The sequence below is a fragment of the Blastomonas sp. genome, assembly GCF_030373265.1.
Lineage (GTDB): Bacteria > Pseudomonadota > Alphaproteobacteria > Sphingomonadales > Sphingomonadaceae > Blastomonas.
In genome coordinates this window covers 170,120-217,313 of the sequence record NZ_JAUCZC010000002.1, presented here as the reverse complement: position 1 = coordinate 217,313, position 47,194 = coordinate 170,120, and the positions used below count along the sequence as shown (strand labels likewise).

Genomic DNA, 47,194 nt, shown 5'->3' with positions numbered 1-47,194 from the left:
GATGCCTTCGAGCAGTTTCGCCTCGGACTTGTTGCTCACCGTGATGCGGCGGACGGTGCCTTCCTCGACGATGGCATAGGCGCCGGGCCAATCGGGCGCGCTGATCGTGGTGCAGCCGTCGGAAATCTGCGCGCCGCGCGCGGCCCAGGGCGAGCCTGAGGGCACCGGCTTGCCGATCGTCAGGCCGCCAAAGCCTTCGAGCGTCAGCGGCTGCGTGCTGGCGATGGGAGGTGTCGGCGGGACTGAACCTGCCGCCGGCTGCTCGTCGGTCACGACCGGGGTCGCAGCGGCAGGCTCAGGCTCGGCGCGCTCGGCTGCGGGCTCGGACCCGCAGCCTACGAGCAGCAGCGCCGCCAGCGATGCGCCGACCAGCGCGGTTTTCACATGCTCAATCATGTTCGCGGTCGCCCGCGCCCAGATACAGCTCGCGGCCCATGTCCTCGTACAGCTGGCTCATCTCGGCCATGCCCTTGAGCGCGGCTTCCTTGCTGGCCGCTGCGGTTTCCGCGCCGCTCGGGCCGGTGGCGATGAAGCCTTCGACCCCCTGGTTCTGCTTGGTGGCGAAGTCGCGCACCTCCTGGCTGATCTGCATCGAGCAGAACTTGGGCCCGCACATCGAGCAGAAATGCGCAGTCTTGGCGCCTTCGGCGGGCAAGGTCTGGTCGTGATACTGCTCGGCGGTGTCGGGGTCGAGCGACAGGTGGAACTGGTCGCGCCAGCGGAACTCGAAGCGCGCCTTGCTCAGCGCATCGTCGCGCACCTGCGCCGCCGGATGGCCCTTGGCGAGATCGGCGGCGTGCGCGGCGAGCTTGTAGGTGACCACGCCGACCTTGACGTCGTCGCGATCGGGCAGGCCCAGATGCTCCTTGGGGGTGACGTAGCAAAGCATCGCGGTGCCGTACCAGCCGATCTGCGCCGCGCCGATACCGCTGGTGATGTGGTCGTAACCCGGCGCGATGTCGGTGGTGAGCGGGCCCAAGGTGTAGAACGGCGCCTCGCCGCACACCTCGAGCTGCTTTTCCATGTTCTCCTTGATCTTGTGCATCGGCACATGGCCGGGGCCCTCGATCATCACCTGAACGTCGGATTTCCACGCGCGGTGGGTGAGCTCGCCCAGCGTATAGAGCTCGCTGAACTGTGCCTCGTCATTGGCATCGGCGATCGATCCGGGGCGCAGGCCATCGCCCAGCGAATAGGCGATGTCGTACGCCTTCATGATCTCGGTGATCTCGTCAAAATGCTCGTAGAGGAAGCTTTCCTTGTGATGCGCCAGGCACCATTTCGCCATGATCGAACCGCCGCGCGAGACGATGCCGGTGACGCGCTTGGCCGCCATCGGGATGTACGCGAGGCGGACGCCGGCGTGGATGGTGAAATAGTCGACGCCCTGTTCGGCCTGTTCGATCAGCGTATCGCGGAAAATCTCCCAAGTCAGCTCCTCGGCGACGCCGCCGACCTTTTCGAGCGCCTGGTAGATTGGCACGGTGCCGATCGGCACGGGGCTGTTGCGCAGAATCCATTCGCGGGTGTCGTGGATGTTGCGGCCGGTGGAAAGGTCCATCACGGTGTCCGCGCCCCAGCGGATCGACCAGACCATCTTGTCGACCTCGGACGCGACGTTCGAGGCGACCGCGCTGTTGCCGATATTGGCGTTGATCTTGACCAGGAAGTTGCGGCCGATCGCCATCGGCTCGCTCTCGGGGTGGTTGATGTTGCTGGGGATGATCGCGCGGCCACGTGCGACCTCGTCACGGACGAATTCAGGGGTGACGTAATCGGGGATCGACGCGCCGAAGCTGTTGCCGTCGCGCGTGTATTCGGCGAGGCGCTCGCGGCCCAGATTCTCGCGCTCGGCGACATATTCCATCTCGGGGGTGATAATTCCGCGGCGGGCATAATGCATCTGGCTGACGTTCATGCCGGGCTTGGCGCGAAGCACCTGCTTGCGGACGTTGGGGAAGGCGGGGACGCCCCCCGAGCGGTCGGGGCCGAGCTGGCCGTTGTCTTCGGGCTTGACCTCGCGCTGGTCGATCACCTCGACATCGCCGCGGTTCCAGATCCAGTCGCGACGCAGTTCGGGAAGGCCAGCGGAGATATCGATATGCGCGTCGGCGTCGGTATAGGGGCCCGAGGTGTCATAGACCCGCACCGAAGGCTCGCCGCCGGCCAGATCGATCTCGCGCATCGCGACGCGGATGCCGCTGCCCGATTTGGTCGCGACATGCACCTTGCGGCTGCCGCGAATGGGGCCGGTGGTAACGCCGATTTCGGTGCGTGCGTGGATATCTGCCATTATGGACTCTCCTTGGGGGGCGGAGAGCGGATGCGGTTCTTGAATGAAGCCCGCTACCCTCCCTCCGCCGGTATCAGCCGGTTCAGGTTCAACGGGTCGTGGGGCGCAACGCCCACCTCTCAGCCGCTCGGCTCCCCGGGGATGGGGGGAGATTAGGCCGCTCTAAGCGTTAAGGCTAGCAAAATTCTGACCCGTGTTCTCATCAGCGGGCTCTCAGTGTCGATCCCGACGAGGCACCAAGTACCGTGTCGCGACAAAAAGGGAGAGCGCCGAAGCGCTCTCCCCAGGTGTTCGAAAAATGCTGCCCCTTAGGACTAGTACTTGCTACGAAAGTGCGCCCGGACGTGTTCGACACGTCCGAAGCGAATGCGATAATACGCGTGGATGAAGATCATCAGACCCTCCATCGCATGATGTGGGTTGTATCCGGTGGCCGATGGTGCGATTATTCGTTTTGCACACGTATCGCGGGCCATCGGCCCCGGTTCGGAACGCCGCCTTAACGGGCGGCGTTTTCGTTTCCGCTAGATCATGGTCCCATTGTTTTTGCTCCATCGCTGCCCGGCTTTCCGGGTTGACGGCAACAATCTCGCACTGACCAATTAGGCCATCAATTTAATCCGACATTAGACCAGAGCTAGGCCAATAATATTGGATTATTACCCAGTTTTCGGGGGTTTTCCGCGGCTTTTCGCGCCTCTAAAAATCCGGAATTGCACCAGAAATGGATGCTTTGGGATTTTTAAGTTCGGCCGAAACTGCTTCGCTGCAGCCCATGCTTCTGATTCTGACATAACGTCGCCCCAACCATGGGCGATTGCCTTGGCGAGTCGCATGTTTTCGTTTGCGCTTACTGGCTTGAGGTCATTAGCAGTACCCGCACCCACAGGGCCGGTATCCAGTGGTGGGGTAGGCCCGGGTCCTCCGAACTCTATAGGCGGAGGCTTGCCTGAGAAACTCTCAGGGTCAAATCGTATGTCAAAGTACCGCTCTTTGGCTTCGCGGTGATTTGCCCAGAGGTCGCTTGGCGGTGCGTCAACCACCAAACATCCAGTTCTCCAAAAACGGTACTCGTCGTTTTGCATCATCCGTCGCCAAGCCCCGGCGGGGACGAGAGAAAAAGGAACCACAACGGCCAAGTCAGGTCTCAGCTGTGACGTGCGTGCCACAGCTATGACCTGGCCAGCCCGAAGTTGCTCAACTATTTTCCAAAGTTCTGTAGAATCAGCAAGGTCCGCGTCGAGAGCATCGACGGCCTCAAGTGGCGTAAACCACTTATCGTTGAAGTCGCTTTCACTTGGAGGTTGCCAATTACTCATTCCCGCTCCGGTTGGGTTCCGGCATGATAGCGGGGAAGCACACCGAAGTGCTGCGCTTGTCGGATGGCCGTCTTATACCCGCGCATGCATCATGCCGGGTTCGCGCGCTGGGTCAATCAGGTATATAGGCCCCATCCGTGAGGGATGCTGCAACGCCCCCTAGGCATTACCCCCTGTGACCCGCCGCATTGCAGCTGTCACATCCCCACGATAATCTCCTGCCACCCAACACCATCAGGAGAGAACCCCATGCCCGCGCACGAAATCGACTTTGAGATCAAGGGACAGGAACTGCAGTTCGTCGAGATCGAGCTCGATCCCGGCGAGAGCGCGGTGGCGGAAGCCGGGGCGATGGTGTGGAAGGATTCCAGCATCGAGATGACCACGGTGTTCGGCGATGGCAGCGCCAACCAGGGCAGCGGCATCATGGGGGCGCTGCTCGGCGCGGGCAAACGGCTGGTCACCGGCGAGAGCCTGTTCACCACGGTGTTCACCCACAACGGCACGGGCAAGGCGCGCGTGGCGTTCGGGGCGCCGACGCCGGGCAACATCCTGCCGATCGATCTGACCCGCTATAACGGCAAGCTGATCTGCCAGAAGGACAGCTTTCTGGCCGCCGCCAAGGGCGTGTCGATCGGCGTGCACTTCCAGCGGCGCATCCTCACCGGGCTGTTCGGCGGCGAGGGCTTCATCATGCAGAAGCTCGAGGGCGATGGCATGGTGTTCGTGCAGATGGGCGGCGCGCTGATCGAGCGCGAGCTGGCGGCGGGCGAGGAGCTGCATGTCGATACCGGCTGCGTCGCCGCGTTCACCTCGGGCGTGGATTTCGATCTGATCTCGGCAGGCGGGATCAAGTCGTCGCTGTTCGGCGGCGAGGGGCTGTTCTTTGCGCGGCTGCGCGGACCCGGCCATGTGTGGATCCAGTCGCTGCCGTTCTCGCGGCTTGCCGGACGGATGCTGGCGGCAGCGGGCAGCCGCGGCGGGCAGAACCGCGGCGAAGGCTCGGCGCTGGGATCTCTGGGGGACCTGATCAGCGGCAACTGAGCCGGGGTCGCGTCAGGGTCCGGAGGGTCCTGGCTGCTCGGCAACATCGACCCCCGCCTGTTGCAGCATCGCATCGATCTGCCGCGCGGGGTCGGTCAGCTTCTGCCGGGTCATCGCGGTGATCGCGGCCAGCGTCGGCGCGCTGAGCCCGGTGCGGCGCGCGGTGGCGAGGAAGCTCGTGCCGCTCCACGCCGTCCCTGCGCGCACCGTGGCGAAGAAGCTGCGGTTGACGTCGTGCAGGCCTTTTGCCCCGCCCGACCCGCGCCGGACATCGGCGTCGATCGCCAGCGCGATCAGCATGCCGCACTGATAGTGCAGATCGAACTTGCCCGCGCGCGTCGCCATATTGAGCGGCACCTGCGACAACCCTGCAGCGCAGACCTTGCGCGCCTCGGCGATGCGCCGGATGACATAGGCGCGCTCGGTATCGCTGCGGCCGCGCATCACCAGCGCCGCCATCGCGTCGGCACCGCCTTCGTGGGTCCAGGCTTCCGAATCCGGACCGATAACGTCATTTGTGCCGGCGCGCTGGAAGAAGTGCGCGGCCTCGTGCGCGAAGAACCAGTCGAGCCACAGCACGTCACCCGGCACGATCGGCTTGCGCCAGCCATCGCCGTAGAGATGAATGAACACCTGGCCCGGCAATGTGCCGCCCTGGCTCGACAGGCTGGTCCCTGACGGCGGCTGTGGATCGAGCGACACGTAGAGCTCGGGGGTGATCGCAAGCTGGCCATAGATCGCGGCGAGTTCGCGCATCGACTGGGGCAGCGATTGCAGCAGGTGGTCGCGCAGCGCGGGCTGCAGCTCGGGGTCGACGATCGCCAGGAAGCCCGAGGTGGTGACCGGCTCGGCCGTGCCGATATAGACGTTGGTTCCTTCCTCGCGGCTGATGAAGGTGGCGCTGTTCGCGGTGCGCTTGCCGCCGACGCCGATCGTGGCGCCAGGGGCGGCGATCGAGATGGCCAGTGGCTCGGTGCCTTTGCAGGGCAGCGATGGGCAGGTCTGGAAATGGCCGGAATACAACAGCAGCCCGCCATCGCTGAACGGCGAAAACGGGGCATAGGACTTTTCGAGCGAGCGGTACTGAACCGGGATGTTGAACGCGAGGTCCGCGAAAGGCTTGCCGTCGGTGCGCTCGATGCGTTCGCCATCTTCTTCGCGCACCCAGCGGAACCCGGCGGTTTCCGGCTGCCAGTCCATGGCACGGTAGCCATCGAGCTGGGGGGCGAAATGCAGCGCGCGTGCAGGCCGGGCAAGCCGGTATTCGGCGCGGATGGGCCGGTCCGATGTGGCATCCGGTGACCGGGTGATGTGGAGGCTGACAGGCGGCGGGGATACTGGCTTGGCAACCTGGGCATGGCCGGGCCCGATTGGACCTGCGACTCCCGAAACCGCCAGAGCCAGCGCAGCCCATGAGATGCTCCTGCGCATCGATCCCCCGTCCTTTTCAGCCCGATCCGTACGACATGGTCAGAAGGTGTAGGTCAGCCCGGCGCCGCCGAAATACTGGTTGGCATCGCCGCGGATGCTGACGATCGGGCTGTCGGCGGCATCGCCCTGCAGCCGCGAATAGCTGCCCAGCACGAACACGCCCCAGCCGCCGTCGAGCGCATCGCCCGACAGGTCGAAGCCGAGCAGCGCGCTGGCACCCAGCGACTTGAGGCCGCCGCCGGCGCGATAGGCAGGCAGTCCCGATGCCGCGCTGCCTGCCGCATCGATGGTGAAGTAGTAATCGGCGAAATCGCGGTCGATCAGATCGCCCGAGACCGAAAGGTTGATCACGCCCTTGGTGCCGAGCAGCTTGTTGTAGCTGACCGACGGGGTGACGATCGCGCCCGAATGCGCGCCGGCGATGTCGTGCAGCGCATCGACCTGAAAGGTCAGGCTGTCGAAGCGGTCGAAGATGCGGTTGACCTTGAAGCCGCCGCTCGCGCCGACCTCCACCGCAATGTTGCGGTCGCCGAGCTGCTTGACGACGGTATCGCGGATACGACCGACGCGGTCGAAGCGCGCGCGGATGATGGGCCCTGCAATGTATTCGACCTTAGGGAACAGCGGGTCCTTGACCAGATCGACGAACAGCCCGGGTCCGCGCGCGGCGAAGGCATAGCCCTTATAGTTGCCCTGGATGACCGGCGCCGGAAAGAAGACATACTGGTTCGATCCCTCATAGCTGGGGACCAGCCCGGCACCCAGGCCGACCGTCATCGTAAATTCCTGCGCGAACACCGATTGCGACAGCCGGGCTCCGAAGGCTAGCAGCTCCAACTCCTCGTCGGTCGGGCCATAAGGGCGCGCAGCGGTCGTCTGCGGCCGCGCGGTGACGACCACCGCGGGTGACGGCGCGTCTTGAGCCGCCGCCAGATTGTCGACGGCAGCTCTGTCGGGCATGCTGTCTTGAGCTACGGCAGGGGAGGCCGCGCTCGCAAGCAATGCGAGGGTCAGAAATGATCTGGTCAGCATGGTGAGGTATCCCGTGATTGTGCAGCTGCACGCTGGGCAAACGCGCCTTGGCTGCGAATGTTGCATTGCAACAGATTGCGGCACGATTTTGGCAAGAGTGATGCAGGATCGATCCGCGCTCATCATCGCCGCAAATGTCACGAAATTGACATTATTACAAAGTGTGCGGTGCAGCATGACACGGTGCGACACGACAAAATCGACTATTCCTTGGGTCAGAATGGCGATCGGGCGTATTTCAACACCAGAAGCTGTCAATTTGTGACACAGCCTGAGTCGCCTGAGCTTTATGTTCAGGCCAATTCGCACGAGGAAGACCCGATGCCTTATACCGACCAAATCCGCGCAAACGAGCAGCTCATTGGTGGCAAGCAGGGCCGCTGGACCGGCATCGATGCCGAATCGGTGGCGCGCATGCAGCTGCAGAACCGCTTCCGCACCGGGCTCGATATCGCGCGCTACACCGCCAAGATCATGCGCGAAGACATGGCTGCCTATGACGCCGATTCGTCGCAGTACACCCAGTCGCTGGGCTGCTGGCACGGCTTCATCGCGCAGCAGAAGATGATCGCGATCAAGAAGCATTTCGGCACCACCAAGCGCAAGTACCTGTACCTATCGGGCTGGATGGTCGCCGCGCTGCGCAGCCAGTTCGGTCCGCTGCCCGACCAGTCGATGCACGAAAAGACCAGCGTCCCCGCGTTGATCGAGGAACTCTACACCTTCCTGCGTCAGGCCGATGCGCGCGAACTCGATCTGCTGTTCAGCGGCATCGACAAGGCGCGTGCCGCTGGCGACAGCGCCAAGGAGCAGGATCTGCTCGCACAGGTCGATAGCTTCCAGACCCACGTCGTGCCGATCATCGCGGATATCGATGCAGGGTTCGGCAATGCCGAAGCCACCTATCTGCTCGCCAAGAAGATGATCGAGGCCGGCGCCTGCGCGCTGCAGATCGAAAACCAGGTCTCGGACGAAAAGCAGTGCGGCCACCAGGACGGCAAGGTCACCGTGCCGCACGAGGACTTCCTCGCGAAGATCCGCGCCTGCCGCTATGCGTTCCTCGAGCTGGGCGTCGAGGACGGCATCATCGTCACGCGCACCGACTCGCTGGGTGCGGGCCTGACCAAGCAGATCGCGGTCAGCAACGAGCCGGGCGATCTCGGCGACCAGTACAACAGCTTCCTCGATTGCGAGGAAATCGACCCCGCCACCGCGCGCAACGGCGATGTCATCCTCAACCGCGACGGCAAGCTGATGCGTCCCAAACGGCTGCCCAGCAACCTGTTCCAGTTCCGCGAAGGCACCGGCGAAGACCGCTGCGTGCTCGACAGCATCACTTCGCTGCAGAACGGTGCCGACCTGTTGTGGATCGAGACCGAAAAGCCGCACGTCGAGCAGATCGCTGGCATGATGGACCGTATCCGCGAGGTCGTTCCAAACGCCAAGCTCGTCTACAACAACTCGCCGTCGTTCAACTGGACGCTGAACTTCCGTCAGCAGGTCTATGACGCGATGGTGTCCGAAGGCCTCGACGTGTCCGAGTATGACCGCGGCGCGCTGATGGATGCGAAGTATGACGATACCGAACTCGGCATCGCCGCCGACAAGCGCATCCGCACCTTCCAGGCCGATGGCGCCAAGCGCGCAGGCATCTTCCACCACCTGATCACGCTGCCGACCTATCACACCGCAGCGCTTTCGACCGACAACCTCGCCAAGGAGTATTTCGGCGAGGCGGGCATGCTGGGTTACGTTCTGGGCGTGCAGCGTCAGGAGCTGCGTCAGGGCATCGCCTGCGTGAAGCACCAGAACATGTCTGGCAGCGACCTCGGCGATGCGCACAAGGAATATTTCGCTGGCGAGGCCGCGCTGAAGGCCGGCGGCGTCAACAACACGATGAACCAATTCGGATAATTCGGATGCGGCAAACGTACCGATAGAGTTTTCCTGGGGAGGAAAAGGAACAACCCGCCGGCGGCAACGTCGGCGGGTTTTCTTTTGGGTCCGCTCGGCGTATCCTGCGCTCGCGTAACGCTGGCAGAAGGAGTTTTCCGGATGGCAAGAGTGCTTGGCCTTGGCGGGCTGTTCTTCAAGTCGGCAAATCCGGCGGCGACCTGCGCATGGTATGCCAAGGTGCTGGGGATGAACTTCGGCGAGTGGGGCGGGGTGGTGTTCACCCCCGATGCCGCCGCCGCGCATCCGGGTGCGGGCACGGTGTTCTCGCCCTTTGCCGCCGACACGGATTACTTCGCGCCGTCGGACAAGGAGTTCATGTTCAACCTGATGGTCGATGATCTCGATGCGATGCTGGCGCAATGCGCTGCGCACGGGGTGGAGCCGGTGAAGCTGTTTCCGTCCGAACCCAACGGCCGGTTTGCCCACATCTTGGATCCCGACGGCCGCAAGATCGAGCTTTGGCAGCCCGCGCCGATGGCATGACGATGGCTGCATCCGGTATTGCTAGCCCCGCGTAACTCGGGCAGTCAGTCCAAGAGGGGGGCCCTTGATACCATGCGTAACGTGCTGTTTTGCTGCCTAGTTTTGACCACCGCTGTTTCGGCCGCTGCTCCGGTCGCCGCGCAGGATGCGCCGGTCGATCTGGTCGCGGCCCGCGCCTCGTTGACCGGGGCATGGCAGGGTACACTGGAATATCGCGACTACACCGCCGACCGCTGGTTCGGCATCCCGGTGAAAACCCGCATCGCCGATCAGGGTGACGGCGCCACCACCATCCGCTCCTCCGATTTCGACGATGGCCCCAAGGTGGGCAACGTCCGGATCACCTCGGTCGAACTGTTCGATGCGGCGGCGAGCACCGTTTCGGTCGGCACCTTCCGCAAGGGCCGCGCCGCAGAGGTGATGACCTATGCCGTGCGGATCGCCCCGGGCTCGCGCGATGCGACCCACTGGACGATGGTCGAGGAAGCCGCAGGCAGCGACAACAATCGCCCCGCCACGTTGCGGCTGACCACATTTCGCGACGGGGACCGGGTGGAGACGCTCAAGGAGGTTGATTTCCTCGACGACGACAAGAGCGAGTGGCTGGTCCGCAACCGCACCCGGCTCACCCGGACGGGTGAATAGCGCGCGTCCTACACTGTCCCGCTGAAACGAAGGGCTTATCATGCTTCGCTATTCCGCCGCCTATCTGTTCACCGGCCTCGCCTTTGCGCTGATCGACAGCGTCTGGCTCAAGACGATGGCGCCCAGATTGTACCAACCAATCCTCGGCGACATGCTCGCGGCGTCGTTCCGGCTGGCGCCCGCGGTGGTGTTCTATGTGCTGTATATCCTGGGCATCCAGATCTTCGCGGTCGCCCCCGCGCTCGCCGATGGTCGCTGGCAGACGGCTTTGGTCAACGGCGCGATGCTCGGGTTCTTCTGCTATATGACCTATGATCTCACCAACCAGGCGACGCTGGCGGTGTGGAGCACCAAGATCACCGTGCTCGATATCATCTGGGGGACGTTTCTCACCGGATCGTCGGCGCTGGCGGGCTATGCGCTGACCCGCACGATATTCAAATAACCGTCATTCCCGCGAACGCGGGAATCCCGCTTTTTCTAGGCGTTTGCGCAGAAGCGGGACCCCCGCCTCCGCGGGGGTGACGAAGGAACGGTCCGCGAGCGGATCAGTTCTGGCTGGCGGTCGGCGGCAACCGCCAGTCGATTGGCGCCAGCCCGTGCTCTTCCAGAAACGCGTTGGCCTGGCTGAAATGGCCGCAGCCCAGAAAGCCGCGATGCGCGCTGAGCGGTGAGGGGTGCGGCGCCTTCAGCACCAGATGCCGCGCATCGACATTCGCCGCCTTCTTCTGCGCATGGCTTCCCCAGAGCAGAAACACCACCGGGTGCTCGAGTGCATTGACCCGCGCGATCACCGCGTCGGTGAACCTCTCCCAGCCGCGCTTCTGGTGCGATCCGGCCTCGCCCATCTCGACGGTGAGCACCGCGTTGAGCAGCAGCACGCCCTGCTGCGCCCAGTGTTCGAGAAAACCGTGCGCAGGCGGTGCGATCCCCAGATCGCGCTCGAGCTCCTTGTAGATGTTGATCAGCGAGGGCGGCGGCCGCACCCCGGGTTGCACGCTGAAGCACAGGCCGTGCGCCTGTCCGGGTCCGTGATAGGGATCCTGCCCCAGGATCACGACGCGCACCTGATCGGGCGGGGTCAGGTCGAGCGCGCGGAACCACTGGCTTCCCGGCGGAAAGATGCGCGCACCCGCCGCCTTGCGATCGAGCAGGAATTGCTTGAGCTCGGCCATATAGGGCGCGGCAAATTCTTGCCCCAGCGCATCGCGCCAGCCGGGGTGGATCTGCGGGGATACAGGGGCGGTGCTGGTCATGTGGCTGCTGATGCCCGCCCCGGCCCGGTCCGGTCAAGCTGCCAGGCTAAAGCGAACCCACCAGATGCCCGCCGTCGACGGTGAGGATGCTGCCGGTCATGAAGCGGCTCGCGTCCGAGGCGAGCAGCAGCAGCGGGCCATCGAGATCGGGCAGTTCGCCAAAGCGGCGCATCGCGATGCGCTTGCGCAGCGGTTCGCCCGCCTCGCCCGAGAGCTGGTCGCGGTTGATATCGGTGAGGAAATAGCCCGGCGCGATCGCGTTGACGCGGATGTTGAACCGAGCGAGCTCCATCGCGAGCTGCCGCGTCATGTGCAGCACGCCTGCCTTCGACATCGCATAGGGGCCGGTGCCCGCTGCGGTCTGAAACCCGGTGATCGACGCGGTGTTGATGATGTTGCCGCCGCCTGAATCGCGCATCACTTTGGCCGCCTCGGTCGCGACGTTCCACGCGCCTTTGAGGTTGGTGTCCATCACGAAGTCGTAATCCGCCTCGGTCTGGTCGAGCGCGCGCTTTGTCACCGCAACGCCTGCGTTGTTGATGCAGGTGTCGATCGCGCCTGCGGCTTTGACGCCATCGCGCACCGAGGCGAGGTCGGCGACATCCATCCGCACCGCGCTCGCGCTCCCGCCAGCCTGGGTGATTTCGGCGACCAGCGCCTCGAGCGCCTCGAGCCTGCGCGCCGCGACGACCACGTGCGCGCCGCACTTGGCCAATACGCGGGCGAAATGCGCGCCGAAGCCTTCGCTCGATGCGCCGGTGACCAGGATGCGCTGGCCGGTCAGGTCTGCGTTGAGCGTCATCCGGCGGCTCCCTCTGTCGCATGCTTGTGGTCGCGCTTGATCTTCTTGGCGAGCGACCATTTGTGCACTTCGGTCGGGCCGTCGTATATACGGAAGGCGCGGATTTCGCGGAACACCTGTTCGACGATGGTATCGCCGCTCACCCCCTTGCCACCCATCACCTGCACGCAGCGATCAGCGACGCGCATCAGCGCTTCGGACACCGCGACCTTGGTCATCGAGCTTTCGACCGTGCCGAGTTCGCCGGTGTCGAGCACGCCTGCGCACCACGCGATCATCAGTTCGGCCTGTTTGAGGTCGATCAGGTTTTCCGCCAGCATGAAGCCGACGCCCTCGTGATCGACCAAAGGCTTGCCGAAGGCGTGGCGGCGGCAGGCGTAATCGCTGGCGATTTCGTGCGCGCGGGAAGCGGCACCATACCAGCGCATGCAGTGCGACAGCCGGGCAGGGGAGAGGCGAACCTGTGCGTATTTGAAACCCTCGCCGCTGTTGCCCAGCATCTGGTCGGCGGGCACGCGCAGGTTGTCGATGGCGATGATCGCATGGCCGCCGGGCATCGAACTGTCGATGGTGTCGAGCACCCGCTCGATGCGGATCGCCGGATCGGGCAGATCGACCAGGAACATGCACGCGCCGTCCTCGGACTTGGCCATCACGATGCCGACCTTTGCGCCCTCGGCTCCGGTGATGAACGCCTTGCGGCCGTTGATCACCCAATGGTTGCCGTCGAGCTTGGCGGTGGTCTGCATCATCGACGGGTCGGAGCCCGCGCCGCCCTCATCGGCCGGTTCGGTCATGAAGAACGCCGAGCGCGATTCGCCGGTGACGAGCTGATCGAGGAACCGCGCCTTCTGCTCGCCGCTCGCCATCTTGCCCAGCAGATACATGTTGCCCTCATCGGGCGCGGCGGTGTTGCACGCGACCGGGCCAAGCGGCGACAGGCCTGATTTCTGCAGCACGATTGCGGTCTGCGCCTGGGTAAGGTGGCGGCCATCGGCCAGGATATGCGGCGTCATCACGCCTGCGTTGCGGGCGAGGCCACGCATCTCGAGCACCAGATCCTCCGAAGGCCCATGCGCGCCGCAACGCGGGTCGCGTTCGTACGGCGCGATCACATCGCGAACGAAGCGCTCGACCTTCGCGGCAATGGCATCGACTTCGGCGGCGGACAGGTCGGACATGAATGGGGACTCCCGGATGCTGGATGTGCTGCACCCGGGTAACCAAGCCGCCGCGCTAATCAACTGGTTAAATTGCAGGGTGCGCAACGATTATCGTTCCCCTGCGAAGGCAGGGGCCCATCTCCTGACCGATCCTCCAAGCGCGATCGCCTATCCGGCAAGCGCCCGCTCGGATCGACGCGCCAAGGTGCATCCTGCCAGACCAAGGAAAACGGCCCCGCCGACGATCACTTGCGGCCCCGGAAGAACCGACCAGGCCGCCGCGAAGAACCCGGCCATCATCAGGTTGATGGCCAGCATCGCCCATGCATTGCGCGGGTCAGGCGACGTCAGGCCGACGGCATTGGCCGCACTGGCGATGACGATCGCAAATCCCGAGCCCAGGAACCACAAGGCGTCGAGCGTCCAGCTGGCATAAGCCAGCGGGGTCAGCGAGATATGCGCGGCGCCCAGCAGGCCGGCCACCGACAGGAAGGTCCAATTCAGGCGGCGGGCGGTCATTGACCAGTCGCCTGTCTGATCGCAACCAGACGCGGGATCGCAAACGCGATCCCCAATGCCAAAAGCAGCGTGGCGATGTCCTCCACGATCAGCGCGAAATAGAGGGCATTGACCGCAGAATAAGGCAGCAGCAACTTGATCGCCAAGGCGCTCAGGCCCAGCACCGCCAGCAGCGGAGCACCCAGCCCAAGCACTGCCCTGAACCCGAAGCGTGCCGTGGCAAGCGCGCCGAATGCGAATGCTGCGGCGATCGAATAGCCGAACATTTCCGGACCTGCAGCATCTGCCGACGACATGCGTCCTGCAAACCAGAGGTTCAATGCTGCCCAGGCCAACGCCCCGAAGACGAGGGTCAGGTGGGTCGATGCCAGGATGAAGGCGGGCGAGGCGATGCGGGTGCGAACGGCGGTCGTCAGGCACCCGATGGCAAAGCGTTGCACCGACGCATCGGGGACATGATCGATTTCCGCTGCCATCGCCTCCAACCAGTCCGCCCGCTCCCGGGGAGCGACCCTGATTGCCAGACGGAGCAGGGCCTGCGCACGTGATCTTTTGGGTGTGGTCATACTGCAAACCCCTGCATGTTCGTTGTCGCTGATGCGTCTGGCGCGAGTACATCCCGGGCCATCCGCAGGCCCGCTGCCGTCAACCGATATGCGTGCCGCGCAGGCCGTCCTTCGTGCGGCGATGAGACCCACTGTGATTCCAGGCTGCCCTGATCGCACAGCCGCATCAGCATGGGATAAAGCGTCCCCGATGCGATGCCTGCCTTTTCCATCAGGTCATAGCCATGATGCCAATCGGACGGGCGTTCGAGCAGCGCCGTCAGAACGGCACCGGTCTGTTTCGAGATGTTTTTTCGTCTTGCCATCCCATTTATCTACATATGTAGAGTTTGTGCGGCAAGCGGTAAATCGATGCGTGTAAACTTCGCGTGTACAGCCGCATCATGATGGGTAGTCACTATGGATTTGTATGCCCTTCGGGCAGGGCCCGGGGGTCACTCAGGAGACGGCCCGCGCGCCTTCCAGCACAGGAACCGGGCGTTCTTCGTGGAGTTCATCCCCTGCACGTCAAAGCCGGGTAATGATTGCAGGCGTGCGAGTGCCGTCTCTTCGCCCTTTGCCATCTGCGGGAACGCAACCCTGGTTTGACCGGTGCTGTCGTTCAGAATCCACCAAACGTCGCATCCCCAAGGGCCGTTGTCGTTTGTCTCCACATAGACCGCTGCAAGGTCAGCCATCCTGATTCGCTGCTCTGATTGCTTAGGCGCTCGGCAGACAAGGACGTCGTCGTCCGTCATTTCGACAGTGAACTGCTCTTCAATGTGCTTCATCGCATTGTGCTGCCCTGATCCTGGTGCTCAAGCAATCTTGGCTCGCGCTAACCGCGTCACCTTCACGCCGCCATAGTCCCCGTCTTAGGCGGGGCAATCCTGCTGACATTGATTGCCTTCGCAGCCAGTGGCCGGGATAGAGCGCGAAGCTGGTGTCCAACTTGATGGCCATCAGTGATAATCCTCGAGGTCACAATCAACATGCGATCGCTCCGCAGGTAACACAACAAAAAACCCCGCCGCGCCAAAAGCGCGGGCGGGGTTTTCATGTCTCGCATCCCGGCCTTATGAGGCCGAGCGCCGGATCAATCGTGGTGCGCGACCAGATTGACGGCGGAGTGCTTGCCGCGGCGGTCGACTTCGAGGTCGAACTCGAGCCGGTCGCCCTGGTTGAGCGTGCTCATATTGGCGCGTTCGACCGCGCTGATGTGAACGAACGCATCGGGCTGGCCGTCGTCGCGGGTGATGAAGCCGAAGCCCTTCATCGAGTTGAAGAACTTGACCGTTCCGGTTGCACGCTCGCCGGTGAGTTCCCGGCGGGGCGCTTCGCCGCGCGGAGCGCCGCGATCACCACCACGGTCACCACCGCCGCCGCTGTCGGATACGGGGATCAGCTCGCCATCGACCTTGAGGTCGCTGGCAGACACCTTGCCGCCGCGATCGACGAGTGTGAATTCCAGGCCCTGGCCCTCGGCGAGGTTGGAAAGACCGGCGCGCTCGACCGCGCTGATGTGGACGAACACGTCTTCGCCGCCATCATCGCGCTGAATGAAGCCGAAGCCCTTTTGCGCATTGAAGAATTTGACCTTGCCCTTGGCTTCGCCGACCACCTGGGTGGGCATGCCGCCAAAGCCGCCGCTACGAGGTGCGCCGCCGCCAGCGCCGCCACCCGGACCGCGCGGGGCACCGAAGCCGCCGCCGCCAGCAGGCGCGCCATATCCGCCGCCGCCACCGCCGCCGAAGCGGTCACGGTCACCATATGCAGGCGGAGGCGAAAATGCGTCGAAATCATCCTCGCCAAATCTGTCGCGTTTGTCCCGGCCCCTGCCGCGCCGACCCCTGTCAAAACTCATGCCGAATTATTCACTTTCAATATCGTCCTGGATCATGTGCTCAAGAACAAGGCGGACGTGAACCTTGTCGCTCAACTGTTGGAACTCTTCGTGCGGGCCCTTTCAGCATCGAGCAATCCGCCGCAAATACGCACCAAAAACCTTAACTTACCCTAACCTTCATCAGCATCTTCCGGTGATCTTTCGACAATCAGACCGGGATCAACTGATCAAAAATCTGTGGACAGCACACAATTGCTGCCGGGGGCACAACAAAACAGGCCCGGCAATCGCGTACTTCCAGGTGATTCTCTTAGCCCAAATCCTGTGGCATGGCGAACAATAAATGGCCCATGTGCAAGGCCTGACCGTGCAAATATGCCAGTCTGACCCATAGTAAGCGCAATGATGGGCATGTCCGGCAGCTGCAGGCCGTGAAATTTCGCCAACGCGGGCGTTTGCAGGCCTTGCCAGACCCTGGTCGGTGCGGCAATTGGGGCCCGACGGCCAGGATCCTTCGGCTTTTGCGCGACTCCACGCCTCCAGCGCAGTTCTCCCGCAGGTTGCTCACCGCGTGAGGGCCTTCGTTCCTGAGGGTTATATCTATGCCGCGAAGGGTTTTTCTGCGATGGTCGCGACCCTGAACGTCCTGTCCTGCAGTGGTGGGACAATGAAACACGGCATTTCGCCGGCAGACACCAATTGCGAGAGTGCATGACCGTATTTTTCCACGAATCCGACCTTCCTGCCGATGTTCTTGCCCCCGGGCCCGTGGCGGTCGATACCGAGACGATGGGGCTGGTGACGCCGCGCGACCGGTTGTGCCTGGTTCAGATTTCGGACGGTCGCGGCGACGAGCATCTGGTGCGGTTCATGCCCGGCAGCGATTATGCCGCGCCCAATCTGCGCAGCGTCCTGGCTGATCCTGAGCGCCTGAAGCTTTATCACTTCGCGCGTTTCGATCTCGCCGCGATCCAGCACTATCTCGGCGTGATGGCAGCGCCCGTGTTCTGCACCAAAATCGCATCACGCATGATCCGCACGTACACCGACCGGCATGGGCTGAAGGAACTGGTGCGCGAGGTGCTGGGCCGCGAACTCAGCAAGCAACAGCAGTCGAGCGACTGGGGCGCGCCCGAAATCAACGAGGCGCAGCGCGATTATGCCGCCAGCGACGTGCGCTTCCTGCACGCGCTGCATGCCGCGATGGATGCCCGGCTGGTGCGCGAAGGCCGGCGTGAGCTAGCGCAGGCCTGTTTCGATTTCCTGCCCGCGCGCGCACAGCTCGATCTGGCAGGCTGGCCCGAAATTGATATTTTCGCGCACGCTTAATATATCGCGCCAGACACCAAGGCGCGGGGGGTCCCCCGGCGCGCTCCCGAAAGGCCTGAAGGCACCATGACCGAACGCGCCGACATCATGCGCACCCGTCGCCAGCTGTTTGCCGCCCCCGGCAGCAGCCATGACCGGCTGGTGCGGCTGCTGGGCATCATCCTGCCCTCGGCGATCGGCGTGCTGGTCGCGTTTCTCGCGCTCGCGCCTTTGCTGCGCAACACCGAGGTCAGCTTCCTGCTCGACAAGAACCAGGTCGATATCGCGCGCGAGCGGATGCGGGTGACGCAGGCGCTGTACCGCGGTCAGGACAGCGAAGGGCGCCCGTTCTCGCTGCAGGCAGGATCTGCGGTGCAGCAAAGCTCGCGCAATCCGGTGGTGCAGCTCAAGGATCTGGCCGCGCGCATCCTGCTGGCGGAAGGCCCCGGCGTGCTCGAAGCCGGGCAGGGCACCTACAACATGGACAGCGAACAGGTGTCGATCGTCGGGCCGGTGCAGTTCAACTCGTCCAATGGCTATCGCATGGTGACGCGCGATGTCGATATCGATTTGCCCGAACGGACGATGGTCAGCCGGGGAGAGGTTACCGGTCGCTTGCCGACTGGCACTTTCCGCGCCGACCGGCTAAGGGCCGATCTTGCCAATCGCACGGTCACGCTGGAAGGCCGGGCACGGCTTCGGATGACTCAGGGTGGATTGGGCCAGTGACGAGCGGAGATACGGGATTGACCAAGCGGTTTTCAGTCAAGGCTTCGGCGCTGGCGCATCGCCGGTTGTCCGGTGGAATTGCCGGTGCGTTCAGCCTTGCCGTGCTGGCTCTGGTGCCGGGTAGCGTCACCGCGCAATCGCTGATGAACCACAACAGCAACGCGCCGGTCGATTATGCCGCCGATCGCATCGAATTGCAGGACCGGGCCAACCGCGTGTTGCTGTCGGGCAATGTCGATATCACCCAGGCCGGCCTCAGGCTGCAGGCGGCGCGGATGACCGTGGCCTATCGCAATGCGGGCGGGATCGAGATCGAGCGCATCGACGCCAACGGCGGCGTGGTCGTCACCAAGGGTGAAGAGCGCGCCAGCGGCAATGTCGGCATCTATGATTTCAACCGTCGCATCATCACACTCGTCGGCGATGTCGCATTGCGCCAGGGCGGCAACACCCTCAACGGCGGGCGGATGGTGATCGATCTGACCACCGGGCGCTCGACCGTCGATGGCCGCACGGCAGGCGGCGCGCCTGGCCAGACCGGCTCTGCAGGCGGACGCGTTTCGGGAACGTTCGCGGTTCCGAACCGGGATTGACCCTAAATCCTCCCCGAGCTTGTCTCGGGGAGGGGGACCGCTGGCCGTAGGTCAGTGGTGGAGGGGAAGCGGGGTAGCGCACCGGTCGAGCATCGCGCGATCTTGCTGCCCCTCCACCACCCGCTACGCGGGCGGTCCCCCTCCCCCAGCAAGCTGGGGGAGGATTTCAACGCTTGTCGCGCCCGCCCATGCATAAATCCTGCCAACACGCGAATATCGCCGGTTTTCATCGTAATGTTCCATGCTATGGGAGAGGAAACCCAAAGCGGCGCTGACAGCTGCTGTTTAAGTTTGCAGGAATGTTGCGATGAACGATGTAGCCCCCCTTGGCCTGCTCAGCGGCACTGCTGCCGACCCCGCCTTGTCGAGCGACGGCCTCAACGTCGTGTCGATCGCCAAGAGCTATGACAAGAAGGTGGTGCTGTCCGATGTGTCGCTGCACGTCGCCAAGGGCGAGGTGCTTGGCCTGCTCGGCCCCAATGGCGCGGGCAAGACCACCTGCTTTTATTCGATCATGGGGCTGGTGAAGCCCAATTCGGGCCGCATCATGCTCGACGGCGTCGATATCACCCCGCTGCCGATGTATCGCCGCGCAATCCTGGGCCTGGGCTATCTGCCGCAGGAAACCTCGATCTTTCGCGGCATGACGGTCGAACAGAATATCAAGGCGGTGCTGGAACTGGTCGAGCCGGAGGCAGAGGCACGCGCCGCGCGGCTGGAGACTTTGCTCGAGGAGTTCGGGCTGACCCGGCTGCGCGAGTCTCCGGCGATGGCATTGTCGGGCGGCGAGCGCCGACGCTGCGAGATCGCCCGCGCACTTGCCGCCAGCCCCTCGATCATCCTGCTCGACGAGCCGTTCGCCGGCATCGACCCGCTGTCGATCGCCGACATCCGCGATCTGATCATCGAGCTCAAGTCGCGCGGCATCGGCGTATTGATCACCGATCACAACGTCCGCGAAACGCTCGACATCGTCGACCGCGCCTGCATCATCTATGACGGCAAGGTGCTGTTTGCCGGCACCCCCGAGGCGCTGGTGGCCGACGAGAATGTCCGCAGGCTGTATCTGGGCGAAGGCTTCGAGCTGTGATCACGGCCAATGCGGGTGAAAAAGGGCTGATCTGATGGCGCTCGGCCCGCGCCTTGACCTGAGGCAGAGCCAGTCGCTGGTCATGACGCCGCAGTTGCAGCAGGCGATCCGGCTACTGGCTTTGTCGAATATCGAGATCGAGACGTTCATCGGCGAGGAGCTCGAGCGCAATCCGCTGCTCGAACTCGGCGGTGAGGAGCCCGGCGGCGAGGCCGCCGCGAGCGGGGTGGACGCTGCCTATGATGCGCCTGCCATGCCTGCAGGCGATGGCGATCCGGTTGGCAGCGACGAGCTGATCGGTGCCGGAATGGGCGAGACCGACCGCCCGCTCGACATCGATCTGGGGGGTGAGGTCTTTCACCATGATTGTGCCAGCGATGGCCCCGAGCGGGTGCCTGGCGAGGCGAGCGGCGGGCTCGATGGCGCGCTGTCGCTCAACGACATCTCAACCGGGGCGGGCGCCGACCGGGATGGATGGGAAGATTCGCTCGAATACGACCTGACCCTGCGCGAACATCTGCACGCGCAGGCCGGGATAGCGATGTCGGGGGTCACCTTGTTCATCGGCCGCCATCTGATCGAACTGATCGACGAGAACGGCTATCTGCGCGGGGATCTGCTTCAGGTGTCGCATCAGCTGGGCGTGCCGCTGGGCGAGGTGGAAGCTGCCCTGGCGGCGATCCAGACACTCGATCCCACGGGCGTCGGGGCGCGCGATCTGGCCGAATGCCTCGCGCTGCAGGCCAAGGAGGCCGACCGCTACGATCCTTGCATGGTGCAGCTGATCAACAATCTCGATCTGGTGGCGCGCGGCGCATTGCCCCAGCTCAAGCGCTTGTGCCGGGTCGATGACGAAGACCTCGCCGACATGATCGCCGAGCTGCGTCAATATGACCCCAAGCCGGGCAGTCGCTTCGGCGGTTCCAGCGTCGATACGGTGGTCCCCGATCTGTTCGTGCTCGAACGCGAGGGCAAATGGGCGATCGAGATCAACAGCGCCACGCTGCCACGGCTGCTGGTCAACCGCTCCTATCACGTCTCCCTGAGCGGCGGGCGGCACGATGCCAAGTCCAAGGCCTGGCTCAGCGAGTGCCTTGCCGAGGCCAACTGGCTGGTCAAGGCGCTCGACCAGCGCCAGCGCACGATCATCAAGGTGGCGAGCGAGATCGTCAAGCAGCAGGAAGGCTTCTTCCGCAAGGGAGTCACCCAGCTGCGCCCGCTCACGCTGCGCAGCGTCGCCGACGCGATCGAGATGCACGAATCGACCGTCAGCCGGGTGACCAGCCACAAATATCTGAGCTGTGCGCGCGGGCTGTTCGAGCTCAAATACTTCTTCACCAGCGCGATCCAGGCGACCGACGGCGGCGATGCCGTCTCCGCGTCTGCGGTGAAGAGCCACATCAAGACGCTGATCGACGAGGAGGATGGCAAGAACATCCTGTCTGACGATCAACTGGTCGATCTGCTCAAGGAACGCGGCTTCGACATCGCGCGGCGGACGGTGGCGAAATACCGCGAGGCGCTGGGGCTGGGCTCATCGGTGCAACGCCGCCGCCAGAAGAAGCTGCAGGGCGCGCGGTAAATTCTCTCCCCTCCCGCAGGCGCGCCTGTTTGGCCTCTCCCTTGATGGGAGAGGCAGCGAGACTTGGTGGCTTTGCCACCTAGTCGCAGCGGTGAGGGTGATGGTGCGACTGCGTGCAAGGGCGCACCGTCGGAGCATTAGCTCAATCCGGAGAGCTCACCCCCACCCAACCCTCCCCCATCGAGGGGGAGGGCTTTAACCCCTCCCGCAAGCGGTAGGGGAAAGGACGCACTACTGCAGCGTCACCCGCGGATCATCGCTGTCGCGGCGTCCGAAGAACTGCATCAGCTGCACCAGAAGGTCGGCGCGGGTGGTCAGGCCATCCGCCTCGAGCAAAGCCTGCTTGGCCGCCGCGTCGAACGGCGCGATCTGCGCGATGCCGTTGACCAGCGAGCGGTCGTCGAGGCGGGCGACGGAGTCCCAATCGACACTATACCCCTGAGCATTGGCGAAGCGCTGCGATTCGCGCTCGAGGCTGGCGCGCTCGATGCTCGACAGCGCCTGGTCGTCCTCGTTCTCGTTGATCAGCTCGGCCTCGATCTGGCGGAACGCCGTGGTCACTTCCAGTTCGCGCAGCACACGGAAGCGGGCAAAGCCCTCGAGCACCAGATTGTAGCGGCCGTCGTCGAGCGCTTCGACATCGACGATGCGGCCGACACAGCCCATGTCGAACAGCGCCGGCGGATCACCGCCGCCGCGCGGCTGGATCATGCCGATCTGCCGGTCGCGCGCCATCGCATCGCTGACCAGCGCGCGGTAGCGCGGCTCGAAGATGTGCAGCGGGACCTGCAGCCCCGGGAACAGGATGACACCGGTCAGCGGAAAGATCGAGATGCGCTGGGCGACCATGACGGGTTTGTCGGTCACCCGAACAACGCGGCGGAAAGCTTGCGCCGGGTCGCCGACACCCAGGGATCTTCCAGCCCGACCGCCTCGAAAATTTGCAGCAGTCGCGCGCGCGCCGCGCCTTCGTTCCATTCCTTGTCCGCGCGCACGATGGCGAGCAGGTGCTCTGCCGCCTCGTCGCGCTCGCCGCCGGCAAACAGCGCCACGGCCAGTTCGAAGCGCGCCGCGTGATCATCGGGCGCGGCGTCAGAGGCGGCGCGCAGCCCTGCGATCTCGCTGTCATCGGCCTTGTCGGCGATCAGCGCGATCGCGGCCTTAGCGCGGTCGAGCAGGGGATCGGATTCAACCTCGGGCGGCAGATCGGCGAGCAACGCCTGGGCTTCTGCAACCTTGTCGGCGGCGACCATCGCGCGCAGCAGGCCGGAAATGGCGGCAACGCTATCGGGCACCATGTCCAGGATCTGCGCGAACATGCCCATCGCCTGTTCGGTGTCCCCTTCGGTCAGCACGTCCTCGGCCATCGCGATCAGCGGCGCGATATCGGGTGCTCCGGCATCGTCGCCATCACCCGCCTGAACCGGCAGCTTCTCGAGCAGCTGGTCCAGTATGCCGCCAAGCTGCGCCTCGGTCCGCGCATTGGTCAGGTTGGCGACCGGCTGGCCCTGAAACATGGCGTAGACGGTGGGGATCGACTGGATCTGGAACTGCGAGGCGATGAAGCGCTCCTCGTCGACATTGACCTTGACCAGCATCACGCCCTTGTCGGCGTAATCGGCGGCAACCTTTTCGAGCACCGGGGTCAGCGTCTTGCACGGGCCGCACCATTCGGCCCAGAAATCAAGAATCACCAGCTTGGTCATCGACGGTTCGACCACGCTGGTCCGGAACGCCTCGACGGCCTTGTGCTCTTCGGTCGTCAAACCCATGGTTGCCAAGTGAACTGCTCCTGCTGTTATGCGCGATCAAACGGGTAAACCCGCAGCCAGGGGTCTGCGCCCCGTTCGTGACCGCCATCTTATCCGCATCCCCAAGATGGTGCGCAAGCAGCTTCTGCCAAGGGTGGAACAATGATTCCGCGGCAAAAGCAAAATTGGGGCTTGCCGGACCCCAAACCCGATGCTAACTGCGCGCCTCACCTGCTGGATCGCACGTCGAACCAGCCGCCGAGCGGGCGTAGCTCAGGGGTAGAGCACAACCTTGCCAAGGTTGGGGTCGAGGGTTCGAATCCCTTCGCCCGCTCCAGTTTTTCAAAAGAAATCCGTAAGATAAAGCATCCGCTCTGCGGACCCACGCCCTATCGTCCGCAGGCCGCATTGGCGTGCGGCCCTGGTATAGCGTGTGCGGTAGATCGGCTTGACCCACAAAAAGCGCGGCTAGGGGGGAGGGCGGTCAGCCGCTCCCCACCCGGCGCATCGCTTTGCGCCAGCGGTGTCAGAAGTCGTAGGTGACCGAGGCCTTGAAGGTGCGCGGCGCGCCGAGCAGCAGGTCGGGGCGGAAGCTGTCGAAGGCCGAGGCCCAATAGGCGTTGTCGGTGACGTTATCGAGATTGAGCCGCAGCGTAAGCGGCTTGCCGCCGACCACCGCGACATAGCGCGCGCCCAGATCGAGCCGGGTCCAGTCCTCGAGGAACAAAGTGTTGCCGATATTGGCCGCCTGCTCGCCGGTGTGCACCACGCGTCCGGTCAGCGTCAGCGCGGGAATGAACGGCACGTCCCACTCGACATTGGCGTTGAGCAGATATTCGGGCACGCCCACCGCCTGGTTGCCTTCGTTCACGCCGTTCTGGGTGCGGCGCAATTTGGCATCGATCACCGATCCGCCGGCAATCACCCGCAGGCCCTCGGTGAGCTCGCCCGCCAGCGTGAACTCTACACCGCGGTTGCGCTGGATGCCGAAGGGTCCGAACTCGAGCGTGCCCGGCTGGCCCGGATCGAGCCTGAGGATCGAGGTTTCGCGGTCGATCTGGAACAGGGCGAGCGAGACATCCATCCGGCCCAGCGTCAGCTTGCCGCCGATCTCATATTGCTCGGACACGAAGGGCGGAAGAACCTCGCCCGCGTTGGTGACCGGCAGCGCCACGCCGCCCGACGGATTGGCGCCGGTGGGAGGCGCAACGGCGCCCTGGACCAAGGCCTCGATGCGGTTGGCGTAGAGCGACAGCCCGGCGACCGGCTTGACCACCAGACCGATCACCGGGGTCACCGCGTCCTCGCTGTATTCGGTGGCGAGCAGGCCGGTCGCGTTGGAATAGGATTTGACGGTGATCGTCTGCAGCCTGAGCCCGGCGGTCAGCAGGACGCGGTCATCCCACAGCCCGATGGTGTCCGACGCGAACACGCTGCCCAGGCGGATGCGCGAAATCGGCAAGGGATCGTCGAGATTGCCGCCGACGAAGGAAACGGTCGACGATTGCGTGACCTCGACCGGCGCGTAGAGGTTGGTCCGCTCGGGCGACAGCGTATAGAATTCAAAGGCATTGCGGTTGACGAGCCAGTTCATCGAGCCGCCGAGGTTGAACTCGTGGGTGATGCCGCCGCCGCGCAGCTTGGCACGCAGGCCCGCCATCGCTGCCTCGTTGTTGTCGGTGCGCGGGATGAACGATCCGCTGACGTTGATGTCGCCGGTGGTGGCGTTGATCAGCTCGGGCGTGCTGTAGACGCCGACTTCGGACCCGTCGCGCGCCCCGAACGCGGCATAGGCCATCACGTCCTTGGCAAGGTCGTATTCCACGCGGAACTGGCCGAAGACATCGCGCAGCGTGGTATATTGCCAGGGCTGGCCGAAGTTGGTGCTGGCATCGGGCGCATCGGGGATGACGGTGAGGCTGTTGATGCGCAATTTGGGCCGGAAGTGCGAGACCTTGACCCGCTGATAGGCGATATCGAGCGAGGCGCGCAGCGGCCCCGAGTTGTAGTCGAGCCCGGCGCCGATCACATAAGTGCTGCGAAACTCGTCATCGATCGAGACGTCGCCGCGGCGCGCGGTGCCGTTGATGCGGAAACCCCATTCGTCGTTCTGGCCGAAGCGGCGGCCGACATCGACGCTGCCGCCGATATGGCCGGGCTCGGTAAAGCCGATGGTGGCGCGGGTGATGCCATCGGCGCCCGCCCGCTTAGGGATCAGGTTGACGCTGCCGCCGATGCCGCTGCCCCCCGGGGCGGCGCCATTGAGGAACGCGCTTGCGCCGTTGAGCACCTGCACCGATTCGTACAGCTCGGGCGCGACGAGCTGGCGCGGGGTGATGCCATACAGACCGTCATAGCCGATATCGTCGCCGCCAAGCGCAAAGCCGCGGATCACGAAAAGTTCGCCGGCAATGCCGAAGCCGGTGGTGGTGCGGATCGTCGGATCGTTCTCCAGCACCTGGCCCAGGGTCTGCGGCTGCTGGTTGAGGATCAGCGCGGCGTTATAGCTGCGGATGCTAAACGGGACATCCTCGGCCAGCTTCTTGCCCAGCACGCCGGCATTGCCCGCCTGCTCAACACCCGACTGGTTCTCGCGCTGGGCGGTGACGATGATCGTCGCGTTGTCGTCAACCGGCCTGTCCTGCGCCAGGGCAGGGGAGGCGAGCATCGGCGCGGTCAGGGCGCTGGCCATGAGGAGCCCGTAGCGGATGATCTGGCTGTTCAACGAAGGTGTCCTTATTGTCAGGGGAAATCGAATGATCAGGTGCGGCGCGCACGCATCGCCCAGACGAGCGCAGCCACCGGCGCCGCCAGCGCGGCCCAGGACGCCGCATCGCGCCAGCCATCGCCGGTCAGCGCGATGACGAGACCGGCAAGCCCGACGACGAAGATCGCGATCGGCCAGGCGAAGATGGCACCCATCGAGCGGGCATGGCGCGATCGCCGGGTCACTCGGCAGGCTCCGCCAGCAACTGGACCTCGCGCAGATGCGCAGAGGCACTGGTCGATCCCTTGGCGAGCCACAGATAGAGGCCCGAACCCAGCACAACGATGGTGAACAATGTCAGCGCCGCCCACAGCAGCTTGAGCGGCAGGCCGCCATAATCGCCGAAGTGCAGCGGGCGCGAGAGCGACAGCGCCTGATAATACCACGGCATCGGCCGGGCATCGGTGAACTCGACGGTCTCGGCATCGATCAGCGCAGGCGTGAGCAGCCGCTCGGTGAGCGGCGTATCGCCCTGGAAGAACACCGCATAATGATGCTTCGAGCTGAAGGTGCCGCCGGGAAAGGCGATGAACTGCGGGTTGTTGCCCGGCAGCGCCGCGCGCGCCTCGGCCATCGCGCGGTCGAGCGATCCGTAGCGGGCAGGGTCGAGCGCATCGCGCCCGGCATAATCGCGCGTCATGTCGGCCAGCTCGTCGGCTTGCCACATATCCTCGATCGGCACCGCGAGCGCGTTGATCACCCCGGTCAGCCCGACCACCAGCATCCAGGCGAGCGCGACGATGCCCAGAAGATTGTGATAGTCGAGCCATTTGAGCCGCGTGCTGCGCGATACCCGCAGCGTTCCGAAGTCGAGCTTGCGCATAAACGGGGCGTAGAGGACAACGCCCGATACCAGAGCGGCAACGAAGGCCACCCCCATCGCGCCCAGGAACAGCATTCCGGGCAGACCCAGGAACATGTCGGTGTGCAGTTCCAGCAGGAAGTGCATCACCCCGCCATCGGCCTCGGCGACCATGCCGACAAGCTCACCCGTGGAGCGGTCGAACGACTGGATGGTCATCTCGGCGCCCGGCGAATCGGGGCGCGGCGCGGTGGTGATCGTCATCGAGGGCTGGTCGTTGTCGAACGCCATATACAGCGGCACTTCGCCCGGACGGTTAGCCAGCGCGCGCTGCAGCATCGTATCCAGCGACAGCAGCCCTTCGGCGGTGCCGGACGATCCGACGCCCGGCATGCCGTATTCGGGCTGCTGCTCGGTGAGATGATCGATCTCGTCGTGGAAAATCAGCGGCAACCCGGTGAGGCACAGCATCAGCAGGAATGCTGTGCACACCAGGCTGGTCCATTTGTGGACGAGGAACCAGGTTTTGATCGCAGACCGGGTCATCGTGCCCTGGCCAACCGGGGCAGCGCAGAAGCCACCGCATTGCCTGCGGCGGCCTGCGGCAGGGCGCGGTTCAACAGCGAAATCGCGGCAACGCCCGCGACGAACTGGCAACGCATCAAAACACCCCTTGCTCGTCTGGAAACGCGGTCCATACCGATCAACACTTCAGATGTAAATGCAAGTCAGTCGCATACTCAACCGGCGTTGTGCATCCGGTCGTCCGCCCGCGCGAATCTGCGCGCATTACTGAAGCTGACATAGGTTATAATCGCGGAACCGATCGTCTGACCTCCCGTTCGTCCATGGATATGACGGAAATCAGCCCATGAACCGGGAACGCGCAATGGCCGGTTGCGCAGCCGGTCAAGCCTCGGGCGTCCGGGTGGTCGAGTCCGGACCCGACGTGCGGGGCACAAAGGAATTGGCAATGGCACATGATTCGCAAACGCAATCAAGGGGCGAGCTGCTGGTGGTTGCCCTGCAGGATCTTTGGCAGGCGCGGTCGGTAATCCGCGACCAGATGAAGGCAGTCGAGGACGCGACCGTGGATACCCAGACGCGCGCCGTGCTGGGTGAGATCAGAACAGCCGCTGCCGATGATCAGCCGATATTGTCCGCTCTGGTGTCCAACCCCGGCGACACGCCCAACCTTTGGGCGAAGGGGATCTTCGAAGATGCGTCCCGCGATGTCGCAACCACCGCGCAAGGGGCGGTGCGAGACATCGCGCTGATCGGCGCGATCCGCAAGCTGTTGGCAGCCGATATCGTGTCGTTGGAAACGGCGATCCGGCTCGGGATCCCGAAGGGGCGCGATTTCGTCGAGCCGATCGCCGAGCTTCAGGCCGCGGCATACGAGCGCGACCAGTGTCTGCGCGCCCGGCTGCAAGCGCTGACGAGAGAGGATCAATAGCGAGCATCCCCTCCACGATATATGCAATGTCCGCCAAGGCGACCCTCATCAGACGACCCAAGGATACCATGGCCAGCCTGTCGGAATCCACGAAATACCAAAGAGTGCTCTCCGACTTTGGAGATTTCGTGCTTGATCACGAAGACCTCGATGAGATTCTCAACGAGGCGTGCCGGCTGGTCGCGCTTGGGCTCGAGGTCGATTTCGCCAAGGTGATCGAGATCGACCGGAGCGATGATACCGGCCTGGTGCGGGCGGGAATCGGCTGGCATCCGGGTGTGGTCGGGCACGAGCGGGTCAGCCTCAGCGGCCAGTCTTCCGAGGCCTTTGCGATCGAGAAGGCCGAGCCCGTCATCACCAGGGATATCGCAAGCGAGGACCGGTTCGATTTCCCCCCATTCCTTCGCGATCATAATGTGGTGGCGCTGGTGAATGTCCCCATTTTCCTGCCGGGGCGAAAGCCGTTCGGGTTGCTGCAGGTCGATTCGCGCCGGTCGCGGGACTTTGGCGAGCATGAGATCGAGTTTCTGAAGACCTATGCGATGATCCTGGGGCCAGCCATCGATCGGCTGCGCACGGTGGCGGCGCTGCGGATCGCCGACGATCGCCTGCAGCTGATCGACAACGCCCGGGCGTATGTCATGGTGGTCTGCGATGCCGACGACAGGATCACGGCCTGGCTGGGCGGGTCGGAGGAGATTCTGGGCTGGTCGCGCAGCGAGGCGGTGGGACAGCCGGCCGAAATCTTCTTCACCGACGAGGATCGCGCGCAGGGCGTTCCGGCCATGGAGCTGGCGCGGGCGCGCGAAACCGGCACCGCAGCCGATGTGCGATGGCATCAGCGCCGCGATGGTTCGCGCGTGTTTCTCGACGGGCAGACCATAGCCATCCGCCACCCCGACGGCGACCTGCGTGGCTATCTCAAGATCGGGCAGGATGTCACCGAGCGGATTCGCACTGAGGCCGCGCTCCGGGAAAGCGAGGAAAGGCTGCGCCAGTTCGGCGAGGCCTCGCAGGACATCTTATGGATGCGCGATGCCCAAAGCCTGCAATGGCAGTATCTGACACCGGCCTTCGAGGCGATCTATGGAATGTCGCGCGGGGATGCGCTGGACGGTGACAATTTCGGCAACTGGCTGGATCTGATCGTCGCAGAGGATCGGCCCCGGGTGCTCGAGGCGATCGAGCGGGTCCGCAGCGGGGAACATGTCACCTTCGATTATCGCATCCGGCGGCCAAGCGATGGCTCGATCCGCTGGCTGCGCAACACCGATTTTCCGCTTGCCGGTTGCGATGGCGCGGTGTCGCTGATCGGCGGCGTTGGCCACGACCTGACCGAGCTGCGCGAAGCCGAGCTTCGGTTGCAGGTGCTGATGGAAGGTATTCCGCAGTTGGTCTGGCGCGCCATGGGGGATGGGCAGCTGACATGGTCCAGCCCGCAATGGAGCGAGTATACCGGCCTTTCGGAAGAGGCCAGCCGGGCGGACGGCTGGCTCAAGGCGTTCCATCCCGAAGACCGCGCTGCGGTGCGTTCCGAATGGGCAGATGCGGCCGAAACCGGAATCTTCGAGGTCGAGGCGCGGATCTGCAGCTCTGCCAGGCGGAGTTATCGATGGTTCCAGACCCGCGCTTCGCCGGTCCGCAATCAGGCCGGATCGATTATCGAATGGCTGGGGACCTCGACCGACATCCACCAGATCCGTGATCTGCAGTCCCGCCAGCAGGTTCTGGTCGCCGAGCTGCAGCATCGTACCCGCAACCTGATGGCGGTGGTGTTGTCGACATCCGAGAAGACAGCGCGCGCGAGCAGCGATCTGGCGGATTTCAGGGACCGGTTCGGTGATCGGCTGGAAGCGCTGGCACGGGTGCAGGCGCTGTTGTCGCGTCTGGGCGAGCAGCAACGAATCACCTTTGACGAACTGATCGATGCCGAGCTCGCAGCGCTGGAAGGCGCATCGGATCAGGTCAGCGTCGACGGTCCCAAGGGCGTGCGTCTGCGCTCGTCGACGATCCAGACCCTGGCCATGGCGCTGCACGAGCTGGCCACCAATGCCGTAAAATACGGTGCGCTCAGCCAGGCAGGCGCAACGCTGGCGATTTCCTGGACGGTCGCGCGCGCCACAGCCGATGGACCGCATTGGCTGCATATCGAGTGGCGCGAAAGCGGCGTGGCGATGCCGACGGGACACCCGACCCCAGGCCATGGCCGCGAACTGATCGAGCGGGCTCTGCCCTACCAGCTCGATGCCAGAACCCGCTTCGTCCTCGGACCCGATGGGGTTGTCTGCTCCATCGCGTTTCCTTTGCCCTCAGATTGATATCAAGGAGACCCGCCATGACCGATCTGTCGCTCAATGGACGTCGCATTCTGGTGGTCGAAGACGAATATCTGGTCGCCGACGAGCTGCATATGGAACTGGAGCGTATCGGGGCGACCGTCATCGGACCGGTGGCCAGTCTGGCGGATGCCATCGCCATCATCGCGGCGACACCGCACATCGATGGCGCGGTGCTCGATGGCAACCTCAAGGGCGAGATGGTGTTCCCGGCCGCAGACCAGCTTCTGGACCGCGGCATCCCCATCGTGTTCGTGAGCGGCTATGACGCGCTGGCGATTCCCGAGCGGTTCAGACAGGCCCCGCGCTGCGACAAGCCGGTCGGCGTGCGCCGGATCATCGAAACGCTCAAAAGGGCCTTGGAGCTGGTATAGCCTGCTGCGCCCCATCCATTGGCCCGGGGGCTCGGGATCAGGGCTGCATGACGACCTTGATCCAGTCGTCCTGATGGTCGCGGAAATTGCGATAGCCCCTGGCTGCATCATCCAGCGGCAGGCGATGGCTGATCAGGAAGCTGGGGTCGATCACGTCGCGTTCGATCATGTCGAGCAACTCTTCGGTATAGCGCCGCACATGCGTCTGCCCGGTGCGCAGCTGCAGACCTTTCTGCATTAGCGCGCCCAGCGGAAACAGGTCCGCCTTGCCGCCATACACCCCGGGGACCGAAACCCGGCCGCCCTTGCGGCAGGCCAAGATCGCCTGGCGCAGCACGTGCGCGCGGTCCTGACCCATGCCGACCGTCTGCTTGATCCTGTCGGCGATGTTGTCGATCGAAAAGCCGTGCGATTCCATCCCGATCGCATCGATCACCGCATCCGGGCCGACCCCGCCGGTCATCTGCATGAGCCCGTCGAGAATGTCGGTCTCGTGGAAATTGACCGGCTCCGCGCCCAGCCCTTCGGCCATGGCGAGCCGTCCCGGCACGCCATCGATCGCGATTACCCGCCCGGCGCCCTGGTGAAAGGCGCTGAGGATCGAGAACAGACCCACCGGCCCGCAGCCCCACACCGCGATGGTATCGCCCGGCTCGATCTCGGCGTTCAGCGCCGCCATCCAGCCGGTCGGCAGGATGTCGGACAGGAACAGCAGCCGGTCATCGGGAATGTCGTCGGGGACGATCTGCGGGATGACATCGGAATAGGGAACGCGGACCAGTTCGGCCTGGCCCCCGGCATAGCCGCCGGTGAGGTGCGAATAGCCAAACATGCCGGCCAGCGGATAGCCGAACGCCTTTTCGGCAACCTGCTGGTTCTCGACCGGACAGCTGTTGTCGCAGGCGCTGTAGCGCTGGTCGGCGCACTGGAAGCACTGGCCGCAGAAGATGGTAAACGGCACGACGACGCGCTGGCCGATCGTCAGCGTGCTCTCGCGGCCGACATCGACCACGCGGCCCATGAACTCATGGCCCAGTATGTCGTCCTTCTCGACGCCGGGAATCACCCCGTCATACAGATGCAGGTCAGACCCGCAGATCGCGGTGGAGGTGACCTCGACGATCGCATCGCGCGGATTGACGATCTTGGGATCGGGCATCTGGCGCACTTCGATATGGCCTTTGCCCTGGAAGGTGGCGGCTCGCATAAAATGAGTCCTTGTTCAGTCAAAGCCAAAAGGGGCGAACGGTCAGGCAGCGTCGGGGCGCATCCTCGCGGTGGCGATCTCGCCGGTTTCGATCAGCATCTTCATCCGCCGCAGGTCGCGCAAAATGCCAAGCTTGAGCGCCTCGGCCATCATCGCCTCGGTCTTGAGCGTCGAGGCGAAATCGCGGGGGCGGACCGCCATGATCACCTCCACCGCGATGCCCTTGGCGCCATTGTCGTGCAGTCGCATGCGGCCATGCATGTCGGCATGGTCATCGCCCTCGGAGGCCCAGGCGATCAGCTCGCCTTCGCGCCGGGTGACGATGCGGATCAGCAGCGGGCGCGATGCCATCGCCCGCAACTCTGCGGACGGCAGCAGCAGGTCGGGTTGGTTGCCTTCGGGGATGGGGAGGTATTCCAGGTCCCGCCACAACTGCGGATCGCTCTGCCAGCAATCCAGAATCTGCTCGGGAGTCGCTCGGATCGACACGGTCGCGCCGGTGACGCGATAGTCGCCGAAGCGGCGCGCGTGGCGTGCAGAGCGCGCAGGCGCAGCGTCGTGATTGGCATGGGTCGGACGGCGAATCATCAAGACGCCGCCAGCAGCCGTAGCCAGCGTGGCGGCCAATCCGTAACGGGCCCAGTTGGCAAGGTTCATGGCCTGCAAAATCCCTTTGTTGGCGTTGGTGACGCGGTGCCCGTCGTGGCTCGTCGGGGTGTGGGGCAGGGCACCGCGTCGACACCCGTCCTAGGGCGATCGACCTCGGGCCATCATCACATGGGTTGGCATAGCGCCGGAAGTTTGAGCCGCACGCCCGCAGCGTCGATGCCACAGGACGTGCCCTCCCGATGCGATGCCGGGCAGACTCGCGGCGCAGCTTTGTGGGGCCACCCAGACGGCGCTTCGCCTGCCATTTGGCCCGTGGCAATTGCGGGGATCGCCACCAGCGCACTCCGCCAGATCTGCCGCCTTGGGTTCGAAACGATCACCCCCATGGGCAAAAGTGTCCAAAAACAAATGCACTGCAATGTGTAAACCTACATTGACACTATGGGGAGTTAAGTTAAGATGACACCTTGTTGAGGGGTCTCGTGAGTGTCCCCCAAAGGCTTTAGACAAGGGGAGCGCACAATGCAGGCAATGGCCGTCATTTTTGAAGCACCGCACCGCCTTGCCTTGCGTCCGTTGGCGCTGAATGCGCCAGAATCCGCCGATGTCGTTGTCGAAATCGCGTGGAGCGGCATCAGCACCGGTACCGAAAAACTGCTGTTTACCGGCAAGATGCCTAGCTTCCCCGGAATGGGTTACCCGCTGGTCCCCGGCTATGAGTCGGTGGGCCGGATTGTCGACTCAGGCGCTGAGTGCAAGGGCCGGATCGGCGAATGGGTGTTCGTGCCCGGCGCCAACTGCTTTGCCGATGCGCGCGGTCTGTTCGGCGGATCGGCACGGCGACTCGTGGTGCCCTCGGCCCGCGCGCTGCCGATCGACGAAAACTGGGGCTCGGACGGCGTGCTGTTCGCGCTTGCCGCCACTGCGTTGCATGCGATGGCGGGCGGTCCTCCCGATCTGATCGTTGGCCACGGCATCCTTGGCCGCCTGCTCGCCCGTCTCACCATCGCCAGCGGCGCGCCTGCGCCGACCGTGTGGGAGATCAACCCGGCCCGCAGCGCCGGCGCGGATGGCTATGATATTGTTCATCCCGATGCGGATGAGCGCCGCGATTATCGCAGCATCTGCGATGTCAGCGGCGACGGTTCGCTGCTCGACACGCTGATCTCGCGGCTTGGCAAGGGTGGGGAAGTCACGCTCGCCGGGTTCTATCAGCAGCCGCTCAGCTTTACCTTTCCGCCCGCATTCATGCGCGAAGCACGCATCCGCGTCGCTGCGGAATGGGGCCCCGATGACCTCGTCGCGATCCGCGCGATGGTTTCTAGCGGTGCGCTCAGCCTTGCCGGGCTGGTCAGCCATGTTCAGCCGGTTGCTGATGCACCCAGCGCGTACCCCACCGCGTTCACCGATCCGGCCTGCCTCAAGATGATACTCGATTGGAGCGCTTGCGCATGACGATGTTGGAACATTCCGGACCTGATACGGCCGCCCTGCGCGATGAAGCATCGCACGAACCCGATCCGGTGCACACGGGACCTGTGACCAAGGAAACGCAGATCATCGCGATCTACGGCAAGGGCGGTTCGGGCAAGAGCTTCGCGCTCTCGAACCTCAGCTATATGATGGCGCAGCAGGGCAAGCGCGTGCTGCTGATCGGTTGCGATCCCAAGTCCGACACCACCAGTCTGCTGTTCGGCGGCAAGGCGTGCCCGACGATCATCGAAACCAGCAGCGCCAAAAAGCTGGCCGGCGAAGAGGTTCGCATCGAGGATGTCTGCTTCCAGCGCGACGGCGTGTTCGCGATGGAACTGGGCGGCCCCGAAGTGGGACGCGGCTGCGGCGGACGCGGCATCATCCACGGTTTCGAACTGCTCGAAAAGCTCGGCTTCCACGACTGGGGCTTCGATTTCGTGCTGCTCGATTTCCTCGGCGACGTGGTCTGCGGCGGCTTCGGCCTGCCGATTGCGCGCGACATGTGCCAGAAGGTCATCGTCGTCGCGTCGAACGACCTGCAATCGCTCTATGTCGCCAACAACGTCTGCAAGGCGGTCGACTATTTCGGCAAGATGGGCGGCAATGTCGGCGTTGCGGGCATCCTGATCAACAAGGATGACGGCACCGGCGAGGCGCAGGCGTTCGCAGAAGAGGTCGGCATCCCGGTGCTCGCCTCGATCCCGGCCAATGACGATATCCGCCGCAAGTCGGCCAACTACCAGATCATCGGACGCCCCGACACCGAATGGGCATCCTTGTTCGAAGAACTCGCGATCAACGTCGCCGAAGCGCAGCCCGCACCCCCGCGTCCGCTGACCCAGGATGGTCTGCTCGCGCTGTTCAAGCCCGAGGACACCGGCGGCAATGTCGAGCTGGTCCCCGCGACCCAGGCCGACATGCGCGGCGGCACCTACGAACAGAAGCCTTCGCTCGAAGTGGTTTACGACGCCGTATGACCGACAGCCCCGCCTCTTCCGCCGCGCGCGCACCTGACCGGATCGACCTTGCGGCCGCTCCCGTCGAAGGGGGGTGCTCGTCAAAGGACACCATGCGCGCGGCCGCCGAAGAGGCAGGCAAGGGCGAAATCCTGGCGCGCTACGCCGCCGATTACCCCAAGGGTCCGCACGATCAGCCGCAGAGCATGTGCCCCGCGTTCGGATCCTTGCGCGTCGGCCTGCGCATGCGCCGCACCGCGACGATCCTCTCGGGCTCGGCCTGCTGCGTCTATGGCCTGACCTTCACCTCGCATTTCTACGGGGCGCGCCGTTCGGTCGGTTACGTCCCGTTCAGCTCCGAAACGCTCGTCACCGGCAAGCTGTACGAAGACATCCGCGACGCGGTGCATCTGATGGCCGATCCGGCTTTGTATGACACCGTCGTCGTCACCAATCTGTGCGTACCCACCGCATCGGGCGTCCCGATCCAAAATCTGCCCAAGCAGATCAACGGCGTACGGATCATCGGCATTGATGTCCCCGGCTTCGGCGTCCCGACCCATGCCGAGGCCAAGGACGTGCTCGCCGGCGCCATGCTCGCCTATGCGCGCAAGGAAGCCTCGCAGGGCCCGGTCGCCGCGCCCAGCCATCGCCCCGACCGTCCGACGGTGACGCTGCTGGGCGAAATGTTCCCCGCCGATCCGGTCGGCATCGGTCAGCTGCTTGAGCCTTTGGGCTTGGCTGCAGGGCCCGTCGTCCCGACCCGCGAATGGCGCGAACTGTACAGCGCGCTTGATTGCGCCGCGGTCGCCGCGATCCACCCGTTCTACACCGCCAGCGTGCGCGAGTTCGAAGCTGCCGGGCGTCCGGTGATCGGTTCGGCGCCGGTGGGTGTCGATGGCACCGCCGCCTGGCTCGATGCCATCGGCGCGGCCTGCGGCGTCGCGCAATCGGCGGTCGATGCCGCCAAGGACAAGTTCCTGCCCGCAATCCGCGCGGCGCTCGATGCCAATCCGATCAAGGGCCGGATCACGGTTTCGGGTTATGAAGGCTCCGAACTGCTGGTCGCGCGGCTGCTGATCGAAAGCGGCGCCGAAGTGCCGTATGTGGGCACCGCCTGCCCCAAGACCCGCTGGTCCGAGCCCGACCGCGCCTGGCTCGAAGCGCGCGGCGTGCGCATCCAGTACCGCGCCAGCCTCGAGCAGGACATCGCGGCGGTCGAGGAATACCGCCCGGATCTCGCCATCGGCACCACCCCGGTGGTCCAGCACGCCAAGAGCGAGGCGATCCCCGCGCTGTACTTCACCAACCTGATCTCGGCGCGTCCGCTGATGGGCCCGGCAGGCGCTGGCTCGCTGGCGCTGGTGATCAACGCCGCGCTTGCCAACCAGGACCGGTTCAACCGGATGCAGAGCTTCTTCGATGGCGTTGGTGCCAACGAGAATGCCGGCATCTGGCGCGATACCCCGGTCGACCGGCCCGAGTTCAAGAAGAAGTACGCCGCGCGCATCAAGGGACTCACCAAGTCCGAAGAGGCGGTGGGCACATGACCCTCATCATCGATCACGATCGGGCAGGCGGTTACTGGGGCGCGGTCTACGCGTTCACCGCGATCAAGGGCCTGCAGGTCATCATCGACGGCCCGGTGGGCTGCGAGAACCTGCCGGTGACCTCGGTGCTGCACTACACCGATGCGCTGCCGCCGCACGAACTCCCCATTGTCGTCACCGGCCTGGGCGAGGAAGAGCTGGGCAAGACCGGCACCGAAGGTGCGATGCGCCGCGCCTGGCAGACGCTCGACCCCGATCTTCCCGCGGTTGTCGTCACCGGATCGATCGCCGAGATGATCGGCGGCGGCGTGACCCCCAACGGCACCAACATCCGCCGGTTCCTGCCGCGCACCATCGACGAAGACCAGTGGCAGGCCGCCGATCGCGCGCTCACCTGGCTGTGGACCGAATTCGGACCAAAGAAGGTCAAGCCGCTTGCGCCGCGCAAGGAGGGGACAAAGCCCAAGGTCAACATCCTCGGCCCGATCTACGGCACGTTCAACATGCCCAGCGACCTGGCCGAAATCCAGCGGCTGGTCGAAGGCATCGGCTGCGAGCTCAACATGGTGTTCCCGCTGGGCAGCCATCTGGCCGACGTCAAGAAGCTCGCGGACGCAGAGGTCAACATCTGCATGTACCGCGAATTCGGCCGCAACCTGTGCGAAACCCTCGAGCGGCCCTATCTGCAGGCGCCAATCGGGCTGGAATCGACCACCTTGTTCCTGCGCAAGCTGGGCGAGCTGACCGGGCTCAACCCCGAGCCGTTCATCGACCGCGAGAAGCACACCACGATCAAGCCGCTATGGGATCTGTGGCGCTCGGTCACGCAGGATTTCTTCGGCACCGCAAGCTTCGGCATCCACGCCAACGAAACCTATGCGCGCGGCATCCGCAACTTCCTCGAGCACGACATGGGGCTGCCGTGCAATTTCGCCTTCAGCCGCACCGCGGGCGTCAAGCCCGACAACGAGGCGGTGCGCGAGGCGATCCGCACCAACCCTCCGCTGGTGATGTTCGGCAGCTATAACGAGCGGATGTACATGGCCGAGTGCGGCGCGCGGGGCATGTATATCCCGGCGAGCTTCCCCGGGGCGGTGATCCGCCGCCACACGGGAACGCCGGTGATGGGCTATTCGGGGGCGACCTGGCTGGTGCAGGAAGTGTGCAACGCGCTGTTTGATGCGCTGTTCCACATCCTGCCGCTGTCGACCCAGATGGATGCAGTTGCGGCCACTCCGGCCAGGATCGAGCGGGAACTCGATTGGACACCGGAAGCCAAGGCGCGGCTCGACCAGCTGGTCGACGCGCAGCCGGTTCTTGTGCGCATTTCTGCGGCCAAGAACTTGCGCGATGCGGCCGAAAGGGCCGCGCGGCGCGCAAACGAGAATTCAGTAACCGAGGTGCGGCTGGTGGAGGAAGCCGTCGCACAGAATATGGGGCAGCTCGCGTGAGCGGCTGGTCCAGTCATCGGCCTTGGGACGGGGCCTCCATCATCCGCACGGGATTTTCCCGAACGGATAATCGCCTGGAAGGCGCTCATTTGGCGTTCTTCCAAATTTGGAAGCTAAGGAGAATATCTCATGGCAGATGAAGGGATGGGTCCTGCGACCTACCTGACGGAAAGCGAAGCAAAGGAGTTTCACAAACTCTTCGTTGCAAGCTTTGCCTTCTTTACGATCATTGCGATCATCGCCCACGTTCTGGTCTGGCAATGGCGCCCGTGGTTCCCGGGTACGCCCGGCTACGAAGCGACTTCGAGTCTCGACCCCGTGACCGACGTGCAGCTCAGCTAAAAAAGGAAACTTATCATGCATAGAATGTGGCAAACATTCGATGGCAACAAGATCCTGACTGCCCTGGCGGTCTTCCTGTTCGTCCTCGCACTTCTCATCCATTTCATCCTGTTGAGCACCAATCGCTACAACTGGCTGGAAGCACCCAACCCGACCGCTGCACCTGCTGCAGTGGCTGCGGCATCGGCGATCACACCCTGACGCCAGGGTAAAGCCAGTGTGTCGCCTGACCAGGCGATAAGGGCAGACCAGCATGGCTGGTCTATCTGGTCTGCCCCCTTCACTGGTGATCCCCATCCCGGGGTGAACGAGAATTCAGGCCTCATCCCATGAGGTAACACTATCCGGTTCGCTGCACCCTTGCTGCAGCGGCTAACGAAGGAGTCTGGCAATGGCGCTCTTGAGCTTCGAGAGAAAATATCGCGTCAGAGGCGGAACACTGGTCGGCGGGGATCTGTTCGATTTCTGGGTCGGGCCATTTTATGTCGGCTTCTTCGGGATCACGACTTTGTTCTTCGCCTCGCTTGGCACTGCGCTGATCTTCTACGGCGCATCGCAGGGCGGGACGTGGAACCCGTGGTTGATCAACATCGCACCGCCTGACCTGAGCTATGGTCTGGGGCTGGCGCCGCTCAAGGCAGGAGGCCTGTGGCAGATCATTACGGTCTGCGCGATCGGGTCCTTTGTCAGCTGGGCGCTGCGCGAAGTGGAAATCTGCCGAAAGCTGGGCATGGGCTATCATGTGCCCTTCGCCTTCGGCGTCGCCATTTTCGCCTATATCACTCTGGTGGTGTTCCGGCCGATGCTGTTGGGCGCCTGGGGCCATGGCTTCCCCTACGGCATTTTCAGCCATCTCGACTGGGTATCCAACGTCGGATACCAGTATCTGCACTTCCACTACAACCCGGCCCATATGCTGGCCGTGTCGTTCTTCTTCACAACCACGCTGGCGCTGTCGATGCATGGTGCGCTGGTCCTTTCGGCCACCAACCCGGCCAAGGGTGAAGACGTCAAATCGCCCGAATATGAAGACACCTTCTTCCGCGACCTGATCGGCTATTCGGTCGGCACGCTCGGTATCCACCGCGTGGGCCTGCTGCTGGCGCTGAACGCCGGGTTCTGGAGCGCAGTGTGCATCATCATATCCGGCCCGTTCTGGACCCGCGGCTGGCCGGAATGGTGGAGCTGGTGGCTCAACCTGCCGATCTGGATGTGAGAGGGATAATTCACCATGGTACGCTACCAAAACATCTTCACCCAGGTTCAGCTCCACGGGCATCCCGAAATGGGGATGCCGTTCAAGGACGACAGCGAACCGCGCATCAAGGCGACCACGTTCAGCTATTGGCTGGGCAAGCTCGGCCAGGCGCAGATCGGCCCGGTCTATCTGGGCAAGCTGGGGCTCGCCTCGCTGTTGCTGGGCACGCTGGCTTTCGTGATCATCGGCCTCAACATGCTGGCGTCGGTCAACTGGAATCCCAACGTTTTCCTCAAGGAATTCTTCTGGCTCGCGCTGGAACCGCCCGGGCCTGAATACGGCTTCTCGCCGATGGTTCCGCTGGCCGAAGGCGGCTGGTGGATCATCACCGGGTTCTTCCTGACCGCATCGATCCTGTTGTGGTGGGCACGCACCTACCGCCGCGCCCGGGCGCTGGGCATGGGGACGCACGTCGCCTGGGCCTTTGCCAGCGCCATCTGGCTCTACCTGGTGCTGGGCTTCATCCGCCCGGCGATGCTGGGGAGCTGGTCGGAAGCGGTGCCCTTCGGCATCTTCCCGCACCTCGATTGGACCGCAGCCTTCTCGATCCGCTACGGCAATCTGTTCTACAACCCGTTCCACGCGCTCTCGATCGTCTTCCTGTACGGCTCCACCTTGCTTTTTGCCATGCACGGCGCCACAATTCTGGCTGTGGGTCGCTATGGTGGCGAGCGTGAGATCGAACAGATCTACGATCGCGGCACAGCCAGCGAACGCGCCGGGCTGTTCTGGCGCTGGACCATGGGCTTCAATGCCACCATGGAATCGATCCATCGTTGGGCCTGGTGGTTTGCGGTGCTGACCACACTTACCGGCGGCATCGGCATCCTGCTGACCGGCACGGTTGTCGATAACTGGTATCTGTGGGCACAGGAGCACAATTTCGCCCCGGCCTATCCCGATACCGGTGTTGTCGATCCCAGCACGACGCTCATTCCACCGAGCGAAGTGGTGATCGATCCAAACCAGATGGTTGAGGATCCGGGCGCGCTGCCTGAGGCCCCCAGCCAGACGCAAGGGAGCTGACAGCCATGCCTAGTCTATCGAAACTGACGGCAGCCGCAGTGCTGGTCGTGTCAAGCCTGGCGCTGGGCGCCTGTGAACTCGGTCCCAAGCAATCGCAGCAGACCGGCTATCGCGGCACCGGCATCGTCCAGATCGTCGATCCGGGGAACGTCGTGGCCCCCGGAGAGGTGCCGCCGCCACCCTATGAGCTTCCCGCTCCGGGCGGGCAGACGGCGGGCCAAGTGTATCAGAACGTCAAGGTGCTGGCCAATGTCAGCCAGGAAGAGTTCGACTACACCATGGCGGCGATCACGCAGTGGATCGTGCCGGCCAATCTTCCTGCCGAGGAGGCCGGGTGCAATTACTGCCATAACGCCGAGAATCTGGCGGATGACAGCAAGTACACCAAGGTTGTCGCGCGCCGGATGATCCAGATGACGCAGAACATCAACCAGAACTATTCGGATCACGTCAAGCAGACCGGTGTGACCTGTTACACCTGCCACCGCGGCAACGCTGTTCCCGAATATGTCTGGACCGACCCCAAGCCGTCCGACGGGCGTCTGATGGGCAACAAGCGCGGGCAGAATACGCCCAGCAACGCGGTGGCCTATGCCTCGCTGCCGCTGGATACTTATGCCAAGTACATGCGCGGCAATTCCGGTCCGGCGCGGGTGATTTCCAAGACCATCCACCCGACCACCGCCAACCGGCAGAGCGTCAAGGATGCCGAAGGCAACTACGCCATCATGATGCACCTGTCGCAGTCGCTGGGCGTCAACTGCACCTATTGCCACAACAGCCGCTCGTTCGCGCGCTGGGAGCAGAGCAGCCCGCAACGCGCGCTGGCCTGGTACGGTCTGCAGATGGTGAAGAACACCAACGAGGAGTATATCCACCCGCTCGCCAATGTGTTCCCCGCCAACCGGCTTGGACCACAGGGCGATCCCTACAAGACCAACTGCGCCACCTGCCACCAGATGCAGCGCAAGCCTCTGGGCGGTGCCCAGATGGCCAAGGACTATCCGGCGCTGCGTACGGTATCAGCGGCTGCGGCTACCGCAGCTGTCCCCGCCGCCGCCCCGGCGACGGGTGCTGCTGCTCCTGCCGCAGCGGCTGCAGCGGGGAATTGACCTAACTCAAATCCTCCCCCAGCTTGCTGGGGGAGGATTTTTGATTGATGGCCCACACCCATGCATCTGTTTGAAGCTCTGGTTGTCCTCCACGTTATCGCCGGAGCAACCGGACTGATCGCGTTCTGGGTGCCGATCGCTGCGCGCAAGGGCGGCGCGGCGCATCGCAAATGGGGGCGGATCGGCACCTATGCGTTCCTTGTCGCCGGAACGCTCGCCATCGCCATGGCGTTGCTCTCGCTTTACGGTCCCGAGCAGCGCTTGCCGATGATCACCGACCGGGTGCTGTTTGCAGGGTTGTTCGGCTGGATGATGCTGTACCTGGGCACGCTCACCATCGGTTTTGCGGTCTATGGTCTTGCCGTCGTCCGCCACCGCGCCAACCGTGCCGCGTTGCGCGGCCCGTTCTATCAAACGGTGTTCGTCGCAGTGATCGCATCGGCTTTGTGGTGCGGCTATTTCGGCCTCAGCATCGGCCAGCCGCTGATGGCGGCCGTGGCGCTGATCGGGCTGGCGGCGGTGGCGACCCAGCAATTCTATGTCTGGCGTGCCAGCCCGCCGCCGCGTGCGCATATTCCCGAACATTTCCGCGCGCTGCTCGGCATGGGCATCTCGGCCTACACCGCGTTTCTGTCGGTCGGGCTGATCCGGCTGGTACCCGAACATGTCTTTAATCCGCTGATCTGGGCGGTGCCGAGCATCATCGGCGTCAGCCTGATCATCCGTTTCACGATCGGAACCCGCCCGGCGCGGCGCAGCGGCGCCGTGCCCGCGCAGCAGCAGCAGGAGGCTTGAATGGGCGAATGGATCGGCGACAATATCGGCATCATCGAGATGGCGTTCACCGGCGCGGTCGTATTGGGCCTGTGCGCGTGGCAATACTGGCAGGTGCGCGATGCGGGCAAGCCGCCCCGAGACCCCGACCGCGACCGCGATTAACGGCGCATCGTCGCCATGACGACGCCTGCAGCCATCACGGTGCCGCCGCCCGCACGCTGCGACCACTTCCTGACGCCCGGACGACGGATCATGCCCGATGCCTGCGAGGCCATGAGCGCATAGATCGTATCGGTCACGGCCGCGACCAGCGTGAAGGTCGCCACCACGATCCCCGCCTGCAGCAGATAGGGCTGGTCGGCGCGGATGAACTGCGAGGCGAAGGCGACGAAGAACAGGATCGTCTTGGGATGGAACGTCCCCACGGCGACGTTGGTGATGAACGCCGTACGCGGGCTGATCGCGGCCAGCGGCGCGGCTCCGGGCTTCGGGTCCCCGCTCTTGATGATCGCCAGCAGGCCGATCGCGATGAGATACAATGCCCCGGCCCATTTGAGGACCGTGAACGCGATCGCCGACGAGGCCAGGATCGCGGCGGCCCCCGCGAGTGAGACCGTTATCGCAATGGCATTGCCGACCGCCATGCCGGCCACCGATGCCAGCGCGGTCCTGCGTCCCGAACTGAACGCGAAGCCGATGATGCTGGCCACGCCGGGTCCGGGTATGATCGCTAGCACCGCCGAAGCGGCAAGCAGCCCGAGCCAAAGTTCAATGTCCATGGCCCGCCGCCTCCGCACCGCCTCGAGGGGTCACCGGTCCTTCTTCTTGGTCGGTGCGTTGAAGTCGGCAGGCTTGCCCGCCACCCAGCTGAGGAACTTGGCGACCTCCGGATTGCTGCGCAGCGCCTCGACATTCTCGCCGATGCGCCCGAGTTCGGCGTTGGTGAAATGCGCGTGGATCGTCCGGTGGCAGATCGGGTGGACGGCCACGCGGGCCTTGCCGCCTTTGGCCTTGGGCACGGGGTGATGATACTCCACCACCTCGCCCAGATCGCGGCCGCACAGCCAGCACGGGACGGGCGGGGCTGCTACCGTCTCATCCTCTTCGTCTTCCCAGGCGCGGCGTTTTGCCATCTGTTGGTCCTCAGTCCGCCGTCGGGCCGTTGCCGGGGCCAAGCAGATCGATCACTGCGGTCACCATGGCCTCGGTCGCCAGCGTGATCGACTCGCGCGGGGCGACCTTGAAGAACGGCGAATGGTGCGCAGGGATGGGCGGGCCGCCGGCCTTGGCCGCGTCGATCTCCGCCTGCGGCGTCCCGCCGACGTTGAAGTAAAGCCCTGGCACATCGGTGTTGGGCGCGACGAAATAGGCAAAATCCTCCGCGCCCATTCCGGTCTGTGGTTCGGCGGTCAGCAGCGCGTCCGCGCCGAAGCGGCGGGAGAAGGTCTTGGTGATCCGCTCGGTCAGCGGCGTGTCGTTGACCGTCACCGGGGTCGATTCAAACCCGACGCGGACCTTGGGCAATTTGTCCTCGGGCAGACCGTTCATCCGCCCGACATTCTCGGCGATCCGCTTGATGCCGTCGAGCAGCTTGGTGCGCACTGCGTTGTCGTTCGAGCGCACGGTCAGCTGCAGCTCGGCCTTGTCCGAGATGATGTTGTGCTTGAAGCCCGAATGGAACGACCCGACGGTCACCACGCCGGCTTCGAGCGGCGAGATCTCGCGCGAGATCAATGTCTGCAGCGCGACGACGATCTCGGCGCCGATCAGGATCGGGTCCTTGCCCATATGCGGATACGCGCCATGCGTGCCGACACCGAAGATGGTGATATCGACCGAGTCCGACGACGACGCCGTGAGCCCCGGCTGGATCTCGATCTTGCCGGTGGGCGTGCCCGATGAGACGTGGAACGCCAGCGCGTAATCGGGCTTGGGGAAACGGGTGTACAGCCCGTCCTCGATCATCTTGGCCGCGCCGCCGATGCGTTCCTCGGCGGGCTGGACGACGAACACCACGGTGCCCTTCCACTGGTCCTTCATCGCCGCCAGCTGCCGCGCGGTGCCGACCATCGAGGTGATGTGGGTGTCATGCCCGCAGGCGTGCATCACCGGCTTTTCGGTGCCGTCGATATCGACCTGGCGCGCCTTGGACAGATAGGGCAGGCCGCTGTCCTCGGCGAGCGGCAGGCCGTCCATGTCGGCGCGCACCATGATCACCGGGCCGGGGCCGTTCTTCATGATGCCGACCACGCCAGTCACGCCGACGCCTTCGGTCACCACCGCCCCGGTCGCGCGCAGTTCGGCCGCCATGATCTTGGCGGTGCGGGTTTCCTTGAACGACAGTTCGGGATTGGCGTGGAAATCGAGGAACAGCGCCTCAAGCTTGGTGTCGTAATCCTTGGCGACCGCGCTGCCCAAAGCATCCTGCGCGGAAGCGGGCGCCGCCAGCACCAGCGCCATTGCGCTGCCGATCAAACCCCAAGCCGTTGCCCTGTTCATTGAAATGTCCCCGTTCGTTTGCGCGCTTGTGCGTCGTTGTTGCGACTATAGCGCGATGACGGGGTAATTCTATCGTCATTCCCGCGAACGCGGGAATCCCGCTTTCAATCAGCAATCGCGCAGAGGCGGGACCCCCGCCTTCGCGGGGGTGACGATGAAATAGGTCTGTGAAAACCGCCGGTTTTGGCCGGAGAACACAGGGGCCAATCAGTCCGCCGGACCGACCTTGAACGCGCACAGCTTGTTGCCGTCAAGGTCCCGGAAATAGGCGCCGTAAAAGGCCTGTTCGCCCTCGGGGCCACGCAAGCCAGGTTCGCCTTCGCAGCTGCCGCCCAGTTCCAGCGCCTTGGCGTGGAGCATGTCGACCTTGGACCGCGCATCCAGCACCAGCGCGACCATCATGCCGTTGCCCACCGTGGCAGGCTCGCCGTTATGAGGTGTCGTCACCGCGATGCCGGGCGTGCCCCATTGTGTACCGAACAGCGTGAAGCCGTTTTCTTCCATCCGCATCAGTTCGCTGCCGCCCAGCGCGCCAACCAGCGCGGCGTAGAAGGCGCGGGCCTTGTCGAGGTTGTTGGTGCCAACGGTTACATAGCCGATCATGCTCACTCTCCTGCCTTAGGTTGCGAGTGGCAACCTATCATGGGCATGCGTCAAGACAATGACCTATGGGGTAATCCTCGGCATGGCCGGTGCTGATCCGCACCACGCCACGGCCGCTGGCGCGATCGACCCACAGCCCCGCGCGCAGGCCGTAGGCTTCGCCGGGATGGCCGATCCACACCGTCCCGTCAGGCTGTTCGATGCGCTGCACCCCCAGGCCGAGCGCCGTGAAATAGCCCTTGTCGTCATCGCCGTTGCGGCCGTCGAAGCGCCATTGCGCGCGGATCAGCTCGGCGAACGACAGCGGCGTCAGCAGGCCATCGCCGCCGTTGAGCAGCATCTGCCCCAGCCGCGCCAGCCCGCCTGCCGAAATGCGCATGCCGCCCTGCGGAGCGAAGGCCGACCCGTTGAGGCCGGGACGATAAAGATCGAGATCGCAGCGGCCGTCGCTCGCGACCATATAGGCGCACAGGTCGGGATCCTTGACCCAGTCATCGCGCGCGACGCTGCCATCGGGGCGGTAGAGCGTGATCGCGTCCTTGGCCGCGCCGTCCTTGCACCCCGACCAGTTGTAGCAGGCGGGGATCGACAGCGGTTCGAACACCTCCTCGATCATGATCCGGTCGAACCGGCGGCCCGTTGCCGCCTCCATCACCGCAGCAACCACCGGGTAATTGACGTTGGCATAGCGGAAATAGGCGCCGGGGGCGTGGCCCGCATCCCAGGCCTCGGGCTTGGCGAGCAAATCTGCGAGATTGGCATCGAGCGGGATGAAATAGCCCGCATCGTCCTTCAGCCCCGATTGGTGGGACAACAGCAGCCTCAGGGTGATCTTTTGTGTCGGAAACTGGGGATGCACGAGCCGCCAGCCCAGATACAGCGAAACGTCGCGATCCAGATCGAGCGCCTCCTTGTCCACCAGCCGCATCACCGCGACGCCGACCGCCAGCTTGGAGATCGACGCAACCCGCACCGGATTGTCGAGCGTTGCCTCGCGCATCGAGGGGCGGTGGGCGAGACCGGATACCTTCGAGCGGTCGAGCTGGTCGGCGGTAAAGGTCAGCTCTATGCGGACGTTGTCGTCGGTCTGCGCGGAGGCATGCGGGCTCAGCCACAACAGGACCATCAGCGCCACCACCACCGTCATTCCCGCGAACGCGGGAATCCCGCTTATGCGCCTACGGCAATCAGGAAAGCGGGACCCCCGCG

General features: G+C 64.2%; 47 protein-coding genes, 1 tRNA gene, 1 pseudogene and 1 riboswitch. Of the genes and pseudogenes, 25 read left to right on the top strand and 24 right to left on the bottom strand.

What is annotated here, in order from left to right:
• Positions 1–384 (bottom strand): annotated as a pseudogene (locus QUV11_RS02165) (hypothetical protein); the annotation flags it as partial.
• Between the two features lie 4 nt (positions 385–388).
• Positions 389–2,293, bottom strand: coding sequence for a phosphomethylpyrimidine synthase ThiC (thiC, locus tag QUV11_RS02160; protein ID WP_300880308.1), 1,905 nt, complete (start codon positions 2,291–2,293; stop codon positions 389–391).
• Positions 2,294–2,335: 42 nt separating this feature from the next.
• Positions 2,336–2,441: riboswitch (TPP riboswitch) on the bottom strand.
• Positions 2,442–3,861: 1,420 nt separating this feature from the next.
• Between thiC and QUV11_RS02155 the strand changes: the two genes are divergently transcribed.
• Positions 3,862–4,656 (top strand): TIGR00266 family protein, encoded by a 795-nt coding sequence (locus tag QUV11_RS02155; RefSeq protein ID WP_300880307.1) that lies wholly within the window; start codon positions 3,862–3,864, stop codon positions 4,654–4,656.
• A 12-nt stretch (positions 4,657–4,668) separates the two neighbouring features.
• On the opposite strand, the gene QUV11_RS02150 is transcribed toward QUV11_RS02155, so the two are convergent.
• Together QUV11_RS02150 and QUV11_RS02145 are read right to left on the bottom strand one after the other, a co-directional pair.
• Positions 4,669–6,087 (bottom strand): hypothetical protein, encoded by a 1,419-nt coding sequence (locus QUV11_RS02150; RefSeq protein ID WP_300880306.1) that lies wholly within the window; start codon positions 6,085–6,087, stop codon positions 4,669–4,671.
• A 39-nt stretch (positions 6,088–6,126) separates the two neighbouring features.
• Entirely contained in the window at positions 6,127–7,047 is a 921-nt protein-coding gene (locus QUV11_RS02145; protein WP_300880305.1) for a MipA/OmpV family protein, read from the bottom strand.
• A gap of 393 nt (positions 7,048–7,440) precedes the next feature.
• Here QUV11_RS02145 and QUV11_RS02140 point away from each other — a divergent pair, with 393 nt between their 5' ends.
• The 4 genes from QUV11_RS02140 to QUV11_RS02125 all read left to right on the top strand — a co-directional run bounded on the left by QUV11_RS02140 (position 7,441) and on the right by QUV11_RS02125 (position 10,648).
• On the top strand, positions 7,441–9,033 hold the full coding sequence (locus tag QUV11_RS02140; protein WP_300880323.1) for an isocitrate lyase: 1,593 nt from the start codon (positions 7,441–7,443) through the stop codon (positions 9,031–9,033).
• 141 nt (positions 9,034–9,174) lie between these two features.
• Positions 9,175–9,558, top strand: coding sequence for a VOC family protein (locus QUV11_RS02135; RefSeq protein WP_300880304.1), 384 nt, complete (start codon positions 9,175–9,177; stop codon positions 9,556–9,558).
• A gap of 102 nt (positions 9,559–9,660) precedes the next feature.
• Positions 9,661–10,203: a hypothetical protein gene (locus tag QUV11_RS02130; protein ID WP_300880303.1), complete on the top strand. Its 543-nt coding sequence runs from the start codon at positions 9,661–9,663 to the stop codon at positions 10,201–10,203.
• Positions 10,204–10,243: 40 nt separating this feature from the next.
• Positions 10,244–10,648, top strand: coding sequence for a DUF2177 family protein (locus tag QUV11_RS02125; protein ID WP_300880302.1), 405 nt, complete (start codon positions 10,244–10,246; stop codon positions 10,646–10,648).
• 103 nt (positions 10,649–10,751) lie between these two features.
• Here QUV11_RS02125 and ung read toward each other — a convergent pair whose 3' ends face one another.
• The 8 genes from ung to QUV11_RS02085 all read right to left on the bottom strand — a co-directional run bounded on the left by ung (position 10,752) and on the right by QUV11_RS02085 (position 16,352).
• A complete protein-coding gene (ung, locus tag QUV11_RS02120) occupies positions 10,752–11,459 on the bottom strand; it encodes a uracil-DNA glycosylase (protein WP_300880301.1) in 708 nt (235 codons plus the stop codon).
• Between the two features lie 46 nt (positions 11,460–11,505).
• On the bottom strand, positions 11,506–12,261 hold the full coding sequence (locus QUV11_RS02115; RefSeq protein WP_300880300.1) for an SDR family oxidoreductase: 756 nt from the start codon (positions 12,259–12,261) through the stop codon (positions 11,506–11,508).
• Entirely contained in the window at positions 12,258–13,442 is a 1,185-nt protein-coding gene (locus tag QUV11_RS02110) for an acyl-CoA dehydrogenase (protein ID WP_300880299.1), read from the bottom strand. Before QUV11_RS02110 ends, QUV11_RS02115 begins: the two co-directional genes overlap by 4 nt.
• 150 nt (positions 13,443–13,592) lie before the next feature.
• Positions 13,593–13,943, bottom strand: coding sequence for a hypothetical protein (locus QUV11_RS02105; RefSeq protein ID WP_300880298.1), 351 nt, complete (start codon positions 13,941–13,943; stop codon positions 13,593–13,595).
• Positions 13,940–14,509, bottom strand: coding sequence for a hypothetical protein (locus tag QUV11_RS02100; RefSeq protein WP_300880297.1), 570 nt, complete (start codon positions 14,507–14,509; stop codon positions 13,940–13,942). Before QUV11_RS02100 ends, QUV11_RS02105 begins: the two co-directional genes overlap by 4 nt.
• Positions 14,506–14,814, bottom strand: coding sequence for a PadR family transcriptional regulator (locus tag QUV11_RS02095; RefSeq protein ID WP_300880296.1), 309 nt, complete (start codon positions 14,812–14,814; stop codon positions 14,506–14,508). Before QUV11_RS02095 ends, QUV11_RS02100 begins: the two co-directional genes overlap by 4 nt.
• A gap of 129 nt (positions 14,815–14,943) precedes the next feature.
• Complete coding sequence (locus tag QUV11_RS02090) at positions 14,944–15,279, bottom strand: hypothetical protein (RefSeq protein ID WP_300880295.1); 336 nt, start codon at positions 15,277–15,279, stop codon at positions 14,944–14,946.
• A 305-nt stretch (positions 15,280–15,584) separates the two neighbouring features.
• A complete protein-coding gene (locus QUV11_RS02085) occupies positions 15,585–16,352 on the bottom strand; it encodes a cold-shock protein (protein WP_300880294.1) in 768 nt (255 codons plus the stop codon).
• A 693-nt stretch (positions 16,353–17,045) separates the two neighbouring features.
• Here QUV11_RS02085 and QUV11_RS02080 point away from each other — a divergent pair.
• The 5 genes from QUV11_RS02080 to rpoN all read left to right on the top strand — a co-directional run bounded on the left by QUV11_RS02080 (position 17,046) and on the right by rpoN (position 21,636).
• Positions 17,046–17,663, top strand: a complete 618-nt coding sequence (locus QUV11_RS02080; protein ID WP_300880293.1) for a ribonuclease D — start codon at positions 17,046–17,048, stop codon at positions 17,661–17,663.
• Between the two features lie 66 nt (positions 17,664–17,729).
• Positions 17,730–18,371, top strand: coding sequence for an LPS export ABC transporter periplasmic protein LptC (lptC, locus tag QUV11_RS02075; protein ID WP_300880292.1), 642 nt, complete (start codon positions 17,730–17,732; stop codon positions 18,369–18,371).
• Positions 18,372–18,448: 77 nt separating this feature from the next.
• Positions 18,449–18,964, top strand: coding sequence for an LptA/OstA family protein (locus QUV11_RS02070; RefSeq protein WP_300880322.1), 516 nt, complete (start codon positions 18,449–18,451; stop codon positions 18,962–18,964).
• A gap of 307 nt (positions 18,965–19,271) precedes the next feature.
• The gene (gene lptB, locus QUV11_RS02065; RefSeq protein ID WP_300880291.1) at positions 19,272–20,054 is read left to right on the top strand and encodes an LPS export ABC transporter ATP-binding protein; all 783 of its coding nucleotides are present in this window, start codon (positions 19,272–19,274) and stop codon (positions 20,052–20,054) included.
• Positions 20,055–20,088: 34 nt separating this feature from the next.
• Positions 20,089–21,636 carry an RNA polymerase factor sigma-54 gene (gene rpoN, locus QUV11_RS02060; protein ID WP_300880290.1) on the top strand — a complete coding sequence of 516 codons (1,548 nt, stop codon included), beginning with the start codon at positions 20,089–20,091 and terminating at the stop codon, positions 21,634–21,636.
• A gap of 231 nt (positions 21,637–21,867) precedes the next feature.
• Here the strand turns inward: rpoN and QUV11_RS02055 are convergent, their stop codons facing one another.
• Together QUV11_RS02055 and QUV11_RS02050 are read right to left on the bottom strand one after the other, a co-directional pair.
• On the bottom strand, positions 21,868–22,485 hold the full coding sequence (locus QUV11_RS02055; protein ID WP_300880321.1) for an LON peptidase substrate-binding domain-containing protein: 618 nt from the start codon (positions 22,483–22,485) through the stop codon (positions 21,868–21,870).
• A 14-nt stretch (positions 22,486–22,499) separates the two neighbouring features.
• Positions 22,500–23,408 carry a tetratricopeptide repeat protein gene (locus QUV11_RS02050; RefSeq protein ID WP_300880320.1) on the bottom strand — a complete coding sequence of 303 codons (909 nt, stop codon included), beginning with the start codon at positions 23,406–23,408 and terminating at the stop codon, positions 22,500–22,502.
• 241 nt (positions 23,409–23,649) lie between these two features.
• Between QUV11_RS02050 and QUV11_RS02045 the strand changes: the two genes are divergently transcribed.
• Positions 23,650–23,724 (top strand) — tRNA-Gly (locus QUV11_RS02045).
• Positions 23,725–23,913: 189 nt separating this feature from the next.
• Here QUV11_RS02045 and QUV11_RS02040 read toward each other — a convergent pair.
• The 3 genes from QUV11_RS02040 to QUV11_RS02030 are packed head-to-tail and all read right to left on the bottom strand — an operon-like array spanning position 23,914 to position 27,502.
• Entirely contained in the window at positions 23,914–26,112 is a 2,199-nt protein-coding gene (locus QUV11_RS02040; protein ID WP_300880289.1) for a TonB-dependent receptor, read from the bottom strand.
• Positions 26,113–26,147: 35 nt separating this feature from the next.
• A complete protein-coding gene (locus tag QUV11_RS02035) occupies positions 26,148–26,339 on the bottom strand; it encodes a hypothetical protein (protein WP_300880288.1) in 192 nt (63 codons plus the stop codon).
• On the bottom strand, positions 26,336–27,502 hold the full coding sequence (locus QUV11_RS02030; protein ID WP_300880287.1) for a PepSY domain-containing protein: 1,167 nt from the start codon (positions 27,500–27,502) through the stop codon (positions 26,336–26,338). The genes QUV11_RS02035 and QUV11_RS02030 overlap by 4 nt, the downstream gene beginning before the upstream one ends.
• 325 nt (positions 27,503–27,827) lie before the next feature.
• Here QUV11_RS02030 and QUV11_RS02025 point away from each other — a divergent pair, with 325 nt between their 5' ends.
• The 3 genes from QUV11_RS02025 (at position 27,828) to QUV11_RS02015 (ending at position 31,122) form a co-directional block, all read left to right on the top strand.
• On the top strand, positions 27,828–28,412 hold the full coding sequence (locus tag QUV11_RS02025) for a hypothetical protein (protein WP_300880286.1): 585 nt from the start codon (positions 27,828–27,830) through the stop codon (positions 28,410–28,412).
• A 68-nt stretch (positions 28,413–28,480) separates the two neighbouring features.
• Positions 28,481–30,730: a PAS domain S-box protein gene (locus QUV11_RS02020; RefSeq protein WP_300880285.1), complete on the top strand. Its 2,250-nt coding sequence runs from the start codon at positions 28,481–28,483 to the stop codon at positions 30,728–30,730.
• A gap of 17 nt (positions 30,731–30,747) precedes the next feature.
• On the top strand, positions 30,748–31,122 hold the full coding sequence (locus tag QUV11_RS02015) for a response regulator (RefSeq protein ID WP_300880284.1): 375 nt from the start codon (positions 30,748–30,750) through the stop codon (positions 31,120–31,122).
• Positions 31,123–31,159: 37 nt separating this feature from the next.
• Here QUV11_RS02015 and QUV11_RS02010 read toward each other — a convergent pair whose 3' ends face one another.
• Together QUV11_RS02010 and QUV11_RS02005 are read right to left on the bottom strand one after the other, a co-directional pair.
• Positions 31,160–32,329 (bottom strand): zinc-dependent alcohol dehydrogenase, encoded by a 1,170-nt coding sequence (locus QUV11_RS02010; protein WP_300880283.1) that lies wholly within the window; start codon positions 32,327–32,329, stop codon positions 31,160–31,162.
• Between the two features lie 42 nt (positions 32,330–32,371).
• Entirely contained in the window at positions 32,372–32,986 is a 615-nt protein-coding gene (locus QUV11_RS02005) for a hypothetical protein (protein WP_300880282.1), read from the bottom strand.
• A gap of 474 nt (positions 32,987–33,460) precedes the next feature.
• Between QUV11_RS02005 and bchC the strand changes: the two genes are divergently transcribed.
• From bchC to QUV11_RS01950, 11 genes are all read left to right on the top strand, one after another.
• Positions 33,461–34,393, top strand: a complete 933-nt coding sequence (bchC, locus tag QUV11_RS02000) for a chlorophyll synthesis pathway protein BchC (RefSeq protein ID WP_300880281.1) — start codon at positions 33,461–33,463, stop codon at positions 34,391–34,393.
• A gap of 2 nt (positions 34,394–34,395) precedes the next feature.
• On the top strand, positions 34,396–35,388 hold the full coding sequence (locus QUV11_RS01995; RefSeq protein ID WP_300880319.1) for a chlorophyllide a reductase iron protein subunit X: 993 nt from the start codon (positions 34,396–34,398) through the stop codon (positions 35,386–35,388).
• Positions 35,385–36,917: a chlorophyllide a reductase subunit Y gene (gene bchY / locus QUV11_RS01990; RefSeq protein WP_300880280.1), complete on the top strand. Its 1,533-nt coding sequence runs from the start codon at positions 35,385–35,387 to the stop codon at positions 36,915–36,917. Before QUV11_RS01995 ends, bchY begins: the two co-directional genes overlap by 4 nt.
• Complete coding sequence (gene bchZ / locus QUV11_RS01985; RefSeq protein ID WP_289618006.1) at positions 36,914–38,368, top strand: chlorophyllide a reductase subunit Z; 1,455 nt, start codon at positions 36,914–36,916, stop codon at positions 38,366–38,368. Before bchY ends, bchZ begins: the two co-directional genes overlap by 4 nt.
• Positions 38,369–38,497: 129 nt before the next feature.
• Positions 38,498–38,710 carry a light-harvesting antenna LH1, beta subunit gene (gene pufB / locus QUV11_RS01980; protein WP_017669604.1) on the top strand — a complete coding sequence of 71 codons (213 nt, stop codon included), beginning with the start codon at positions 38,498–38,500 and terminating at the stop codon, positions 38,708–38,710.
• A 15-nt stretch (positions 38,711–38,725) separates the two neighbouring features.
• Positions 38,726–38,911: a light-harvesting antenna LH1, alpha subunit gene (pufA, locus tag QUV11_RS01975; RefSeq protein ID WP_026091137.1), complete on the top strand. Its 186-nt coding sequence runs from the start codon at positions 38,726–38,728 to the stop codon at positions 38,909–38,911.
• A 190-nt stretch (positions 38,912–39,101) separates the two neighbouring features.
• Positions 39,102–39,926 carry a photosynthetic reaction center subunit L gene (gene pufL, locus QUV11_RS01970; protein WP_289618005.1) on the top strand — a complete coding sequence of 275 codons (825 nt, stop codon included), beginning with the start codon at positions 39,102–39,104 and terminating at the stop codon, positions 39,924–39,926.
• Positions 39,927–39,941: 15 nt separating this feature from the next.
• A complete protein-coding gene (gene pufM / locus QUV11_RS01965; protein WP_300880279.1) occupies positions 39,942–40,994 on the top strand; it encodes a photosynthetic reaction center subunit M in 1,053 nt (350 codons plus the stop codon).
• A gap of 5 nt (positions 40,995–40,999) precedes the next feature.
• A complete protein-coding gene (gene pufC / locus QUV11_RS01960; protein ID WP_300880278.1) occupies positions 41,000–42,106 on the top strand; it encodes a photosynthetic reaction center cytochrome PufC in 1,107 nt (368 codons plus the stop codon).
• A gap of 60 nt (positions 42,107–42,166) precedes the next feature.
• Positions 42,167–42,901, top strand: a complete 735-nt coding sequence (locus tag QUV11_RS01955; protein WP_300880277.1) for a hypothetical protein — start codon at positions 42,167–42,169, stop codon at positions 42,899–42,901.
• Entirely contained in the window at positions 42,902–43,045 is a 144-nt protein-coding gene (locus QUV11_RS01950) for a hypothetical protein (RefSeq protein WP_300880276.1), read from the top strand. It begins immediately after the preceding gene.
• On the opposite strand, the gene QUV11_RS01945 is transcribed toward QUV11_RS01950, so the two are convergent.
• From QUV11_RS01945 to QUV11_RS01925, 5 genes are all read right to left on the bottom strand, one after another.
• Positions 43,042–43,662, bottom strand: coding sequence for a LysE family translocator (locus QUV11_RS01945; RefSeq protein WP_300880275.1), 621 nt, complete (start codon positions 43,660–43,662; stop codon positions 43,042–43,044). The genes QUV11_RS01950 and QUV11_RS01945 overlap by 4 nt on opposite strands.
• Before the next feature lie 30 nt (positions 43,663–43,692).
• Positions 43,693–44,016 (bottom strand): HNH endonuclease, encoded by a 324-nt coding sequence (locus tag QUV11_RS01940; protein WP_300880274.1) that lies wholly within the window; start codon positions 44,014–44,016, stop codon positions 43,693–43,695.
• Between the two features lie 10 nt (positions 44,017–44,026).
• On the bottom strand, positions 44,027–45,382 hold the full coding sequence (locus tag QUV11_RS01935; protein WP_300880273.1) for an amidohydrolase: 1,356 nt from the start codon (positions 45,380–45,382) through the stop codon (positions 44,027–44,029).
• A gap of 207 nt (positions 45,383–45,589) precedes the next feature.
• Entirely contained in the window at positions 45,590–45,985 is a 396-nt protein-coding gene (locus QUV11_RS01930; RefSeq protein ID WP_300880272.1) for a VOC family protein, read from the bottom strand.
• A gap of 37 nt (positions 45,986–46,022) precedes the next feature.
• Positions 46,023–47,111 carry a serine hydrolase gene (locus tag QUV11_RS01925; RefSeq protein WP_300880318.1) on the bottom strand — a complete coding sequence of 363 codons (1,089 nt, stop codon included), beginning with the start codon at positions 47,109–47,111 and terminating at the stop codon, positions 46,023–46,025.
• Positions 47,112–47,194: the final 83 nt, after the last annotated feature.

What these genes read in the sequence shown, in the direction of transcription:
- thiC (WP_300880308.1), bottom strand. Translation starts at nt 2,293, where the DNA reads ATGGCAGATATCCACGCACGCACCGAAATCGGCGTTACCACCGGCCCC.
- QUV11_RS02155 (WP_300880307.1), top strand. Translation starts at nt 3,862, where the DNA reads ATGCCCGCGCACGAAATCGACTTTGAGATCAAGGGACAGGAACTGCAG.
- QUV11_RS02150 (WP_300880306.1), bottom strand. Translation starts at nt 6,087, where the DNA reads ATGCGCAGGAGCATCTCATGGGCTGCGCTGGCTCTGGCGGTTTCGGGA.
- QUV11_RS02145 (WP_300880305.1), bottom strand. Translation starts at nt 7,047, where the DNA reads ATGCCCGACAGAGCTGCCGTCGACAATCTGGCGGCGGCTCAAGACGCG.
- QUV11_RS02140 (WP_300880323.1), top strand. Translation starts at nt 7,441, where the DNA reads ATGCCTTATACCGACCAAATCCGCGCAAACGAGCAGCTCATTGGTGGC.
- QUV11_RS02135 (WP_300880304.1), top strand. Translation starts at nt 9,175, where the DNA reads ATGGCAAGAGTGCTTGGCCTTGGCGGGCTGTTCTTCAAGTCGGCAAAT.
- QUV11_RS02125 (WP_300880302.1), top strand. Translation starts at nt 10,244, where the DNA reads ATGCTTCGCTATTCCGCCGCCTATCTGTTCACCGGCCTCGCCTTTGCG.
- ung (WP_300880301.1), bottom strand. Translation starts at nt 11,459, where the DNA reads ATGACCAGCACCGCCCCTGTATCCCCGCAGATCCACCCCGGCTGGCGC.
- QUV11_RS02115 (WP_300880300.1), bottom strand. Translation starts at nt 12,261, where the DNA reads ATGACGCTCAACGCAGACCTGACCGGCCAGCGCATCCTGGTCACCGGC.
- QUV11_RS02110 (WP_300880299.1), bottom strand. Translation starts at nt 13,442, where the DNA reads ATGTCCGACCTGTCCGCCGCCGAAGTCGATGCCATTGCCGCGAAGGTC.
- QUV11_RS02105 (WP_300880298.1), bottom strand. Translation starts at nt 13,943, where the DNA reads ATGACCGCCCGCCGCCTGAATTGGACCTTCCTGTCGGTGGCCGGCCTG.
- QUV11_RS02100 (WP_300880297.1), bottom strand. Translation starts at nt 14,509, where the DNA reads ATGACCACACCCAAAAGATCACGTGCGCAGGCCCTGCTCCGTCTGGCA.
- QUV11_RS02095 (WP_300880296.1), bottom strand. Translation starts at nt 14,814, where the DNA reads ATGGCAAGACGAAAAAACATCTCGAAACAGACCGGTGCCGTTCTGACG.
- QUV11_RS02090 (WP_300880295.1), bottom strand. Translation starts at nt 15,279, where the DNA reads ATGAAGCACATTGAAGAGCAGTTCACTGTCGAAATGACGGACGACGAC.
- QUV11_RS02085 (WP_300880294.1), bottom strand. Translation starts at nt 16,352, where the DNA reads ATGAGTTTTGACAGGGGTCGGCGCGGCAGGGGCCGGGACAAACGCGAC.
- QUV11_RS02080 (WP_300880293.1), top strand. Translation starts at nt 17,046, where the DNA reads ATGACCGTATTTTTCCACGAATCCGACCTTCCTGCCGATGTTCTTGCC.
- lptC (WP_300880292.1), top strand. Translation starts at nt 17,730, where the DNA reads ATGACCGAACGCGCCGACATCATGCGCACCCGTCGCCAGCTGTTTGCC.
- lptB (WP_300880291.1), top strand. Translation starts at nt 19,272, where the DNA reads ATGAACGATGTAGCCCCCCTTGGCCTGCTCAGCGGCACTGCTGCCGAC.
- rpoN (WP_300880290.1), top strand. Translation starts at nt 20,089, where the DNA reads ATGGCGCTCGGCCCGCGCCTTGACCTGAGGCAGAGCCAGTCGCTGGTC.
- QUV11_RS02055 (WP_300880321.1), bottom strand. Translation starts at nt 22,485, where the DNA reads ATGGTCGCCCAGCGCATCTCGATCTTTCCGCTGACCGGTGTCATCCTG.
- QUV11_RS02050 (WP_300880320.1), bottom strand. Translation starts at nt 23,408, where the DNA reads ATGGGTTTGACGACCGAAGAGCACAAGGCCGTCGAGGCGTTCCGGACC.
- QUV11_RS02030 (WP_300880287.1), bottom strand. Translation starts at nt 27,502, where the DNA reads ATGACCCGGTCTGCGATCAAAACCTGGTTCCTCGTCCACAAATGGACC.
- QUV11_RS02025 (WP_300880286.1), top strand. Translation starts at nt 27,828, where the DNA reads ATGAACCGGGAACGCGCAATGGCCGGTTGCGCAGCCGGTCAAGCCTCG.
- QUV11_RS02020 (WP_300880285.1), top strand. Translation starts at nt 28,481, where the DNA reads ATGGCCAGCCTGTCGGAATCCACGAAATACCAAAGAGTGCTCTCCGAC.
- QUV11_RS02015 (WP_300880284.1), top strand. Translation starts at nt 30,748, where the DNA reads ATGACCGATCTGTCGCTCAATGGACGTCGCATTCTGGTGGTCGAAGAC.
- QUV11_RS02010 (WP_300880283.1), bottom strand. Translation starts at nt 32,329, where the DNA reads ATGCGAGCCGCCACCTTCCAGGGCAAAGGCCATATCGAAGTGCGCCAG.
- QUV11_RS02005 (WP_300880282.1), bottom strand. Translation starts at nt 32,986, where the DNA reads ATGAACCTTGCCAACTGGGCCCGTTACGGATTGGCCGCCACGCTGGCT.
- bchC (WP_300880281.1), top strand. Translation starts at nt 33,461, where the DNA reads ATGCAGGCAATGGCCGTCATTTTTGAAGCACCGCACCGCCTTGCCTTG.
- QUV11_RS01995 (WP_300880319.1), top strand. Translation starts at nt 34,396, where the DNA reads ATGTTGGAACATTCCGGACCTGATACGGCCGCCCTGCGCGATGAAGCA.
- bchY (WP_300880280.1), top strand. Translation starts at nt 35,385, where the DNA reads ATGACCGACAGCCCCGCCTCTTCCGCCGCGCGCGCACCTGACCGGATC.
- bchZ (WP_289618006.1), top strand. Translation starts at nt 36,914, where the DNA reads ATGACCCTCATCATCGATCACGATCGGGCAGGCGGTTACTGGGGCGCG.
- pufB (WP_017669604.1), top strand. Translation starts at nt 38,498, where the DNA reads ATGGCAGATGAAGGGATGGGTCCTGCGACCTACCTGACGGAAAGCGAA.
- pufA (WP_026091137.1), top strand. Translation starts at nt 38,726, where the DNA reads ATGCATAGAATGTGGCAAACATTCGATGGCAACAAGATCCTGACTGCC.
- pufL (WP_289618005.1), top strand. Translation starts at nt 39,102, where the DNA reads ATGGCGCTCTTGAGCTTCGAGAGAAAATATCGCGTCAGAGGCGGAACA.
- pufM (WP_300880279.1), top strand. Translation starts at nt 39,942, where the DNA reads ATGGTACGCTACCAAAACATCTTCACCCAGGTTCAGCTCCACGGGCAT.
- pufC (WP_300880278.1), top strand. Translation starts at nt 41,000, where the DNA reads ATGCCTAGTCTATCGAAACTGACGGCAGCCGCAGTGCTGGTCGTGTCA.
- QUV11_RS01955 (WP_300880277.1), top strand. Translation starts at nt 42,167, where the DNA reads ATGCATCTGTTTGAAGCTCTGGTTGTCCTCCACGTTATCGCCGGAGCA.
- QUV11_RS01950 (WP_300880276.1), top strand. Translation starts at nt 42,902, where the DNA reads ATGGGCGAATGGATCGGCGACAATATCGGCATCATCGAGATGGCGTTC.
- QUV11_RS01945 (WP_300880275.1), bottom strand. Translation starts at nt 43,662, where the DNA reads ATGGACATTGAACTTTGGCTCGGGCTGCTTGCCGCTTCGGCGGTGCTA.
- QUV11_RS01940 (WP_300880274.1), bottom strand. Translation starts at nt 44,016, where the DNA reads ATGGCAAAACGCCGCGCCTGGGAAGACGAAGAGGATGAGACGGTAGCA.
- QUV11_RS01935 (WP_300880273.1), bottom strand. Translation starts at nt 45,382, where the DNA reads ATGAACAGGGCAACGGCTTGGGGTTTGATCGGCAGCGCAATGGCGCTG.
- QUV11_RS01930 (WP_300880272.1), bottom strand. Translation starts at nt 45,985, where the DNA reads ATGATCGGCTATGTAACCGTTGGCACCAACAACCTCGACAAGGCCCGC.
- QUV11_RS01925 (WP_300880318.1), bottom strand. Translation starts at nt 47,111, where the DNA reads ATGGTCCTGTTGTGGCTGAGCCCGCATGCCTCCGCGCAGACCGACGAC.